Source organism: Flavobacterium swingsii (assembly GCF_900111965.1).
GTDB classification, from domain to species: Bacteria; Bacteroidota; Bacteroidia; order Flavobacteriales; family Flavobacteriaceae; genus Flavobacterium; species Flavobacterium swingsii.
Genome location: NZ_FOJT01000001.1, coordinates 173,015 through 230,685, shown reverse-complemented (window position 1 = coordinate 230,685; position 57,671 = coordinate 173,015). Strand labels below are relative to the sequence as shown.

At 32.3% G+C, this 57,671-nt stretch carries 59 protein-coding genes (2 of these 59 running past the window's edge); 23 read left to right on the top strand and 36 right to left on the bottom strand.

Annotated elements, in window-relative coordinates; genetic code table 11:
* Positions 1–436 carry the end of an ABC-F family ATP-binding cassette domain-containing protein gene (locus BM053_RS01110; RefSeq protein ID WP_091473051.1) on the top strand. Its footprint begins 1,199 nt before the window's first position, so the window shows 436 of its 1,635 coding nt (coding positions 1,200–1,635); the start codon falls outside the window, past its left edge; its stop codon occupies positions 434–436.
* A gap of 77 nt (positions 437–513) precedes the next feature.
* Here the strand turns inward: BM053_RS01110 and BM053_RS01105 are convergent, their stop codons facing one another.
* From BM053_RS01105 to BM053_RS01050, 12 genes are all read right to left on the bottom strand, one after another.
* Complete coding sequence (locus BM053_RS01105) at positions 514–1,431, bottom strand: hypothetical protein (protein WP_091473049.1); 918 nt, start codon at positions 1,429–1,431, stop codon at positions 514–516.
* Between the two features lie 3 nt (positions 1,432–1,434).
* Entirely contained in the window at positions 1,435–3,333 is a 1,899-nt protein-coding gene (locus BM053_RS01100) for a vWA domain-containing protein (protein WP_091473048.1), read from the bottom strand.
* A 36-nt stretch (positions 3,334–3,369) separates the two neighbouring features.
* On the bottom strand, positions 3,370–4,314 hold the full coding sequence (locus BM053_RS01095; protein WP_091473046.1) for a hypothetical protein: 945 nt from the start codon (positions 4,312–4,314) through the stop codon (positions 3,370–3,372).
* A 1-nt stretch (position 4,315) separates the two neighbouring features.
* Positions 4,316–4,816, bottom strand: a complete 501-nt coding sequence (locus tag BM053_RS01090) for an RNA polymerase sigma factor (protein WP_167357272.1) — start codon at positions 4,814–4,816, stop codon at positions 4,316–4,318.
* Between the two features lie 316 nt (positions 4,817–5,132).
* On the bottom strand, positions 5,133–6,476 hold the full coding sequence (locus tag BM053_RS01085) for an RCC1 domain-containing protein (RefSeq protein ID WP_091473043.1): 1,344 nt from the start codon (positions 6,474–6,476) through the stop codon (positions 5,133–5,135).
* A gap of 180 nt (positions 6,477–6,656) precedes the next feature.
* Positions 6,657–8,213 carry a T9SS type A sorting domain-containing protein gene (locus BM053_RS01080; RefSeq protein ID WP_091473041.1) on the bottom strand — a complete coding sequence of 519 codons (1,557 nt, stop codon included), beginning with the start codon at positions 8,211–8,213 and terminating at the stop codon, positions 6,657–6,659.
* 228 nt (positions 8,214–8,441) lie between these two features.
* The gene (locus BM053_RS01075) at positions 8,442–9,611 is read right to left on the bottom strand and encodes a hypothetical protein (protein ID WP_091473040.1); all 1,170 of its coding nucleotides are present in this window, start codon (positions 9,609–9,611) and stop codon (positions 8,442–8,444) included.
* A gap of 63 nt (positions 9,612–9,674) precedes the next feature.
* Positions 9,675–10,487: an AraC family transcriptional regulator gene (locus tag BM053_RS01070; protein WP_091473037.1), complete on the bottom strand. Its 813-nt coding sequence runs from the start codon at positions 10,485–10,487 to the stop codon at positions 9,675–9,677.
* Positions 10,488–10,658: 171 nt separating this feature from the next.
* The gene (locus BM053_RS01065; protein ID WP_091473035.1) at positions 10,659–11,204 is read right to left on the bottom strand and encodes a hypothetical protein; all 546 of its coding nucleotides are present in this window, start codon (positions 11,202–11,204) and stop codon (positions 10,659–10,661) included.
* 168 nt (positions 11,205–11,372) lie between these two features.
* On the bottom strand, positions 11,373–12,212 hold the full coding sequence (locus BM053_RS01060; RefSeq protein WP_143076449.1) for a tetratricopeptide repeat protein: 840 nt from the start codon (positions 12,210–12,212) through the stop codon (positions 11,373–11,375).
* A 123-nt stretch (positions 12,213–12,335) separates the two neighbouring features.
* A complete protein-coding gene (locus BM053_RS01055; RefSeq protein WP_091473031.1) occupies positions 12,336–12,923 on the bottom strand; it encodes an LURP-one-related family protein in 588 nt (195 codons plus the stop codon).
* Complete coding sequence (locus BM053_RS01050) at positions 12,920–13,732, bottom strand: DUF6929 family protein (protein WP_091473029.1); 813 nt, start codon at positions 13,730–13,732, stop codon at positions 12,920–12,922. Before BM053_RS01050 ends, BM053_RS01055 begins: the two co-directional genes overlap by 4 nt.
* 380 nt (positions 13,733–14,112) lie before the next feature.
* On the opposite strand from BM053_RS01050, the gene BM053_RS01040 reads away from it, so the two are divergent.
* Positions 14,113–14,991 (top strand): PPK2 family polyphosphate kinase, encoded by an 879-nt coding sequence (locus BM053_RS01040; protein ID WP_091473026.1) that lies wholly within the window; start codon positions 14,113–14,115, stop codon positions 14,989–14,991.
* A 77-nt stretch (positions 14,992–15,068) separates the two neighbouring features.
* Here BM053_RS01040 and BM053_RS01035 read toward each other — a convergent pair whose 3' ends face one another.
* Positions 15,069–15,620 (bottom strand): hypothetical protein, encoded by a 552-nt coding sequence (locus BM053_RS01035; RefSeq protein ID WP_091473024.1) that lies wholly within the window; start codon positions 15,618–15,620, stop codon positions 15,069–15,071.
* A gap of 195 nt (positions 15,621–15,815) precedes the next feature.
* Between BM053_RS01035 and BM053_RS01030 the strand changes: the two genes are divergently transcribed.
* Together BM053_RS01030 and BM053_RS01025 are read left to right on the top strand one after the other, a co-directional pair.
* Positions 15,816–17,204: an MATE family efflux transporter gene (locus BM053_RS01030; RefSeq protein ID WP_091473021.1), complete on the top strand. Its 1,389-nt coding sequence runs from the start codon at positions 15,816–15,818 to the stop codon at positions 17,202–17,204.
* Positions 17,205–17,229: 25 nt separating this feature from the next.
* Entirely contained in the window at positions 17,230–17,460 is a 231-nt protein-coding gene (locus BM053_RS01025) for a hypothetical protein (protein WP_091473020.1), read from the top strand.
* 2 nt (positions 17,461–17,462) lie between these two features.
* Here BM053_RS01025 and meaB read toward each other — a convergent pair whose 3' ends face one another.
* Complete coding sequence (meaB, locus tag BM053_RS01020; protein WP_091473017.1) at positions 17,463–18,554, bottom strand: methylmalonyl Co-A mutase-associated GTPase MeaB; 1,092 nt, start codon at positions 18,552–18,554, stop codon at positions 17,463–17,465.
* A 110-nt stretch (positions 18,555–18,664) separates the two neighbouring features.
* On the opposite strand from meaB, the gene BM053_RS01015 reads away from it, so the two are divergent.
* Positions 18,665–19,873 (top strand): MFS transporter, encoded by a 1,209-nt coding sequence (locus BM053_RS01015; RefSeq protein ID WP_091473014.1) that lies wholly within the window; start codon positions 18,665–18,667, stop codon positions 19,871–19,873.
* A 225-nt stretch (positions 19,874–20,098) separates the two neighbouring features.
* The gene (locus tag BM053_RS01010; RefSeq protein WP_091473011.1) at positions 20,099–21,502 is read left to right on the top strand and encodes an FAD-binding oxidoreductase; all 1,404 of its coding nucleotides are present in this window, start codon (positions 20,099–20,101) and stop codon (positions 21,500–21,502) included.
* Here BM053_RS01010 and BM053_RS01005 read toward each other — a convergent pair whose 3' ends face one another.
* From BM053_RS01005 to BM053_RS00960, 9 genes are all read right to left on the bottom strand, one after another.
* A complete protein-coding gene (locus BM053_RS01005) occupies positions 21,503–21,892 on the bottom strand; it encodes a hypothetical protein (RefSeq protein WP_091473008.1) in 390 nt (129 codons plus the stop codon).
* Between the two features lie 320 nt (positions 21,893–22,212).
* Positions 22,213–24,357 (bottom strand): TonB-dependent receptor, encoded by a 2,145-nt coding sequence (locus BM053_RS00995; protein ID WP_091473005.1) that lies wholly within the window; start codon positions 24,355–24,357, stop codon positions 22,213–22,215.
* Positions 24,358–24,451: 94 nt separating this feature from the next.
* Positions 24,452–24,760, bottom strand: a complete 309-nt coding sequence (locus tag BM053_RS00990; RefSeq protein ID WP_091473002.1) for a hypothetical protein — start codon at positions 24,758–24,760, stop codon at positions 24,452–24,454.
* A gap of 173 nt (positions 24,761–24,933) precedes the next feature.
* Positions 24,934–28,284, bottom strand: a complete 3,351-nt coding sequence (secA, locus tag BM053_RS00985; protein ID WP_091472998.1) for a preprotein translocase subunit SecA — start codon at positions 28,282–28,284, stop codon at positions 24,934–24,936.
* A gap of 76 nt (positions 28,285–28,360) precedes the next feature.
* On the bottom strand, positions 28,361–28,582 hold the full coding sequence (locus BM053_RS00980) for a DUF2795 domain-containing protein (RefSeq protein WP_011962743.1): 222 nt from the start codon (positions 28,580–28,582) through the stop codon (positions 28,361–28,363).
* A gap of 230 nt (positions 28,583–28,812) precedes the next feature.
* Positions 28,813–29,382, bottom strand: a complete 570-nt coding sequence (locus BM053_RS00975; RefSeq protein ID WP_091472996.1) for a cob(I)yrinic acid a,c-diamide adenosyltransferase — start codon at positions 29,380–29,382, stop codon at positions 28,813–28,815.
* Positions 29,383–29,460: 78 nt separating this feature from the next.
* Positions 29,461–30,150 carry an ABC transporter ATP-binding protein gene (locus tag BM053_RS00970; protein WP_091472992.1) on the bottom strand — a complete coding sequence of 230 codons (690 nt, stop codon included), beginning with the start codon at positions 30,148–30,150 and terminating at the stop codon, positions 29,461–29,463.
* 84 nt (positions 30,151–30,234) lie between these two features.
* Entirely contained in the window at positions 30,235–31,014 is a 780-nt protein-coding gene (locus BM053_RS00965) for an O-methyltransferase (RefSeq protein ID WP_091472989.1), read from the bottom strand.
* 108 nt (positions 31,015–31,122) lie between these two features.
* A complete protein-coding gene (locus tag BM053_RS00960) occupies positions 31,123–32,985 on the bottom strand; it encodes an ABC-F family ATP-binding cassette domain-containing protein (RefSeq protein WP_091472986.1) in 1,863 nt (620 codons plus the stop codon).
* Positions 32,986–33,023: 38 nt separating this feature from the next.
* Here BM053_RS00960 and BM053_RS00955 point away from each other — a divergent pair, with 38 nt between their 5' ends.
* The 11 genes from BM053_RS00955 to BM053_RS00905 all read left to right on the top strand — a co-directional run bounded on the left by BM053_RS00955 (position 33,024) and on the right by BM053_RS00905 (position 41,188).
* Complete coding sequence (locus BM053_RS00955; RefSeq protein ID WP_091472983.1) at positions 33,024–34,190, top strand: glycosyltransferase family 2 protein; 1,167 nt, start codon at positions 33,024–33,026, stop codon at positions 34,188–34,190.
* Positions 34,191–34,288: 98 nt separating this feature from the next.
* A complete protein-coding gene (locus BM053_RS00950; RefSeq protein WP_091472980.1) occupies positions 34,289–35,584 on the top strand; it encodes a dihydrolipoamide acetyltransferase family protein in 1,296 nt (431 codons plus the stop codon).
* Between the two features lie 318 nt (positions 35,585–35,902).
* Complete coding sequence (locus BM053_RS00945) at positions 35,903–36,673, top strand: 3'-5' exonuclease (RefSeq protein WP_091472977.1); 771 nt, start codon at positions 35,903–35,905, stop codon at positions 36,671–36,673.
* A gap of 70 nt (positions 36,674–36,743) precedes the next feature.
* Positions 36,744–37,355 (top strand): fumarylacetoacetate hydrolase family protein, encoded by a 612-nt coding sequence (locus tag BM053_RS00940; protein ID WP_091472973.1) that lies wholly within the window; start codon positions 36,744–36,746, stop codon positions 37,353–37,355.
* Positions 37,356–37,357: 2 nt separating this feature from the next.
* Complete coding sequence (locus BM053_RS00935; RefSeq protein WP_091472967.1) at positions 37,358–37,702, top strand: Hpt domain-containing protein; 345 nt, start codon at positions 37,358–37,360, stop codon at positions 37,700–37,702.
* A 138-nt stretch (positions 37,703–37,840) separates the two neighbouring features.
* Positions 37,841–39,091, top strand: a complete 1,251-nt coding sequence (locus BM053_RS00930) for a CinA family nicotinamide mononucleotide deamidase-related protein (RefSeq protein ID WP_091472964.1) — start codon at positions 37,841–37,843, stop codon at positions 39,089–39,091.
* A gap of 74 nt (positions 39,092–39,165) precedes the next feature.
* Entirely contained in the window at positions 39,166–39,402 is a 237-nt protein-coding gene (gene rpmB / locus BM053_RS00925; RefSeq protein WP_091472963.1) for a 50S ribosomal protein L28, read from the top strand.
* A 26-nt stretch (positions 39,403–39,428) separates the two neighbouring features.
* Entirely contained in the window at positions 39,429–39,611 is a 183-nt protein-coding gene (gene rpmG, locus BM053_RS00920) for a 50S ribosomal protein L33 (RefSeq protein ID WP_011963553.1), read from the top strand.
* 8 nt (positions 39,612–39,619) lie between these two features.
* Positions 39,620–39,772, top strand: coding sequence for a DUF4295 domain-containing protein (locus BM053_RS00915; RefSeq protein ID WP_091472961.1), 153 nt, complete (start codon positions 39,620–39,622; stop codon positions 39,770–39,772).
* A 279-nt stretch (positions 39,773–40,051) separates the two neighbouring features.
* Positions 40,052–41,005 carry a signal recognition particle-docking protein FtsY gene (gene ftsY / locus BM053_RS00910; protein WP_091472958.1) on the top strand — a complete coding sequence of 318 codons (954 nt, stop codon included), beginning with the start codon at positions 40,052–40,054 and terminating at the stop codon, positions 41,003–41,005.
* Positions 41,006–41,008: 3 nt separating this feature from the next.
* Entirely contained in the window at positions 41,009–41,188 is a 180-nt protein-coding gene (locus tag BM053_RS00905) for a hypothetical protein (protein ID WP_091472955.1), read from the top strand.
* Positions 41,189–41,244: 56 nt separating this feature from the next.
* Here the strand turns inward: BM053_RS00905 and BM053_RS00900 are convergent, their stop codons facing one another.
* Together BM053_RS00900 and BM053_RS00895 are read right to left on the bottom strand one after the other, a co-directional pair.
* Positions 41,245–42,033 carry an anti-sigma factor gene (locus tag BM053_RS00900; RefSeq protein WP_091472953.1) on the bottom strand — a complete coding sequence of 263 codons (789 nt, stop codon included), beginning with the start codon at positions 42,031–42,033 and terminating at the stop codon, positions 41,245–41,247.
* A 2-nt stretch (positions 42,034–42,035) separates the two neighbouring features.
* The gene (locus tag BM053_RS00895; RefSeq protein WP_091472950.1) at positions 42,036–42,566 is read right to left on the bottom strand and encodes an RNA polymerase sigma factor; all 531 of its coding nucleotides are present in this window, start codon (positions 42,564–42,566) and stop codon (positions 42,036–42,038) included.
* A gap of 199 nt (positions 42,567–42,765) precedes the next feature.
* Here BM053_RS00895 and BM053_RS00890 point away from each other — a divergent pair, with 199 nt between their 5' ends.
* The 5 genes from BM053_RS00890 (at position 42,766) to BM053_RS00870 (ending at position 47,913) form a co-directional block, all read left to right on the top strand.
* Positions 42,766–43,416 (top strand): DUF4331 family protein, encoded by a 651-nt coding sequence (locus tag BM053_RS00890; protein ID WP_091472949.1) that lies wholly within the window; start codon positions 42,766–42,768, stop codon positions 43,414–43,416.
* Between the two features lie 25 nt (positions 43,417–43,441).
* Positions 43,442–43,999: a DUF4331 family protein gene (locus BM053_RS00885; RefSeq protein WP_091473733.1), complete on the top strand. Its 558-nt coding sequence runs from the start codon at positions 43,442–43,444 to the stop codon at positions 43,997–43,999.
* A gap of 66 nt (positions 44,000–44,065) precedes the next feature.
* Positions 44,066–45,358 (top strand): tetratricopeptide repeat protein, encoded by a 1,293-nt coding sequence (locus BM053_RS00880; protein ID WP_091473730.1) that lies wholly within the window; start codon positions 44,066–44,068, stop codon positions 45,356–45,358.
* Positions 45,358–47,559: a TonB-dependent receptor gene (locus BM053_RS00875; protein WP_091472946.1), complete on the top strand. Its 2,202-nt coding sequence runs from the start codon at positions 45,358–45,360 to the stop codon at positions 47,557–47,559. The genes BM053_RS00880 and BM053_RS00875 overlap by 1 nt, the downstream gene beginning before the upstream one ends.
* Before the next feature lie 6 nt (positions 47,560–47,565).
* Positions 47,566–47,913, top strand: a complete 348-nt coding sequence (locus BM053_RS00870; RefSeq protein WP_143076448.1) for a hypothetical protein — start codon at positions 47,566–47,568, stop codon at positions 47,911–47,913.
* 63 nt (positions 47,914–47,976) lie between these two features.
* Here the strand turns inward: BM053_RS00870 and tpiA are convergent, their stop codons facing one another.
* From tpiA to BM053_RS00850, 4 genes are read right to left on the bottom strand one after another with little or no spacing between them, the layout of a single operon-like run.
* Positions 47,977–48,729: a triose-phosphate isomerase gene (tpiA, locus tag BM053_RS00865; RefSeq protein WP_091472942.1), complete on the bottom strand. Its 753-nt coding sequence runs from the start codon at positions 48,727–48,729 to the stop codon at positions 47,977–47,979.
* Positions 48,729–49,226: a TlpA family protein disulfide reductase gene (locus BM053_RS00860; RefSeq protein WP_091472940.1), complete on the bottom strand. Its 498-nt coding sequence runs from the start codon at positions 49,224–49,226 to the stop codon at positions 48,729–48,731. Before BM053_RS00860 ends, tpiA begins: the two co-directional genes overlap by 1 nt.
* 3 nt (positions 49,227–49,229) lie before the next feature.
* Positions 49,230–50,330, bottom strand: coding sequence for a MauE/DoxX family redox-associated membrane protein (locus tag BM053_RS00855; RefSeq protein WP_091472937.1), 1,101 nt, complete (start codon positions 50,328–50,330; stop codon positions 49,230–49,232).
* Between the two features lie 56 nt (positions 50,331–50,386).
* Complete coding sequence (locus BM053_RS00850) at positions 50,387–50,929, bottom strand: DUF1599 domain-containing protein (RefSeq protein ID WP_091472935.1); 543 nt, start codon at positions 50,927–50,929, stop codon at positions 50,387–50,389.
* Positions 50,930–51,020: 91 nt separating this feature from the next.
* Here BM053_RS00850 and folP point away from each other — a divergent pair, with 91 nt between their 5' ends.
* Positions 51,021–51,845, top strand: coding sequence for a dihydropteroate synthase (gene folP / locus BM053_RS00845; protein ID WP_091472933.1), 825 nt, complete (start codon positions 51,021–51,023; stop codon positions 51,843–51,845).
* 181 nt (positions 51,846–52,026) lie between these two features.
* Here the strand turns inward: folP and BM053_RS00840 are convergent, their stop codons facing one another.
* From BM053_RS00840 to BM053_RS00810, 7 genes are all read right to left on the bottom strand, one after another.
* On the bottom strand, positions 52,027–53,784 hold the full coding sequence (locus BM053_RS00840; RefSeq protein ID WP_091472930.1) for an ABC transporter ATP-binding protein: 1,758 nt from the start codon (positions 53,782–53,784) through the stop codon (positions 52,027–52,029).
* The gene (truA, locus tag BM053_RS00835; protein ID WP_091472929.1) at positions 53,771–54,523 is read right to left on the bottom strand and encodes a tRNA pseudouridine(38-40) synthase TruA; all 753 of its coding nucleotides are present in this window, start codon (positions 54,521–54,523) and stop codon (positions 53,771–53,773) included. The genes BM053_RS00840 and truA overlap by 14 nt, the downstream gene beginning before the upstream one ends.
* A 104-nt stretch (positions 54,524–54,627) precedes the next feature.
* Positions 54,628–55,140: a hypothetical protein gene (locus BM053_RS00830; protein WP_091472925.1), complete on the bottom strand. Its 513-nt coding sequence runs from the start codon at positions 55,138–55,140 to the stop codon at positions 54,628–54,630.
* A 90-nt stretch (positions 55,141–55,230) separates the two neighbouring features.
* Positions 55,231–55,818 (bottom strand): Maf-like protein, encoded by a 588-nt coding sequence (locus tag BM053_RS00825; protein ID WP_091472923.1) that lies wholly within the window; start codon positions 55,816–55,818, stop codon positions 55,231–55,233.
* A complete protein-coding gene (locus BM053_RS00820) occupies positions 55,808–56,731 on the bottom strand; it encodes a geranylgeranylglycerol-phosphate geranylgeranyltransferase (RefSeq protein WP_091472920.1) in 924 nt (307 codons plus the stop codon). The genes BM053_RS00825 and BM053_RS00820 overlap by 11 nt, the downstream gene beginning before the upstream one ends.
* 53 nt (positions 56,732–56,784) lie before the next feature.
* Entirely contained in the window at positions 56,785–57,312 is a 528-nt protein-coding gene (locus BM053_RS00815; RefSeq protein WP_091472917.1) for a KdsC family phosphatase, read from the bottom strand.
* Positions 57,296–57,671, bottom strand: the final stretch of a protein-coding gene (locus BM053_RS00810) for a Rossmann-like and DUF2520 domain-containing protein (protein WP_091472916.1). Its footprint extends 386 nt past the window's final position; only the last 376 of its 762 coding nucleotides appear in the window; its start codon lies beyond the right edge, outside the window — the gene reads right to left on this strand; it ends in the stop codon at positions 57,296–57,298. The genes BM053_RS00815 and BM053_RS00810 overlap by 17 nt, the downstream gene beginning before the upstream one ends.

The window sequence follows — 57,671 nt, the reverse complement described above, 5'->3', positions numbered from 1 at the left end:
CTCATTATTAGACGAGAATGGTACCATATTTTCTACTATTGATGATATTGCCGTTGGTGATGTTCGTACCAAAATAAAAGATATTTTAGGAGCCTTTATGTTTCAAGGTGATGATATTACCAAAAAAGTAAAAGTACTTTCTGGTGGAGAAAAAACGCGTTTGGCAATGATAAAATTATTGCTAGAACCTGTTAATTTATTGATTCTAGATGAACCTTCTAATCATTTGGATATGAAAACCAAAGATATTATTAAAGAAGCGTTGCGTGATTTCGACGGAACATTAATTCTTGTTTCTCACGATCGTGATTTCTTGGACGGATTGGCAACCAAAGTTTTTGAATTTGGTAACAAGCGTGTCAAAGAGCATTTCGAAGATATTTCTGGTTTCTTAGCCCACAAGAAAATGGATAGTATGAGAGAAATTGAAAAATAATTAGGCAAAAGCCAAAAAGCATTAGCCAAAAGAAAAAAAGCCAATAGTTGTTATCAAAACTATTGGCTTTTTTCTTTTTATAAATTACTTTTCATTGCATTACTAACATCAGAGCCTCCCCATTCTACAAGAGTAAACCCTTTTCTTTCGGTTTTTCGTAGGATTTGTTCGGGAATTATTTTTGGTTTATCCAAAGCATAAAAATCCATAAAAACTCTAATTGACGTATCTGGTTTTGGAGTGATATTATTTTTAGAAATCACATCGTAATCATTATTTACACGAAAGTGAATAAAATTAAACTCATTCTTTTCTAAAATAGGAAGCCAATACTGAACAAAATCGTTGGTTTCAGTCGTGTTTAATCCAATATTTTCTAATTTTTGAATTAAAAAACTGGTTAAATCCTTTTTTGAAACCACAAATCCGCTTTTATAATCGTAATGACCTTCCGGAAAAATAATGTTTCCATCCCAAAACAATGAGTTATAAAAGCGATTCGTTTTTTTATCAAAAATACGACCATCGGGATACGCTGTTACTTGCCAATTATTTTCATATTTTGGGAAAGTAGTCAGCAATTGTCCTTTAAAATCTAAAACCAAATGAATGTTGGTTTTATGAGTTGGATAAAGATAAATGACTGGTTTTTTAACCATCATTTCATGTGGTCTTTGTTTCACTTTCAATGAAATATTTATTTCCTTCTGATTTTCAAAAACAACTTTTTGCGATATAAATCCGTTTAATGAAAACAATAAAACTTCATTTTTACGAACGCTAATTGTATAGTTTCCATTACCATCTGAAAGATTTTCTTCTCCGGAAGTTAAATTAACAACGTTAACATTCTGAAGAGTTACATCTTCACAATCGGTAATTTTGCTCGATAGTTTTACGGTTTTCTGATTTTCCTCTAAAGCAATAGTATCATTATTCTGGCTGAATATCGAAATACTAAATGCTAAGAGGAAAATTAAGATTAGATGTTTCATAATTTATAAATTATCGTAACTTTCTATTAATCTCACGAATTCGGCTTTGTAACCATCAGTATCATTTGATAAACCTTCTTTTGCGAGTTTTTTAATATCAACTAAAGATTTGTTTGAAATAAGTTTTGAATCTCTCAATTTCAATCCGAACCAAGCGACAGCGGTTGTGAATTTGAAATCATTGGTTGCATTTTCAGCTGCGTTCGATTTATTTTCAATAATCTGAACCATTTCGATACTTTTGTCGCCATCAGGTTTTTTGTAACGGAATTTTATGGTTGCCAGTTCGTCGTTAAAATTATTTCCTGTTGGTTCAACTTTTGTGTATTTTAATTCTGAACTTTCGTTGAAAAAATCACTGTTTGTTCCTGTTGGAATAATTTCATACAAAGCAGTTACCGTGTGGTTACTTCCTAATTCTCCAGCATCAATCGCATCGTTTTTGAAATCTTCTGGACGTAATTTTCTGTTTTCATAACCAATTAATCGGTACGATTGAACGTGTTTTGGATTGAATTCAATTTGAATTTTTACATCTTTAGCAATGGCAAACATCGAGCCTTTAAATTCTTTTCCTAAAAAGCGATTGGCTTCCTGAATGTTGTCGATGTAAGCATAGTTTCCGTTTCCTTTATCGGCTAAAGTTTCTAATTTGCTGTCTTTGTAATTACCCATTCCGTAACCCAAACAAGTTAAAAACACTCCTGATTTTCTTTTTTCTTCGATTAAAGTTTCCATATCTCCATTTGATGAAATCCCAACATTAAAATCGCCATCGGTAGCAAGAATTACACGATTATTTCCACCTTTAATGAAATTTTCTTCCGCAGTTTTATAAGCCAAAAGAATTCCTGCACCACCAGCCGTGCTACCACCAGCTTGTAATTTTTCTAAAGCATTGGTAATTGCTTGCTTGTTACTTCCAGAAGTTGGCGGCAAAACCAATCCGGCTGCTCCAGCATAAACTACAATAGCAACTTTATCTTCTTCGCGAAGTTGTTGGGTTAAAATTTTCATAGATTGAATTACCAATGGCAAACGATTTACAGAATTCATTGAACCTGAAACATCGACCAAGAAAACCAAGTTAGAAGCTGGTAAATTATCATTATCTATATTTTTTCCTTGCAAACCAATGCGAATCAGTTTGTTTTTCGCATTCCATGGACAGTCAGAATATTCTGTATTAATCGAAAATGGATGTTCATTTTTAGGTTGTGGATATTGGTATTTAAAGAAATTCATCATTTCTTCGACACGAACGGCATCTTTTGGAACCTTTTGCCCGTTGTTGATGAAACGGCGAATGTTGGTGTAAGACGCATTATCAACATCGATAGAAAAAGTAGAAAGTGGCGCTGTTTTTGGGCTTTCGAAAGCGTTTTCTATCAAACTGTTGTAATCTTCATCATTAGGATTTGGTTTTTGATTGTTATCGTGTTGCATATATTTCCCATCTTTTGAATCTATAGGGCGATTTGGAGATGAGACAACATTTGGATTTGCAGATTGATAAATTTCAGACGATTTAACAACTTGATAGCTTGAAGATACTGCATCTTGCTTTCTTTTAATTCCTAAACCTGTAACCACAACTTCTTCCAATTTTTGTTGATTATCCTGCATCCTAACATTAATAACATTTGAAGTGCCAACGACTCTAATCACATTGTTCATTCCCATAAAACTGTAAACTAATTTATCTCCAGCTTTCGCTTGGATTTTATAAGTTCCATCAAAATTTGTTGCAACGCCTCGTTGCGTTCCTTTTACCACGACGTTTACGCCAGGTAATGGTCCAGAAGCATCAGTTACAACTCCTGTAATTGTTTTGTCTTGCCCGAAAGTTAGGACAGAAATAAGCATAGCAATGCCTAACGAAATAGATTTTAAGCTTTTCATAATATAAATATTTAAGATTAATTTTGTGTTTTTTGCCTACTTTGGCGCTACTGGTTTTCCTGTTTTTGTGGTTATAATCACGACACCTTTTTTTCCTTTTTCGCCATAAATAGCGGTTGCATTTTCGTCTTGCAAGATTTTTATAGTTTTAATTTCTTGCTTGTTTAATGGTGCATAAGGACTGGTTGGATTTTTACCAAATAATGATTCTTCGGTATAATGAACTCCGTTAATAATATACAATGGTTCTTTTAAGTAAACCATTTCTACATTGTCTTTATTGATTTCAGACAGTGCTTTTTCAGATGATTTTTTCCTGCTTGTTATTACTGCTTTACCATCTACAACAATCAAAGGTGGATTTTGTGTTTGCGGAGCTTCACTTTTAGTGTTTTTATCATCTTCTGAATCTTGAGATGAACTGTGAACACCCATAGCATCAAAAACACGACCTTTTAATACATAATTGGTATTGTTACTTAAAGGTGCTGCAGCTGATTTTTTACTTCTTTCTGCTGTCGAATAAGCTTCAACAACCATTTCTTCTGCTATTTTATCCATTGGTGGATCTTCACAATTTCCGGCTGAAACAATTACGTTATTGGTTTCAATTTGTTTTTTGATGATTTTTTCGGCATTGGCTTTAATAATACTATTGTTTTCTTCGGTACTTACAATCGGATTTTCTTCTGTAATAGTTTCTGGTACAATTTCTTTTTTTGCATCAGAAACTACGATTTCGTTTTTAGGAGTCATTATTTGATCCTCAGTTTTCAAAAACTGAAACGCAATAATTCCCACTATAACTACCGAAGCTGCAACAGCCAATTTTCTCCAATTGTTGTTTTGTTTTTTGTAAACAACAGTATCGAGTTTTGCATCTACTCGCGACCAAATTTTCTCCATTTCGGGAAAGTCTTTGGTTTCTGCTTTTTGGGCAGCGTTTTTAAATTCTTCGAATATTTTATCTTGATTTTCCATTTTACTTTGCTTGTTTGTAATAAAGATTATTTACTAAATCTTTCAACTTGGTTTTTGCTACATTCAATTGTGATTTCGATGTGCCTTCAGAAATGTTCAACATAGTTGCTATTTCCTTGTGGCTGTAACCTTCAATAGCAAATAAATTAAAAATTGTTTTGCAGCCAGCAGGAATATAATCTAGCAATTTGAGTAAATCTTCTTCTTCCAAATGTGTGTTTGGCAAACTCTCAGGTTGTAGCTGAATCTTTGTGTCTTCAAGATATATATTGAAATTCACATTGCGTTTCAGCTGATGAAGACAGTTATTTACTGTAATTTTTCGAGCCCAAGCTTCAAAAGCACCAAGCTCTTTTAGCGTGTCTAACTTTGTGAAAATAGTATAAAAAGCATCGGCCAACACTTCTTCTATTTCTTCCTCTTTCTTCAGGTAACGCTTGCAAGTGCGATACAATTTTGGAGCCATAAGCTCGTACACCTCACGTTGTGCGTCTCGGTGCATTTTTTTGCAGGCTAATATTAAGTTTTCGTTTATCACAATTGATGTCTTTATACTAAAGAGACTATTTTTTATAAAAAGGTTGGGACGAAGGTAAAATATTTTTTTTAAGGCATTAGAAAAAAGGTAAAAGCCAATAGTTAAATGAGTTTTAACTATTGGCTTTTGTCTTTTACCTGACGACGTTTTTCGGCTTGGCGAAGTGTGGGATTTGGTATGCCTTAACTTTCGGTAAATCACAGAACACGAAAGGACAAAACAAAGTTTAAATTAAAGACTAAAGCTCACATTTTGGGAAACCGCTGTTGGCAGATGCCATTTAATCCATTTTTATTATTTTTCTAACTTTAATTCCTTCGCTTGTTATTACTTTAATTAAATAAATACCATTTTGAAAAGTATTTAAATCTAAATAATTTGTGTTTTTTCCGGACGTATTTGAAAAAACTATTCTACCATTCATATCGCTAACTTCAATAGTTAAAATTTCAACAATTTTCGAGCCCCCCACATTTATTATTCCAGATGTTGGATTAGGATAAACTATTAAATTATTAGAATCAACTTCAAACTCACTGTTTCCTAAAGTTGAACAATCAATGAAAGTATAGATGTGTTTTTCATTTATTGAATTATCACCAATTTGTCCATGATTATTGTTGCCTGTCCCTAAGATGGAATTGTCCGATTTAATTACGAATGAATGATAATATCCACTTGAAATATCAGACAAGTCTTGTGTCGTTCCAATTAATGTTGGAATGGCTCTTTCAGTCATGCTATTGTCTCCTAATTGACCATAATTATTGTGTCCAAAAGCATATAGTTCATGATTGTCTTTTATAACCAATGAATGAAAGCCTCCTGCTGAAACATTTAACCAGTTTGTTCCTACTTGTACAGGAATTAATTTATTGGTGTTGGAATTGTCTCCCAACTGGCCAAAAGTGTTTGACCCAAAAGACCATAAAGTAGTATTAGTTTTAATAGCTAAAGAATGATAATAACCTGCAGAAATTTTTGACCAATTAGTGTTAGTTCCAACTTGTACAGGAATGTTTTTATTTACTAAGCTATTGTCACCTAATTGTCCATCATTATTTAGTCCCCAAGACCAAAGTGTACCATCTGTTTTAATAGCTAAATTATGAGAATTTTGCGTACTTATTTCAGACCAATTCGTTGAGGTATCAACCTGAGTGGGTTGAATCGCAAAATTATTCGTACCGTTACCTATTTGTCCGAATGAATTATCACCCCATGCCCAAAGAGTTCCATTGTTTTTTAATGCTAAATTATGTGCAAAGCCTGCAGAAATTTTAAGCCAATCTGTATTAATACCTATTTGAGTTGGTGTTTGAGCAAATGGGTAAACCATCATTCCCCAAGCCCAAAGTGTACCATTTGATTTTAATGCAATAACATGACTTGATCCAGCAGAAACGTCAAGCCAGTTACTATCTGTACCTATTTGTGTTGGAATTAATTTATTCGTACTTGAATTTCCGCCTAATTGATAATGAATGTTATCACCCCAGCCCCATAAAGTTCCATCGTTTTTTATAGCTAAAGTAAAAAAATTACCAGTTGAAATTTTTGACCAACATTGTGATTGGATTAATTGGGAAACTAATAAAAAGGGAATTAATAAAATGTATTTCATAAAAAAGGTTTTCTCTTGGTTATTTTTTTGTTATGGTTTCTGCCAACGTCCTGCGGTTTCGCGAGGTTTGGGACTAAATTAAGATTTAATTTTTGGATAAATACAAATTTTAGAAATGCAAGACCAACTTAAAATCAAACCTAAAACCCAAATCTTGGGAAACCGCTGTTAGCAGAAGATTTAATTTTTAATCAGTTTTTTAGTTGTTTTTTTTCCATTTTCAGTTTCAACTTGAATTATATAATTTCCGTTGGTTAGACTTTCAATATTAATTTGTTCATTAAATTTTGATTTTCCAATTTTTATAATTCTACCTATTAAATCAATAATCTTGTAATCAAAATTTGCAGTTGAATTTTCTTTATTTTGAATTTTTATATAATTGTTTGTAGGATTAGGGTAAATAGAAAATTTTGATGCATCATGTTCAGAAATTGATAAATTTTCAGGAGATAATTTTACAATCCAAACATCTCCATATCCTTGATTATTAATCAAATCACCATCATTTGACCAAGAAACTCCTGCAACAACATAACCTCCATCAATGGTTTGAATTATACTAAATGCTCTGTCATCAGCTGAACCCCCTAATGTTTTTTGCCAAACAATATCACCAGAATTATTTAGTTTAATAATCCACATATCATTATTCCCATGATTTCCAGATACATCACCATCATTTGAACTCGAATATCCTGCAACAATATACCCACCATCCGTAGTTTGTTTGGTTGAGTAAGCCGAATCTATATTTGTTCCTCCTAATGATTTTTGCCAAATAATATCACCTGTTGCATTCAATTTGACAATCCAACAATCGTAGTTACCATGATTGCCGGTAACATCACTATTATTTGAAGAACTATATCCAGTGACAATAAACCCATTATCTGTGGTTTGTTGAATGTTATGAGAAAAATCTTCACTAGTACCACCTAATGATTTCTGCCAAATAATATCTCCAGTTGCATTCGTTTTTACAACCCAAAAATCTCTACTCCCACCACCATGGTTCCCTGTGACATTTCCATCTAATGAACTAGATACACCTGTAATAATATAGCCTCCATCTGAAGTAATTTGAATATCATAAGCCGCATCATGACTTGTACCACCTAAACATTTTTTCCAAATAATTTCACCTGATGAGTTTAATTTTAATATCCAATAATCAGATAAAGCATTATGATTTCCAGATACATCACCGTTATTTGAACTTGTACCACCTACAACAATAAAACCACCATCCAAAGTTTGTTTTATACTTCTTGCATAATCATGATCTGAACCACCATAGTTTTTTTGCCAAATAATATCGCCAACAGAATTTAATCTAACAATCCAATAATCTAGGTTACCATTATTTCCTGTAACATCACCATTATTTGAATCAGTACTCCCTGCTAAAATGTATCCACCATCAGAAGTCTGCTGAATGTTATATGCCCAATCATGTTGTGAACCCCCTAAAGTTCTTTGCCAAACAATATTCCCAATCGAACTTAATTTTGCTATCCAAATATCGTAACCTCCAGGATGTCCTGTAATTACACTTCCATTAGTTGAATTTGTGTAACCTAAAACTATATATCCATTATCAGTTGTTTGCTGAATATTGAATGCTTCTTCATGAATATTTCCTCCAAATGATTTTTGCCACTCTATATTAGGCACTTGTGAGAATGCGTTTAAACAAAGTAAACAGGCAACATATATTAACAAATTAGATTTCATAATATTATTATTTAAAACGTAAATCAATACTCACATTAGAATTAGATTGAGCGGGTCTTTTTTTTCTCCGAACACTGGTTGAAATTTTCTGCTAACGTTCCCGCGCTACACGCAGTTTGGGACTAAATTAAGTTCATTCTTCGGATTTGCCAAATCTTCCAAATACAAAACCAACTTCAAATTAAGCCTAAAACCCAAATCTTGCCAAAGGGCTGTTGTACGACATTTTTATTTTTCATTATTAATTAATTCCCAAACTTTTTGATTAAAATTTACTTTATTAATACCTGTTAGCTTCTCAAGTGATTGAAAGTAATTGTCGTTTTCTTTATTGTATTTTCCACAGCTTACAAATTCTAAAACACTTTCAAATCCTTTTTCCTTTTCTATTTTTTGCACAATTAATGCGTTTATTACATATTCAGCCATTAAATGGGTTTCTTTTGTTTCTCCAAAATTATCAAATTTCCCATACACTTCTAACCAATTTTTTTTGCTATCATTAGCAACTTTTAACTTAAATGTTTTAAAAATATCCTTCCAACTTATACCCCAACTTCCACCATAAAGATAGGCACAACCTTCATCGACTGGTTTGTTTATTATTTTTGATGAAACAACATTTTTAAGTCTTTCATGCCATAAATCATGTAAGTCAAAGTTGTTGAAATTAGTATCATTATCACCTTTTACAATTAACAATCTGTTTCCTGATTTAGAAGAAAAAGTACTAGATACTCTGCTATTATAATCCAATTTATATTCAACACCTATCATTTTCAAAAGTTCAGGAAAATCTGCTCCAAAATAAATATCAGTTTGTTGATTTGTAGCGTTTAGTTTTTTGTCAAATGAAGCTACTGCTTTTTCGTATTTGACTGCTGTTTTTTCATTTATTGATTTTTTATAATGAAAAGTGCAGTTACCAATTTTTTTTATTTCCCAACTAGATGAATTACGTGTTAATGTTGATGAAAACTTGAATTGGTCATTTTCTTTATGAGCAATTAGTTCAAAACTTCCTCTTAATGTTGGAGTATTTTCACTAATTCCAATATAAGAAAACTGTAAAAAATATTCTGTATTACTTAATTTAACAACATTGGTTAAATAGGGTTTAAAGAAGAAATCATCTTTATACTTTCCGCTTTTTTCGATTCCATTCATTTCATCAAGTAAAATATAGGTTTCTACATTTTCTTTGTTCCAAACAAAATTGTTTTCTTCATTTGGTTTTTCTTTTGCAATCAATAAATTATTAAATGAGGATACCAATTTTTTAGTTTCAAGACTGTCTTTTGGTAGTGCAATAATTTTAGAAATAATTAAAGAATTGTTTTGTGCAATTGATAAAAATGGACAAAGAAATACGAATAGAAATGTTAAGCAATTTTTCATTTTTATGTTTAAATTAATTCTTGAATAATTTTCAAGTGAGCAAATATATCGCAGATTATTTGATTATGCTTGTATTATATTGCAGCTATATCGATATTCTGTTGGTGAAGTATTGGTGTAATATTTAAAGAATTTACAAAATTGGGCATGGTCATAAAAACCTACTTCTAAAGCAATTTCTCCTATTGGAATATCTTTCATTAGTAGTGTTTTAGAACAATTTATTCTATGAAGTAAAATATAGGAAGCAGGTGTAAGTCCTGTTTTCTTTTTAAAATATCTTATGAATTGATATTTACTAATTTTACTTTCTTGTGACATTTTAGCAATATCAATTTTATCGAAAAAATTTAATCTTGCTTTCTGGATACTATCATCAATTGCATTTTTATTATCATAATTAATATCAATATTGTCGATTGAATATTTATTATTGATTAGAATTTGGATTAACTTTTCTAATTTATGTTCAAGTAAAATTCCATTATCTGTTTCATTAAAAAAACTTAAGATAGATGAATTAACTAAAGAATCTGTTATTAAATCATTCGTAAAAATTATATTTTCATTATTTTTTCCTGTAATTTTTTTAGTAAAATAGTTTAATACATCTTTATTCAAGTAAATCATTCGAAATAAACAATCCTCATTATCTACGTTTTTATCAGAATGAATTTGATAAGGATTTATTATACTAACACTATTAGAATGAATTAATTGCGGAGTATTTTCTATTGTGCATTTTTTGATTCCATTATTAAGTAAACCTATACAATATGTGTCGTGAAAGTGATTTGGTAAATTAAATTCTTTAAACATTGATTCTTTAACTTCAAGCGAGTCAAATTGATTATATCTATTAATTTTTAAGTACATATGTTTAATTAATATTGAAATTCGTCCATATTTTGGTAAAATGTATACAACGTTCCGCCACTTGGCGAGGTTGCGAACTAAAGAAGCCGAAACTTTCGGTTAATCACTGACTTCAAGGATGCAAAACCAACTTTAAATTAAGCCAAATGCCCAAATCCGTTGTAGTAGCTGTTAGGCGTTCGCTTTTCTTTCCGATAAGAATGGTTGATGTTTTAGTTGTTCTTCGTATTGTTCTTTAGTTATGAATGGCCAATAATCAAAATCACCTACTTTTTGCATTTCAGCAAATTCATTTTCTCTTTCAATTTTTTTGTCTTTATAATGTTGACCCAAAGTAATTACGCTCAAAATGATATCTTTAAATGAGAATCTTATGAACGGACTTGTTGGGTCAATGTATGGCCATTCATATTCGCTATCAGAGTGTAAGAATAAAATGAACCTTGCTATATCTTTTAGTTGTTTCTCATTAAGTTTGTTATGACCTTTTAATTTATATTCTTTCAAATCACTATATAAACACCAACTTAATTCCAGCATAGGTCTAATTATAGCATCGTCAATTTTAGCTTCTTTCGCTCTATAATATTGTTCTGGAAGCCAGCCAAACGTTACATCGTCAGTAATATATTCTTCAAACTCATCATTAGTTATTAATCCAATTGATAAATGTCTCAAATGATATGCTAATTTTTTTCTTCTTTCTTTATCAATCATAATTCTCGATTTCGTTTGTCAAAGTGACGCCTAACGTTCTGGTACTACAGCGGGTTTGGGACTAAATTAAAATTTATTTTTCGGTTATCACTAAACTGCCAAATACAAAACCATTTTCCCATTAAGCCAAATGCCCAAATCCGTTGTAGTAGCTGTTATAAGCCGTTTTTATTTCCCTTTCCTCCAATCTTCCAATGTCATTACAGTTTTAGTTTTTGGATTGAAGTATTTTATTTCAAAAGTATTTTGGTCAACGTAATAATTAAATTCTTTATTCCCAGCTTTGACTTTAACCCAATAGTAACTTTTTCCAGTATCATATGGAGATTCTTTAAAAGAAGTTGATGACCAGTCATTTTGATTTTCTGGAATTCCCTCAATTAACTTCATAATCTTTCCTCTTTTTTCATTGTCGAGATTACAAACCTCGCAAATTTCAAAACTTGAATTTCCTGTTGGAAAAAAAATTTCATTGATTAAAGGTCTATTTTGTTCAAGTTCTTCAACTCTTCTTTCAGCCCATTTGTAATAAATAAAATGTTTTCTCGATTTATCATTTTCAAGATTATACTTATATGTTTTAAGAGCAGAAGTTTTGTCTCCGATGCTTTCATAATAATTTCCAAGCGCATAATAATTTCCATTACAACGCCCAATGCTATCGATAAATGATTTTGCAGTTTTGAAATCCTTTAGTTTAACATAATTTGCTGTATAAGCAATTGCGGCATCACCTTTCTTATAATCTTCAAAATCTAATTCACTAATTGATTTGTCATATTTTCCTATTTTATAGAATAACTCTGCTTTAAAATAGTGTAAACTACTTTCAATACTTGATTTTATCTGTGATTTATATTTATCTGTTTCTTTTTTATTAGCAACTAAGAGACTGTCTATTTTAGAGATTACTCCTTTTGGGTTATTTTCTGATTCTTTGTAAAGTTTAATTAATTGAACATCAAAATTTCTGAGTTCATTAGAAACTTTATCCATTTCTTCGTGCATTCTTTCGTGGTCATCTTTGCAAGAAATAAAAGTAAGGAGCGATAGGATTATATAAAAAACTCTCATATTGTTTGTCGTAAAATGGCTGGTAAGTATTGGCTTTGTCTATAATTATTTTTATTATTACTCTTTCAAAACCATATCAATCACCATAACAGCTGCAAAAATAAGTTGCCTTTCGACAGAATCTTGTGGTACGATTTCGTTTATAGAAAGCACATAATTATCGGCGCTGGTAAAAAACTCTTTTCCAATTCCTGCCCATTTTTTACTAACTGATGCTAATTCTTTGCCGTCTTTATTAAACTTGAAATCCCAACCTGTCCATTTTCCTTCTAGTGTGCAAACTGGTTTTTGTTGTTTGTCTACAATTTCAAATTTACCTCCAAAAGACCAGAATTTCTGGTTAAAATGCCCAATTAGTTGCCCTTTTTCGTCGAAAACTTCTATGTCTGAACGGAAAAATGCTACGCCACGTTTTATGTTTACGATTGGTTTTCCTTCGGTTGTGGTTACAAGTACGTTAAACGGTGTGTGTCTTTTGTATTTTGTAAATCGAAAAATTTTAGTAAAAGTTCCTAAATCAGGTTCGGTACTGGTCATTAAGTGTTTGTTCGACTCAGGATTGAAAATGTCATAACTGTTTGACGCTTTGAACATTCCTACTTTTTCCTTAATTAAGAAAAGTTTTTCGTTTAATAATGGATTCATTTTTTAGGTATAATTAGTTTATAAATTTTAGTTTCTAATGCTTCGGTGTCATTGTCCTCGCAAAGTAAGAATTCTAAATGAGATTCTGAATTTTTGAGTAAGGTTAATCCTTCAAATTTATGTGAATCGGAAATTTGAAGTGTAAAATCGATTTTGAAAGTTTCAATATCGATGCAACCAATGATACTCCCCAAAACTTCGCCGTCATCATAAGTAGAAAGTGTGTCTTCGGCAGCGGCTAGGAAATAAATTTTGTTATTCACTAAAATAGCATCTGTAAATGTGGTTTCTACATGTTTTATTTTTGGAAGCTTTATATTTTGAAAATTGATATTATCATTGATAATCACAATCCCATTTTTAGTATTTGCTCCATTTCCTCGTTGAAATAAATACAGTTTTTCATGGTGAAACAAAGCGCCTTCAATATTTAATTCCTCATCAGAAATTTGAATGGTTTTTTTTATGTTTTGATACATTTCAGACAAATCATTTTCTTCGACTTTCTGAGTTTTTATGTTGAAAATGAGTTTTCTATTTCTTTTTTCGGTAGAACCTGAACCAAAAATATGTAATTCGTTTCCATTTAAAGTAATGGCTTCAAAATCAGGTTTGTTTTTTTTGAGAATGTTTTCGGTTGAATTGTCTATTAATGCATGCTGCTTTAAACTAACTGACGGGATATTGTATTCGTATAAAAATCCAGAATTATCACTTACTATAAATACTGAATTGTCTTTGTAAACGATTCCTGACGCTGATCCAATTCCAGCGATTTTAAAAAAGACGGTAAGTAAAAATTTTTCCATAGTATTGAATGCATGTAAGTTATGTAAAAGGAATAAAAATCTCTAGAATATCTTTAATTTGGTTAGCTAGACTTGCTCTATTTGAGTTTTTTTTCATTTCCGTTTTCAATAATTCAGGTTCTTTTTTCTTAAATTGTTTTAATTTAAATCTAATAAAGAAAAATAAACACACACAAGAAATAATAAGATAGATTATTAGTGCTGTACTCTCTGTATTACTCATAAATTCAGTTTAATTTTGAAAACGTAATGCCATAGCCCAGATGGAAGTGAAAATCCTTTTCTTTTTTTTCTTTAAAAAAAGAAAAGATTGTAACGTACAGCTGGAAATAGCTCCTCATAATTAGTATATTTGAGATTGTAAATATAAAATATTTCCTATGAATTCGATAAATCCTGATGATTTTAAAGTAATTGATAAAATTACGTTGTCTAAAATTCCGACTGAACTAAAAGTTGATGCCGATGATGATGAGAAAGAAGAAGCTTTAGACAAGGTTCAAATTAAATTGAGCAAAAAGCAAGACGCGATGTATGCTCATAATAAATACAGTTTTTTGATTTGTTTGCAAGGAATGGATACGTCGGGAAAAGATAGTTTGATTCGGGAAGTTTTCAAAGAATTTAATCCTCGTGGCGTGGTTGTGCATAGTTTCAAAACTCCAAACTCGACCGAGTTAGAACATGATTATTTGTGGCGTCATTATTTAGCTTTGCCAGAAAAAGGGAAGTTTTCGGTTTTTAATAGAACGCATTACGAGAATGTTTTGGTTACTCGTGTGCATCCTGAATACATTATGTATGAGAATTTGCCAGGAATTGAAAAAGTAGAAGATATAAAATCGGATTTTTGGGAAAATCGCTTCGAGCAGATTAATAATTTCGAAAAACATATTGCTCAAAACGGAACGATTGTTTTGAAATTTTATTTTCATATGAGTAGGGAAGAGCAACGCAAACGATTATTGAATCGTTTAGAAAATGCAGAGGATAACTGGAAGTTTTCGGCGGGAGATATGAAAGAAAGAGAACGCTGGGACGATTATATGATGTATTATGAAGAGGCGATAAACAAAACATCGAACGAAAAGGCGCCTTGGTTTATTATTCCTGCCGATGATAAAGATATGGCGCGTTATATTGTAGCGAAAATTATTTGGGAAGAAATGCAAAAACTCACAGATATTAAAGAACCTGAATTAGATCCTAAAGTGAGAGCGAATTTTTCGGAATTTAAAAAACAGCTAGAAAAGGAGTGAGGCATGTGATTTGCAAAATATATAGACATAAAAAAATGCGCTGAATTACAGCGCATTTTTTTATGTCTTTTGAATTTTTACAATTCGAAACCGTATGCTAGACGAACCCCTAATTGACCAAAACCTTTAGCTAGAGAGCCATCATTATTAAGTCGTGCAAAGTCATTATAGTGTTCATATCGTAAGGAAATATCGATGCGTTTGGTCGCATAACCAATGCTTGGTGCTAGTAGCAAGGAAGTTTTGTTGTAATCATTTGTCACTGCAAAAGCAGCTCCAGCTTCACCCATTAAATAAAATTGGTCATTCCAAACGAAAGCTTTAAACCCTGCTTTAACAGGGATAAATCCTAAATCAGATCCGTCTGCTTTACTTACAAATAGATTTGTAAATCCTGTTGTCAAGGTAAGAGAGTATCTTTTTGTAAGGTCATATTGTAATCGGGCATCAGCACCTAAAGCTAATTTGTATGGATCTGCAAATGCATACCCTGCATTTACTCCCAATCCTAAACGAAATCCTTGATCATAGTTTTTTGTGTCTTGTACTTCTTGAGCATTTGAATTATTTGCAAATAACATTGAGATTGCAAAAACCAATAGAAACTTAATTTTTTGTGTAATTTTCATAATTTATTTTTTGTGTTGTTATTTATTAAACAACATTGCAAAAGTAGAGTAAGAGACTATTTTAGATTTTATAGAATTAATGTGTTTTGTTATATAATTACTAGTTTATTGTTTGCAAAAATTTCTTTATTATTGAAATTGTAACGATAGAATTCAATTGTTCTATTTATCTTTGTCAACCTAAAAAATATTAAATTGAATTTTTCTCAATACACAAAAGAATTTTCCGAAAACATAAAACTAGCATATCCTGTTATTTTAGGAATGTTAGGACATACCTTAATAGGAATTGTCGACAATATTATGGTTGGAAAATTGGGTTCGACCGAGTTGGCTGCTGTTTCGTTAGGGAATAGTTTTATATTCGTAGCGATGTCTTTAGGGATAGGTTTTTCGACAGCAATTACGCCCATTATAGCAGAAGCCGATGCCGAAAATGATGATAAAAAGATTCGTTCTGCTTTTCATCACGGCTTGTTATTGTGTACGATTCTAGGAGTTGCTTTATTTGTTTTGATTGTTTTGGCAAAACCACTCATGTACTTAATGCATCAACCAAAAGAAGTAGTCGATTTGGCTAATCCTTATATCGATTGGGTTGCTTTTTCGTTAATACCCGTAATTGTTTACCAAGGTTACAAGCAATTTGCCGACGGATTGTCTGAAACTAAATATTCTATGTATGCTATTTTTATGGCAAATGTGGTGCATATTTTCTTCAACTATGTTTTAATTTATGGTGTTTGGATTTTTCCTAAACTGGGAATTCTTGGTGCTGCTTTAGGAACTGTTATTTCTAGAATTATGATGGTTGTTTTTATGCATTATATCTTGAAATATAACAAACGCATGAAAATTTATTTCAAAGATTTTAGTTTCAAGCAAATAAAAAAATCGATGATTCGAAAAATTGTCAATCTAGGTTTTCCTTCGGCAATGCAAATGTTGTTTGAAGTTGCTTTATTTACAGCAGCAATTTGGCTTTCAGGAACTATTAGTAAAAACAGTCAAGCGGCAAATCAAATTGCACTAACATTAGCCACTATGACATTTATGTTTGCCATGGGATTAAGTGTTACAGCAATGATTAGAGTAGGTAATCAGAAAGGATTAAATGATTATAAAAATCTAGTTGTAGTAGCAAAATCTATCTTTTTGTTAGCTATAATTGTAGAGATTGTTTTTGCATTATTCTTTATTCTTTTTCATACTTATTTGCCACATTTGTTTCTTGATATGGAAAATTCTAATCAAATTTTAGACAATAAAGAAGTAATTTCTATTGCAGCACAATTACTATTAGTAGCGGCAGTTTTTCAAATATCTGACGGAATACAAGTCGTTGTTTTAGGGGCTTTGCGTGGTTTACAAGATGTAAAAATTCCGATGTATATTACTTTTGTAGCATATTGGATTGTAGGTTTTCCTATTTCTTTTTATTTAGGATTGTATACAAACTTAAAAGCAGCAGGAATCTGGATAGGGTTATTAGCAGGACTTACATCTGCGGCTCTGTTTTTATACATTAGATTTCATAATTTGACTAAAAAACTAATTAAAATTAATAACCGATTAACCAATTAATCGAATAAACAAATCAACAATAAACATGGAATTACCAAAATTTTTATTAGGCGACAATACCGATTTTCCAGATGATATTTTCATCATTCACCTAGATTATCCTCGATTTATTATCAATCTAAAAGATGATGAAGTTGAGTTTATGGAAGAAGCCGAAGATCTCGACGAAGCCGAACTAAATACCGAAATGGAAGGATTAATAGAACAAGCAAACGCTTTCTATGATCGAGAAATGGAACTTTACGAAAAAGAATAAGTTTATTTTTTAAAATACTTTTCTAACAAAATCTGAGCGGCTGCAAAAGGTGAAATTTCATCATTTGCAACTGCTTTTTTGTTTTCTTCTAATAATTTATAAATTTCTGGATGATTGAAGAAATTTGTTTTCAATTGCTCATTAATAGTTTCCAACATCCAATATTGGTTTTGTTCTTTGCGTTTTTCGAAGAAATAATTATTAGATTTTGTTAGTTCTGTAAAATCACAAATCGTTTTCCAAACATCAGGAATTCCATCATGAGTAATTGCACTACAAGTCGAAGTTGTTGGAGTCCAGCCTGATTTTTTTGCGGGAAACAAATGCAAAGCTCTATTGAATTCGGTTTTTGCTAAATTTGCTTTTCTAACATTATCTCCATCAGCTTTGTTAATGACAATAGCATCGGCCATTTCCATAATACCACGTTTGATGCCTTGTAGCTCATCGCCAGCTCCGGAAATTTTTAGTAATAAAAAGAAATCTACCATGCTATGCACCGCAGTTTCACTTTGGCCAACACCAACAGTTTCAATAATTATAGTGTCAAAACCAGCAGCTTCGCAAAGCGTAATTGTTTCTCTGGTTTTTCGAGCCACGCCACCTAAAGTTTCGCCCGATGCACTTGGTCTTATGTAAGCATTTTTGTCTTTTACCAATTCTTCCATTCGGGTTTTGTCGCCCAAAATACTTCCGTGAGAAATCGTGCTGGAAGGATCGACAGCCAAAACAGCCACTTTTTTACCCAAACCAGTTAAATATTTTCCAAATGCTTCTATAAATGTACTTTTTCCAACACCAGGAACACCTGTAATTCCTATTCTGACGGATTTATTGGCGTGTGGCAAACAAGCATTTATTACTTCGTTAGCTTTTTCTAAATGCGAAATATTTGTACTTTCTACGAGTGTAATGGCACGACTTAAAGCAGTTATATTTCCTGATAAAATCCCGTTTACCAATTCTTCAGACGATGGTTGAATTTTTCTAAATTGCTGAATTTGCTCAACAGAAACGGCACTGATAATTTCAGGTCTTTCTATTCCTTGGTTTTCTGTTAATGCCGATTTTTTATCTTGGTTTTTCAATTTCAAATCTACTTTGTGTAAAATTACTATAAAAATTAAATAAATGCTAAAATTTATAAATGGGACTCATTTCAAATCTATAAATGGTACTTTTGCACTATCAAAAATAAATTCTTGTGGCTACAGAAAGTTCAATCTTAGAAAATAAAAGTGATTTAGTTCAAAAAACTATTTTTTCAATCCTTTTCTCTATTAGTTTCGCACATTTACTCAACGATTTAATTCAAGCTATAATTCCATCAGTTTATCCAATTCTGAAACAGAATTACGGATTAACTTTTACTCAAATCGGGATAATTACCTTTGCTTTTCAAATCACAGCGTCTGTTTTTCAGCCATTTGTAGGTTATTATACAGACAAATATCCGAAACCATTTTCGCAAGTTTACGGCATGATTTTCTCCACATTGGGAATCATTTCTCTTTCTTATGCTAATAATTTACCTTGGATAATCGTTTCGGTAATGCTTATCGGTTTAGGTTCAGCGATTTTTCATCCAGAATCAGCACGAATTTCTAACATGGCATCGGGCGGAAGACGAGGCTTGGCACAATCTATTTTTCAAGTAGGAGGCAATCTCGGAACAGCAATTGCACCATTATTGGTCGCTGCAATCGTAGTGCCAAATTCACAAAAATACATACTTTGGTTTCTGATAGGTTCTACTTTAGGATTAATGATAATTTCTAAAATCGCTTTTTGGTATCGAGATAATTTAAAACTAAAATTAGATAAAAAAAGACTTTTTATCGAGCAACATGATTTGTCAGATAAAAAGGTAAATATGGCAATTGCAATATTGCTTTTTGTGATTTTTACTAAATTTTTCTACTCGGCAAGTCTATCAACTTATTACCAGTTTTTTGTCATCGAAAAATTTAATTTAAGCATACAACAAGCACAATATCACATGTTTATTTACCTGATAGCTTACGCTTTGGGAACAATACTTGGCGGGCCATTAGGAGATAAATTCGGTCGAAAATACATCATTTGGTTTTCCGTTTTTGGAGCCACACCATTCGCATTACTATTGCCTTATGCCAACCTTTTTTATACCGATGTTCTCATGATAATTATCGGAATTATCATATCATCAGCCTTTCCAGCTATTATCGTTTATGCACAGGAATTATTACCTAAAAAACTAGGAATGGTATCAGGACTTTTCTATGGTTTTGCCTTCGGAATGGGCGCTTTAGGCTCAGCATTACTCGGAATTCTTGCCGATCACACCTCGATTACTTTCGTGTATCAAATATGTTCCTACTTACCAATTTTTGGGGTAGTTTGTTATTTCTTACCAAATATGAAAAAGAAGTAATTTTTCTAGGAGCTATTCCAGCTATCCGTTCCAATCTTTTTTCGGCAAAAAACCTCAAAAAGGATTTCCTCTACAAACGAAGTTCACTGAACTCCAATGAAAATAAAAGTATAGTGAAGTAATCTGGGCTAGGCTTCGGTCTTAAATTTAAACTTTGAGAATCTTTGTGTCTTCTTTGTGAATCTCTGTGAAATATTTTACTTTTACTTATCAATTTACAACATAATGCAAATCACACCAGAAATACTTCAAAAATTAAACCAAATTATAGGAGAAACCTTTGTTTTTATCGACCAAGAAACCCGTAACCATTACGGACACGACGAAACCGAAGATTATGTTTTTCCACCAAACGTGGTTGTAAAACCTGCAAATGCTCATGAAGTTTCAGAAATTCTAAAACTAGCAAACCAATACAAAATCCCAACAACACCAATCGGAGCCAGAACAGGACTAAGCGGTGGTGCATTGTCAATTTATCAAGGAATTGGTCTATCAATGGAACGTTTTAACAAAATCCTAAATATCGATGAACAAAACTTACAAGTCATTGTCGAATCAGCCGTAATTACGCAAGTTTTACGTGAAGCCGTTGCCGAAAAAGGATTGTTTTATCCACCTGATCCAAGTAGCCAAGGAAGTTGTTGGATAGGAGGGAACGTTGCCGAAAATGCAGGCGGAGCAAGAGCTGTAAAATATGGAGTAACCAAAGATTATGTCCTAAATCTCGAAGTTGTTTTACCTAACGGCGAAATCATTTGGACAGGAGCAAATACTTTAAAAAATTCTACGGGTTATAACCTCACTCAGCTTATGGTAGGAAGCGAAGGAACTTTGGGAGTTATTACCAAAATTGTCATGAAGCTATTGCCAAAAGTGAACCACAATGTGTTAATGTTGGTTCCTTTTTACAAAGCCAATCAAGCTTGCGAAGCGGTTTCGGCCATTTTTAGAGCAGGAATTATACCAAGCGCTTTAGAATTTATGGAACGTGATGCGATTGATTGGACTTTAAAATTCAATCCAAATATTTCTGTCGAAGTAAAACCAGAAATTCAAGCGCATTTACTGATTGAAGTTGACGGAAATTATCCTGAAATTCTCATGCAAGAAGCTGAAAAAATCATGAATGTGGTCGAAAAATTCGAGATCGATGAAATCCTTTTTGCCGACACCGAAGATCAGAAAAATGCACTTTGGAAAATGCGTCGTTCAGTTGCCGAAGCCGTAAAATCAAATTCTATTTATAAAGAAGAAGACACTGTTGTCCCAAGATATGAATTGCCAAAATTACTTTCAGGAATTAAAGAAATTGGTGCAAAACACGGTTTTAAATCGGTTTGTTATGGCCATGCTGGTGACGGAAACTTGCACGTAAACATCATCAAAGGTGATATGACCGACGATAATTGGGAGACACAAGTTCCTGTAGGAATTCGTGAAATTTTCGAACTTACAGTTTCGCTCAAAGGGACTTTGTCAGGAGAGCACGGAATTGGTTTGGTGCAAAAAAACTATATGGATATTGCTTTTTCTAAAACCCATTTAGAACTTATGGAAAGGATAAAATTTGTTTTTGACCCCAATAATATTTTAAATCCAGGGAAAATTTTCCCAGATGAATTTTAATTATTGAGCCATAAATTCTAATAAAGTCGGATCTGCATTTTTGAAAGTTGGAGCTTGTTCCGTTATAGTTGCAACACGTTTTTTGTTTAGTTTCATGGTAATATCTGCTTCGGTGGTAAACAATAAAACAGATAAAAACGGATTGTTTATATATGGAGTTAGTATGAAAATTGCTTCGTCAATACTATGATTTTCAATAATTTCTTCTTGCTGAAATTTGAATTTTAAGCACAATAATAGTTTACCATCTTCAATAATTGTTCTAATGTAAATATTCATCAATTGCGTATTACCAATCGTTTTTGCAAATGTTAGTTTTGCAAAAGTTCCATCATTGATGCTTTCTTTAAATTTATTGAAAATCGTTGTGTAAGTTTGACTATTTGGCATTTTTGATAATTATTTTTTACAAAAGTAGTTTTTGTTTTTTAATTCTAATAAAAAATCCCCAATCACTTTTAGTAATTGAGGATTTAAGTATTTTTTAATCTCTTTTAGGATTATTTTTCTTTTCTCTTTTTTCTTCCTTCTTCTCCTTTGCTGTTTTTAGCGGTTCCTTTTTCTCTGTTTTCTTTGCGTCTTGACTTTTTGCCATGATAATATGTTTTTTAAGTTAGTTTTCTGAATTGAACTTTAGTAAAGATACAGAAATTTACCTTCTTTAATACATTTAAAACATCCTTAATATTCTGATTGAAAAACTTTCAAAATTACTTTTTTAAATCGAAATTATATTGGATCCCCATCATGAAAGTTCTTGGAGCAGAAGCTGTATAAGTGGCTTTGTCGCTTGCATTATTTCCTTTGGTAACGCTGTAAGCATATAATTTATCGGTTAGATTTAGAATGTTTGTGTAAAACTCGATGCCTTTATAAGCATAACCAATTCTTGCATTAAAAAAGTTGTAGCCAGAATCTTTAACCGTGTTTATTTGGTCTTGGTAATAACTGGAAACGTATTGCCATTCGATAGCTGTCCTGAAATTTGGTAACCATTTTGGGTAATAACTAACTTCTGAATTTCCTACCCATTTTGGTGCTTGTGGCATTTCGAAGCCATCTAATCTTTGAACAGGATCAGTTGTTTTATCGCTTACTTTGAAGTCAATAAATTTGTGTTTTGCTGTTGTTCCTCCAATTCTAAAATGCAATTCTTGGATTGGTCTATAATTCACCCCAAACTCAATTCCTTTGTGTTGCGTTTCTCCTGCCGATTGATAATCGGTCGAGTTATCAGGTTGACGAATGTTTAATAATTCGTTTTTTCCTTGTAGATAATAAACGGCATAATCAAAAGTTAATTTGTTTTGTAACAAGTTTAAAAAGCCGCCAACTTCGCAATTGTTGAATTTTGCAGGTTCTAAATTGTAATAAAATTCGGCTGAAACGGTTGTTGTTCCTGTATTTGGTTTTTTTCTAAAAATTGATGTTAATCCTGGAGGAGCAAAACCTTGCGCTACATTTCCATAAAAGCCAATGTTTTTATTCAAATTAAAATTTAACCCAATCTCGCTAGTCAGTTGACTGTATTTTTTTTCGCCCGATGCGACAATGCCTACATTGTTTGTATAACTTAAATCCATTTGATCAAAACGAGTTCCTAATGTAAATTTAAGTTTGTCGATAACATTAAAACTATATTGTAAATAACCAGCTGTATTTTTGATAATTGCATTATAATCGGCTAGTTTTACTCCGTTTTCTCCAAGATTCTCATAAGTATTTACAGATTGTCCGCCAAGATTTAAGTTGGCTTTTAAGTTGATTTGATTAGAATAATAATCATTAGGCGAACGGTCAAATAATCCTCCAATAATTAAATTTGAATTTAAAAAATCGAATTTTTGAGAGTGTTGCGCCAAAACACCATAACTTTTAAAATTGTTAGAGTTTATTTCTCCTTTGGCAGTTGTTTGTCCAGTTGTCCATCGGATTCCGTAAGACGGATTTTGCCCGAGTTTGTTATTTCTATGAAAAACGGTGACAAAACTTTCTGACTTGTCATTCCATTTGTGTTCTAAAGTTAATCGGGTTCTCATTGCATCAGAACTTCTATAAGTAAAATCGGTTGTGCTAGAATAATTTCTAGAATAGAAAGTTTCTTCGTTTATGCTTCCACTTGTTTGCGAATAGTATTTTCCTTGCATAAAAGTGGTTATTAATTTTGTCCTTGGTGTTATAGCATAATCCAATCTTAAATTAATATTGTTTTTGTCATAATCTGAAGCTGCCATCCAAGAATTTTTCTGATCAGAAGTTAAACCCGAAACATAAAAACCAACCTTGCCCACAGTTGCTCCGCCTGCAACTTGCATTCGTTTGTAACCAAATTGGTCAGCTTGAAGTCCAATTTTGAACGTAGGCTCTAATGTTGGATTTTGAGTTATAAAATTGATTGTTCCTCCAATGGCTTCTGGTCCGTAAATGGAGGAAACTGGTCCTTTTACTACTTCGATACTATTGAGTGAAAACTGATTTATTTCTAATAATGCATTGTGATTAAAAACACCTAAAGGTCTTATTGGCAGACCGTCTTCCAAGTATAAAAAATAACTAGAATACGAAATAGGTTGGCGAACTGCCATCGCATGTTGCTCGTTACCGAGGTTTACCATAAGTACGCCCGACGTTTTATTAATTATTTCATAAACTGCTGTTGGTTTGGTTTCTGAAATTGTTTTTGCGGTTAGTTTACTTACCGAAACTGGAATTTCAGAACGTTTTGTTACACCACGATTGGCAGTTACAATCACTTCGTCTAATTGTTGTTCGGTTTTAATAGTGTCTTTTGCTATTTTATTTTGTGCATAAGTAAATTGCCCAATAATAATTAGGGCGAAAAATATATTTTTCATTAAGATAATTATAAATATTAATATTTTTTTCGTTGATTGGAAACCAACAAAAAATGCATTTCAAGAATTTGAAATGAGCTATTAAAAATTATAATTAAACGAGTGGTGGGCGAAAAACAGTAAAATAAACCGAAGTTGGTTTGCTAGAAATAGGTGTAAACGGTTGTTGTTTGTCTTCTGAAAATGTAATAGAAGCAAATTCATATTTAGGTATGAATTGTGTGTAAATTAGCTCTAATTTTTCTTTAAAACTTGATTCTGCTTTTTTTTCTGAATCTAATTTTTTTAAACTTTTTTGAAGCTCGCAACGACCATTACAAGTATTATTTACCAATTGTCGTTGAATACAAATTGTTTTTGCAATCTCATCTTGGTTTATTTTGAAAGTAAAATAAACGACCATATTTCCAAAAGAAGGAAATAAAAGCGCAGCAGATAATAATATGGTAAATAAGTATTTCAGAAAAAAATATTTTATGCAAATTTAGCTTTCATAAGCTTTATATCAAAGATAAATTTCAAAAAAAATCCCCAACTGTTTTCACAATTGAGGATTAATAAATTTAGATTATTTAGTTATTCATTAACCAAAACCCATTCTCCAGAAGCTAATAAACTTTCAGCTTTTTTGAATTTCATTTCTTCTGTTTTTCCTGAAGAAACTTGTTGGATTATAACCGTATCGTTACGATTTATTTTTGGCATATCACGAACTATAGTTTCTGTAACTTGACGTTGTTGCGTTTGTCCAGCTTCATGATTGCGTTCTGCTTGTTCTTCTATATTAAGAATTTCATCTTTACTTTCAATATAATTTTCTTTCTGACGAACTTGCGTTGCTTCTTGAATATTATTTTGTTGTTGAGGCAAATCTCCTTTAAATAAGAATGAAATTACTTCTTTATTAATACCATCTAACATGTTTTTAAACAATTTGAAAGCTTCAAACTTATAAATAAGCAAAGGATCTTTTTGTTCGTGAACTGCTAGTTGAACAGATTGTTTCATCTCGTCCATTTTACGTAAATGCTTTTTCCAAGCATCGTCAACAATGGCTAGTGTGATATTTTTTTCAAAATCAGCAACCAATTGCTTCCCTTGACTGTCGTATGCTTTTTTCAAATTGGTAACTACATTCAACGATTTTACACCATCGGTAAACGGAACGATAATACGTTCGAAATTATTACCTGGGTTTTCGTACACATTTCTAATAATTGGAAATGCTTCGTGTGCATCGCGAATATTTTTTTCGGTATAATATTCAGAAGCTGCTTTGTATGCTTTTCCTGTTAATTCAATATCCGTAAGTTTAGCAAATTCCGCTTGTGTAACTGGAGATGTGATAGATAAATTTTTAATTAAATCGAATTCAAAATTTTTGAAATCACCTGTTAATTTATTTTTTTCTACAATTACTTCACAAGTGTCGTACATCATATTGGCGATGTCCAGTTTTAGACGCTCACCATGTAATGCGTGACGACGACGTTTGTACACAACTTCACGTTGCGAATTCATAACATCATCATATTCTAATAGACGTTTACGAGTTCCGAAATTATTTTCTTCTACTTTTTTCTGAGCACGTTCGATAGATTTGGTCATCATAGAATGCTGAATCACTTCACCTTCTTTCAGTCCCATTCTGTCCATGATTTTTGCAACTCTGTCAGAACCAAAAAGACGCATCAAGTTATCTTCTAGAGATACATAAAATTGTGAGCTTCCTGGATCACCTTGACGACCTGCACGACCACGTAACTGACGATCGACACGACGAGAATCGTGACGTTCTGTACCAATGATTGCTAAACCTCCGGCTGCTTTTACTTCAGGAGTTAATTTGATATCGGTACCACGACCTGCCATGTTTGTAGCAATAGTTACCACTCCAGGTTTTCCTGCTTCTTCAACAATTTGTGCTTCTTGCTTGTGCATTTTTGCATTCAAAACATTGTGTGGAATGTTTCTCATTTTAAGCATTCGGCTTAATAGTTCAGAAATTTCTACTGATGTTGTACCAATAAGAACTGGTCTTCCAGATTGAGAAAGTACTACAACATCTTCGATAACTGCATTAAATTTTTCACGAACCGAACGGTATATTAAGTCTTCCTTGTCTATACGTGACATTCCTCTATTTGTAGGAACCTCAACAACATCAAGTTTGTATATTTCCCAAAGTTCACCTGCTTCAGTCGTTGCTGTTCCAGTCATACCAGCTAATTTGCTGTACATTCTGAAATAATTTTGCAAAGTTACCGTGGCATATGTTTGGGTTGCATCTTCAATTTTTACATTTTCTTTAGCTTCAATTGCTTGGTGTAATCCGTCAGAATAACGACGACCGTCCATGATACGACCAGTTTGCTCATCGACAATCATTACTTTATTGTCCATCAATACATATTCTGTATCTTTTTCGAATAATGTGTAAGCTTTTAGAAGTTGTGTTAAGGTGTGAATACGCTCACTTTTGACACTAAAATCTTGAAATAATTTTTCTTTTTGCTCTCCTTGTTCTTCAGTCGAAAGATTTAATTTTTCGATGCGTGCAATTTCGGTTCCAATATCTGGTAATACGAAGAATGTTTCTTCAGTATCTTTAGACATGATTTCGATTCCGCTATCAGTCAATTCTACTTGATTGTTTTTTTCTTCAATAACAAAATATAATGCCTCATCTACTTTTGGCATTTCACGATTGTTATCGGACATGTATTGGTTTTCCGTTTTTTGTAAAAGGGCTTTGATACCTTCTTCACTCAAAAACTTAATTAATGCTTTATTTTTAGGCAATGCTCTGTGTGCTCTCAATAACTGAAAACCACCATCTTTAGTATTACCTTCTTTTATTAAACGTTTGGCTTCGGTAAGAAATCCGTTTGCTAATTGACGTTGAATGTTTACTAAGTTTTCGATTTTTGGTTTTAATTCTGTAAATTCATGACGATCGCCATCTACAACTTGACCAGAAATAATTAATGGCGTACGAGCATCATCAATTAACACAGAATCGACCTCATCGACAATAGCAAAATTGTGTTTTCTTTGAACCAAATCTTCTGGTGAATGTGCCATGTTATCACGAAGGTAATCGAAACCAAATTCGTTATTTGTTCCGTAAGTAATGTCGGCATCGTAGGCCTTGCGACGTGCGTCTGAGTTTGGTTGGTGTAAATCGATACAGTCTACCATCAATCCGTGAAACTCGAATAAAGGTGCTTTCCAAGCGCTATCACGTTTTGCTAAGTAGTCATTTACGGTTACTAAATGCACTCCGTTTCCAGTTAAAGCATTCAAATAAAGTGGAAGCGTAGCAACCAAAGTTTTTCCTTCACCTGTTTGCATTTCAGAAATTTTTCCTTGATGCAACACAACTCCACCTATAAGCTGAACGTCGTAGTGAATCATATCCCAAGTGATTTCTTTTCCTGCAGCACTCCAAGAATTTGCCCAAACGGCAGTGTCTCCAACAATATTGATGTATGATTTTGTTGCTGAAAGTTCTCTGTCTTTTGCAGTAGCAGTAACTGTAACTTGTGTGTTTTCTTTGAAACGTTTTGCTGTTTCCTTGATAACTGCAAATGCTTCAGGAAGAATTTCGTTTAGTGTTTTTTCAGAAATTTCGTAAGCTTCTTTTTCAAGAACGTCAATTTGTGCGTATACGTCTTCACGAGCATCGATATCCTGAATGGCTTCAACTTCAAGCTTTAGGCTTTCAATTTTAGTGTCTTTTTCAGAACGTGCTTTTTTGATTATTTCTTTAAAATAAGCGGTTTTAGCTCTTAATTCATCGTGAGATAAATTACTTAAACTGCTTTCTAAAGCTCTAATTTTAGCGATAATTGGCTGTATAGCTTTGACGTCTTTTTGAGATTTGTCGCCTACAAATACTTTTAAGATATTGTTTATGAAACTCATAATAATTCTGTTTATAATTTTATATAATTAACCAAAAAAAAGTCTCGTGTAGAGACTTTTTTAATAGCTTTTATTTCTAATATTCATCCTCGTTCCAAAGATAATCTTCGTCGGTTGGATAATCAGGCCAAATTTCTTCCATCGATTCGTACGTTTCGTCTTCATCTTCTATAGATTGTAGGTTTTCTACAACTTCTAGAGGAGCTCCAGTTCGTATTGCGTAGTCGATTAATTCGTCTTTGGTAGCAGGCCAAGGTGCATCACTTAAATAAGATGCTAATTCTAATGTCCAATACATTTTGTTGAATTTTAATTTTAATGCAAAAATAATTTTTCTACTGAAAAAATCAAGTTTTTTTTGATTTATTTTTAAATAAAGTTAAGAACGTGATTTTTAGCCCTGATAGAAGTGGAAATCCTTTTCTTTTTTTTCTTTAAAAAAAGAAAAGATTACTTCACTATACTTTTATTTTCATAGGAGTTCAGTGAACTTCGTTTGAAATGAATAGCAGGAAATAGCTTCAAAAACTATTTACGCGGAATCCATTGTACTTCGTCAGCGTTTAAGTCTGAAGTCAACTTTCGTGCCAAGACAAAAAGGTAGTCAGAAAGTCGGTTCAAATACTTAATTGCTATGTCAGCAACTGGTTCGTTATGGCTTAAATGCACGGCTAATCGTTCGGCACGACGACAAACGCAACGGGCAATATGACAATATGACACAGTTGTATGTCCGCCTGGTAGCACGAAATGTGTCATTTGCGGAAGAGAATCTTCCATAGTATCGATTTCGTTTTCTAATAATTCGATATCGCTTTCTATGATTCCGAGTTTTTGAAGACGTAATTCTCCGTTTTTCATCACTTCTTTTTCTGGTGGTGTGGCAAGAATTGCTCCGACGGTAAATAATCGGTCTTGAACTTCGATTAGAATGTCTTTGTAATGTTGGTTTATTTCTTGGTCGCGAATGAGTCCGATATAGGAATTTAATTCATCGACTGTTCCGTAACTTTCTATTCGAATATGGTCTTTTGGGACACGAGTTCCTCCAAAAAGTGCTGTGGTTCCTTTATCGCCAGTTTTTGTATATACTTTCATTGCAATTGATAATTGATAATTGATAATTGATAATTGATAATTGATAATTGATAATTGATAATTGATAATTATCAATTGTTAATTTTTAATAGTGTCGCTTTCAATTAATCCGTCTCGCAAACGAATTATTCTGTGTGCATGATGTGCGATTTCTTCTTCGTGAGTAACAAGGATTACTGTGTTTCCGTTGGCGTGAATTTCGCCAAAAAGTTTCATAATTTCTTCCGATGTTTTGCTGTCTAAATTTCCTGTTGGTTCGTCGGCAAGAATAATTGAAGGTTTGTTTACCAATGCTCTTGCAATCGCAACTCGTTGTCTTTGTCCGCCCGAAAGTTGGTTCGGTTGGTGGTCCATTCTATCACCTAAATTTACTTGTTCGAGCACTTCGGTGGCACGAATATTACGGTCAGATTTTGAAAATCCTGCATAAATCATTGGCAGCGCCACATTATCTAAAGCAGTTGTTCTTGGCAAAAGGTTGAAAGTTTGAAAAACAAATCCTATTTCTTTGTTGCGAATTTCTGCCAATTCATCATCAATCATCTGCGAAACATCTTTATTGTTCAGAATATAAGTTCCAGAAGTTGGCGTATCTAAACAACCCAAAAGATTCATTAATGTCGATTTTCCAGAACCTGAAGGTCCCATGAGCGCGACATATTCACCTTTGTTTATTTGTAAATCGATGCCTTTTAGAACATTGATAATTTCGCTACCGAGAACAAAATCTCGTTTGATATTGGTTATTTTGATTAATGGATTTGCCATTTTTTGAATTTAAAGTCTAAAGTTAAAAAGTTTAAAGTATAACTTGATGAATTAGACTAAAATTTTAGGATTATGTTACAATTTTTATGTTCGAATCACAAAATGTTCTTTTTGCTGTTCGGCTCTAAAAAATACAATTCCCCATTGAAAAGTATCAATCGTGACTTTTACTTTTTCGTGGTTTTTGATAATTCCCCAAGCTTCTTCCATATCGTGTGACCAATGTATATCATCGAAAATCCAAACAGAATCGTTAGTAATTGTTGGTAATAAAAGTTCGAAATAATTTAAAGTAGCTTTTTTAGAATGGTTTCCGTCAAAGTAAATTAATTGATAATCGATAGTTGATAATGGATGATTTTTGAAATAACTTTCAAATTCCGTTACAACCGATTCTACATTATTACAATTGATTTTTTGCAATTGATTTTTTGCAATTGAAGCAGTTTCAGGACAACCTTCTAAAGTAGTAATTTTAGCCTTTAAGTTTCCTAACGAAAGGGCAGAAGTGGCTAATCCTAATGAAGTTCCTATTTCTAAAATAGAATTTGGTTGAAAATAATTAACAATTCGAAACAATAATTCTGCTCGTTTTGAAGTAATTCCTGCCGTTTTTGCAATTTTAGAAATTTGTCGTGTATTGGATTTAAAAACTCTTGAACCAGCTCCAAAATCCGTAACTTCAATTGTATTTTTATTCTTTAAAAGTGAGTTTCGATACTCTTTTAGAAGTAAGTATTCTGGTTTTGAAGATTTGTCATAAAAACATTTGGTCACCAAATCGAATACAAATGGAGAATGCACTCCGTGTTCGTTTTTGGAGTTCCAAAGGAATCTTAAGTATGATTTTAAAATGTGAATCATAAAATTTAAACACAAATTTCACTAATTGACACGAATTAAAAAATTATACAAACTAAATTTAAGGTTAAAAAAAATTTGTGAAAATTTGTGAAATTCGTGTTTGACTTTTTACCCTTCAATTTTTGCAGATAATTCGAACCAACGTTCTTCTTTATCTTCCATTTTATTAATAATATTTTCTAACTCTTTGGCTTTGGCAGAAATATCAGCATCATCAACTTTTCCGTCAGAAAATAATTGCTCGATTGCGATTTTTTGAACTTCTAAATCCTTAATTTCTCTTTCAATTTTTTGATATTCTTTTTGCTCATTGAAACTCAAATTTCCTGTCGGATTGTTTTGTTTCCAATCTTTCTTTTCAGCTTTATTTTCTTCTTTCTGAGCAACATCGGCACTGTCTTCATAAGCACGGAAATCTGAATAATTTCCTGGGAAATTTTCAATTTCTCCTTCGCCACGAAAAACAAATAAATGATCTACAATTTTATCCATAAAATAGCGGTCGTGCGACACTACAAGCAAGCAACCAGGGTAATCAAGAAGGAAACTTTCAAGGACATTTAATGTAACAATGTCTAAATCATTTGTTGGCTCATCGAGAATCAAAAAGTTAGGATTCTGAATCAAAACGGTACACAAATACAAGCGTTTTAGCTCGCCACCACTCAGTTTTTCGACATAATCGTATTGTTTTTTGCTGTCAAAAAGAAAACGCTCTAACAGTTGTGAAGCCGAAATAATTTTTCCTTTTGTAAGCGGAATATATTCTCCATATTCTTTTATAATATCTATAACACGCTGTCCTGGCTTCGGATTGATACCACTTTGTGTGTAATAACCAATTTTGATAGTATCTCCAACCACAACTTTACCACTGTCTGCGGGAATTGTACTGGTTAGTAAATTTAAAAAAGTAGATTTTCCAGTTCCATTTTTTCCTATAATACCAATTCGGGCACCACGCTGAAAATCGAAAGAAAATTCGTCTAAAATAACTTTGTCATTAAACTTTTTAGAAACCTTGTGAAGCTCGATAATTTTGCTTCCCATGCGTTCCATATTAATTTCCAATTCGACTACGTTTTCTCTTCGGCGGCTTTCTGCTTTTTCTTTAATAACATAAAAATCGTCTTGTCGTGATTTCGACTTGGTCGTTCTTGCTTTTGGCTGACGACGCATCCAAGCCAATTCTTTTACAAATAAGTTTTGTGCCTTGTCAACACTGGCGTTTTCGGAAATAAGACGTTCTTCTTTTTTCTCCAAATAATAAGAGTAATTTCCTTTGTATTGGTATAGTTTTCCGTTGTCTAATTCGATAATTTCGTTACAAACACGTTCCAAAAAGAAACGGTCGTGCGTTACCATAAACAAGGTGATGTTTTCTTTAGCAAAATAAGATTCTAGCCATTCAATCATTTCTAAATCCAAGTGATTCGTAGGTTCGTCAAGAATTAATAAATCAGGACGATTAATCAGGATAATAGCCAATGAAAGACGTTTTTTTTGTCCACCCGAAAGATTTTTAACTTTCAATTTAAAGTCTTCTAACTTTAATTTGAATAAAATTTGCTTGTATTGAGTTTCAAAATCCCAAGCATTGTGTTGGTCCATTCCGTCGAAAGCTTTTTGGTAAACTTCTTCGTCTTCAGGATTTTCTAATGCATTTTCGTAGGCTTCAATTATTTTTAGCGTTTCGTTATCTGAAGCAAAAATACTTTCTTCAATAGTTAATTCGTCTTGTAAATTATGATTTTGAGACAAAAAAGCCATTCGAATATCTTTGCGAATCACGACTTGCCCAGTGTCAGGATCATCAATACCGTTTAAGATATTCATAATCGTGGTTTTTCCAGAACCATTTTTAGCAATGAAGGCAATTTTTTGGTCTTTGTTTATTCCAAAAGAAATTTTATCAAACAAAGTTCGTTCACCAAAAGATTTCGAAATATTTTCTACAGATAAGTAATTCACAAGAGTATTTTTTTGCAAAAGTAATTTATATTTGTCAAATGCAACTATCAGTTATCATTCTTAATTATAATGTTCGTTATTTTCTCGAACTTTGCGTTTTAAGTGTTCAAAAAGCACTTTCAACTATTGATGCAGAAATAATTGTAATCGATAATAATTCTTCCGATGACAGTTGCGAAATGATGAAATCTCGTTTTCCAAATGTGAAACTCATCGAAAACAAAGAGAATTCAGGTTTTCCAAAAGGAAACAATATAGGAGTTGCTCAGGCAAAAGGCGAATATATTTGTATTCTTAATCCAGATACAGTCGTTGCTGAAGATACTTTTGTAAAAACTTTGGCTTTCGCCGAAAGGCAAAAAAACTTAGGAATTATAGGCTGCAAACTCATAGACGGAACAGGAAATTTCTTACCAGAAAGTAAACGAGGCATTCCAACTCCATTTGTAGCATTTACTAAAATTTTCGGACTGTATAAATTTTCAAATTATTTTGGAAAATATTACGCACAACATTTACACGAAAACGAAACGGGAAAAGTCGATATTTTGGTTGGAGCTTTTATGGTAATGAAACGAGAATTGTATTTAGAAATAGGTGGCTTCGACGAAAATTGTTTTATGTATTCGGACGATATCGATTTGAGTTATATGGTTTTGCAAAAAGGAAAATCGAATTATTATTTCCACGAAACAACAGTAATTCATTATAAAGGAGAAAGCACAATTAAGGACAAAACATATATGAAACGCTTTCAGGAAGCGATGAATTTCTTTTATAAAAAACATTTTAAAGTATCTGTTTTCTTTTCATTATTTATGAAAATTGGAATTGTATTTTTCTCATTTATCAAAATGTTTCAAGGTCAACAAAAGGCTAGATTATTACCAGAAAGTTATGTTTTAATCTCGGATAATGAATTATTAAAAGAAAAGCTTCAAACGGAATTAAAAAAAGAGGTTTTTCTTGTTGAAAAAGAGGTTTTAAATATAAACTATTCGCAAAATTTATCTAAAAAATCGACTTTTGAATTTATATTTGATAATAATTTCATCAATTTTAAAGATATAATTCAAATAATGCAATCGAATAAGGGTAAAAATATAACCTATAAAACACTTCCGCAAACCGCTGATTTTCTTATAGGTAGCAATAGTAGTAATGATCGCGGAGAAGTAATTTTAATATCAGATTTTAAAAGCTAGATTTCAATTTTTTTTTAATTGATGTTAATTCGTGAAATTAGTGTTAAATTTATTATTTTTGCATCATCAAAACCAAAACAACCTTTTAGGCAAACAATATGGCAAGATTTGAATTGAAACTTCCAAAAATGGGAGAAAGCGTTGCAGAAGCGACTATCACAAATTGGTTAAAACAAGTTGGTGACAAAATCGAAATGGACGAAGCCGTTCTAGAAATTGCTACCGATAAAGTAGATAGCGAAGTTCCTAGTGAAGTTTCAGGAATTTTGGTAGAACAATTATTCAATAAAGATGATTTAGTTCAGGTAGGACAAACTATTGCTATTATCGAAACCGAAGGTGGAGATGTTGTTGTAGCAAAACAAGAAGCAACTCCAGTTGCTGTTGCAGAAGTTACTAAAACGGTAGAAGCTGCAAAAGAATCAGTTTCAGCTCCAGCTAATTTTTCAGATTCAGATAAATTCTTTTCTCCATTAGTTAAAAATATCGCTAAAGAGGAGGGTGTTTCAGTAGCTGAACTAGAAAGTATCAAAGGTTCTGGAAAAGACGGAAGAATTACTAAAGAAGATCTTTTAAATTACATAAAAAATAGAGGAAATCAACCCGCAGTGGTTTCTACGCCAGTTGCAGCGACTCAAAATGTAGCTCCAGTAGTACAAAAAGCAGCACCAGTTTCTGTAAATGGAGGCGACGAAATCGTTGAAATGGACAGAATGCGTAAGCTAATTTCTGGTTACATGGTTGCCTCGGTACAAACATCGGCACACGTACAGTCGTTTATCGAAGTCGATGTGACGAATATTGTAAAATGGAGAAATAAAGTTAAAGATGCTTTCGAAAAACGTGAAGGCGAAAAACTAACTTTTACACCAATTATGATGGAAGCTGTGGCAAAAGCCTTAAAAGATTTTCCAGGAATGAATATCTCAGTTGATGGTGATTATATCATCAAAAAGAAAAATATCAATCTAGGAATGGCAGCAGCCTTACCAAACGGAAACTTAATCGTTCCAGTAATAAAAAATGCAGATCAATTAAACTTGGTAGGCATGGCAAAAGCGGTAAATGATTTAGGAAATCGTGCAAAAGCAGGAAAATTGAAACCAGACGATACACAAGGGGGAACTTATACAGTAACGAATGTTGGGACTTTTGGTTCAGTTTTCGGAACACCAATTATCAACCAGCCACAAGTAGGAATTCTAGCGCTTGGAGCCATTCGTAAAGTGCCAGCAGTTATCGAAACTCCAGAAGGGGATTTCATCGGAATTCGTCAAAAAATGTTCCTTTCGCACTCATACGATCACCGAGTTGTCGATGGTGCATTAGGAGGAAGCTTCGTAAAACGCGTTGCTGATTACTTAGAAGCATTCGATGTAAACAGAGATTTCTAAAAAAAATAAGCACAATATAATTAAGCGATTCAAATTTTGAGTCGCTTTTTTTTAGGAGCTATTTCCTGTCTCGTCCCAAAAGACGAGATTGCAATCTTTTTTCTTGTTCTCGATACGCTTTGCAAGCTACTCGAACTGACGAAAAAAGGATTTTCACTGCAATCAGGGCTATAAAGAAACGGTTGTCGTTAAAATTACATTTATTTAATCTGAGAAAATCCGTTTAATCCGAGTCATGAGCGTTCAAAAAAAAACTTTGAAACTTTGTTACTTTACAGCTCTGAAACTTTTACATTTGTACCAACACAAACAAACCAAATGGAGCTCAAATTAACACGTCCAATTTGCTTTTTCGACCTAGAAACCACAGGAATCGACATAGGAAAAGACAGAATTGTAGAAATATCAGTATTTAAAGTTTTTCCAAACGGAAACAAAGAAAGCAAAACGTGGTTGGTAAATCCTACCATTCCAATTCCCGCACAAACCACAGCAGTTCACGGAATAACAGACGAAAAAGTAGCAAACGAACCAACTTTCAACGAATTGGCTTCGCAAGTATATAATATGATAAAAGATTCCGATTTAGCAGGATTTAATTCTGATCGATTCGATATTCCTTTATTAGCAGAAGAATTACTTCGTGCCGGAGTCGATTTCGATATGAAAGGACGCGTTTCTGTCGATGTGCAAACTGTTTTTCATAAAATGGAAGAACGTACATTAAGTGCAGCTCTAAAATTTTATACAGGAAAATCATTAGAAAATGCCCATTCTGCCGAAGCGGACACAATGGCGACTTACGAAATACTAAAAGCACAATTGGATCGTTATCCTGAATTAGAAAACGACATGAAATCACTTTCAGAATTCACAACCAGAAAAAAAATCGCTGATTTTGCAGGAATGATAGCTTTCGATAAGGATAATGAAGAGATTTTTACCTTCGGAAAACACAAAGGCGCAAAAGTAGATAAAGTATTAGAAACCGAACCAGGTTATTTCAGTTGGATTCAAAATGCTGACTTTCCTTTATATACCAAGAAGGTTTTAACAGCTATTAAATTAAGAAAGTTAAATACAAAGTAAGGCGCTAAGGTTCTGAGACGCTAAGTAGCTCAGAACCTTAGATTCTTAGAACCTCAGAACCTCAAAGAATATGAAAATAATCTGCATAGGTAGAAATTATACCGAACACATTGCCGAATTACAAAACGAACGTCCAACGGAACCAGTAGTTTTTTTAAAACCAGATTCGGCGGTATTGCTTAAGCAACATCCGTTTGTAATTCCTGAATTTTCTGACGATATTCACCACGAAATAGAAATTATTGTGCGAATAAATAAAGTTGGAAAATATATCGATGCCAAGTTTGCACATAAATATTATGATGAAATTAGTGTCGGAATCGATTTTACAGCGCGTGATTTGCAACAAAAACTAAAAGACAAAGGTTTGCCATGGGAAAAAGCAAAGGCTTTTGACGGTTCAGCGGTGATAGGTGACTTTTTATCGAAAAAAAATTTCAATTCCCTAGAAAATATTACATTTGAATTAACCAACAATGGAGAAACAGTTCAAAAGGGAAATACAACGAATATGTTGTGGAAAATAGATGAGTTAATTGCTTATGTTTCGCAATATTTCACCCTAAAAATTGGTGATATTATTTTTACCGGAACGCCAGCAGGAGTTGCAAAAGTAAATCCTAATGATGTTTTAGAAGGTTTTTTAGAAGAAAATAAATTATTTAGAATTCAAGTAAAGTAATCATGGCAATACATTATAATTTAGCAAAAGTTTATGCAATTTCTGACGATGACAAGGATTTTGTACTTCAAATAATTAATTTATTTATAGAAGAAGTTCCGTCGGATGTAGAGCAAATTAAGGAGGGAATTAATTCTAAGGATCATTCCCATGCGTATGGTTATGCCCATAAAATAAAACCTACACTCGATTTGTTAGGAATGGAAGCTTCCTATGAAGAAATTCTGCAAATAGAACAATGGACAAAAGACAAAGGCAAGAAAAAAGAAATTAAAGAAATATACAAAAGCATGTCAGGTCGCATCGATTTGGCTTTAGCTGAGATTAAAAAAGACTTTAACTTATAGCTTTAGGCAATAAGTAATATGCTATAAGTAATTAAAAATAGATAATTCGGTTACAATAAATTTTCAAAAATTTATACATTTTAATCTTTATCTCAAAACCTTTGAACCTTAGTTCCTAAGAACCTTAGAGCCTCAAAAATGAAAGCAACCATAGTAACCGTAGGTGACGAAATACTTATAGGTCAAATTATTGATACAAATTCGGGGGTAATAGCCAAATCGTTAGACAAAATAGGAATTGGTGTACACGAAATGTTGTCAATAACTGATGATAAGCAACATATACTAAATACACTTTCATCATTACAAAATAAAGTTGATGTTGTCATTATAACAGGTGGTTTAGGACCAACAAAAGACGACATTACTAAGAAAACACTTTGCGAATATTTTGATGATCAATTAATAATTAACGAAAAAGTGTTAACTCACGTAACACAACTTATAGAGCAATATTTCAAACGACCAATTACAAAACTCAATCAAGACCAAGCATTAGTTCCGTCAAAATGTGAAGTGCTTTTTAATCAAGTAGGAACCGCTCCGGGCATGTGGTTACAAAAGGAAAATACTGTTTTTATTTCCTTGCCAGGTGTCCCGTACGAGATGAAATACTTGATAGAAAACGAAGTGATTCCAAGATTAATAACAAAATACGAACGACCGTTTATTATTCACAAAACGATTCTAACTTATGGCGTTGGGGAAAGTTTATTAGCCGAAAGAATAGAAACTTGGGAAGACAATTTGCCAGAATTTATCAAATTGGCCTATTTGCCAAATCCAGGACGAGTAAGATTAAGATTGTCGGCTCGTGGCGTTGACGAAAATTTATTGAAAAAAGAAATTAGCACACAAGTCGAAAAACTACAATTAATCATTTCCGACTGTATTGTTGGTTTCGAGGAAGATGAAACCATCGAAGTCGTTTTAGGAAAATTGTTAACCAATAAAAAGCTAACCATTTCTACCGCAGAAAGTTGTTCGGGCGGAAAAATTGCATCAATAATAACATCAGTTTCAGGTGCTTCAAATTATTTCAAAGGAAGTATTGTAAGTTATGCAACCGAAACAAAAGTGAATGTTTTAGGTATTTCGCAAGAAATTATCGATGAATTTTCGGTAGTAAGTAAACAAGTTGCCGAAGCAATGGCTTTACAATCACAAAAAATATTTAAAACAGATTTTGCAATTGCCACAACAGGAAATGCAGGACCCGATAAAGGTGATGCAGATGCAGAAGTCGGGACAGTTTTTATCGCAATCGCTACTCCAAAAGGAGTTTTTTCTGAAAAATTCAATTTTGGCCAACCCCGTGAAAAAGTGATAGATAGAACGGTAAATCAAGGTTTAGAAATAATTTATAAAGAAATTTTAAAAAACTACTAAAAATAATTTGCTACAACCATTTATTTTTCGTTCTTTTGCACTCTGAATTTTGAATAACGATAAAAGATAATATAATGTCAAGAATTTGTGACCTTACTGGTAAAAGAGCGATGGTAGGAAATAACGTTTCTCACGCAATGAACAAGACAAAGAGAAAATTCTCTGTGAACTTGATCAAAAAGCGTTTTTACCTTCCTGAAGAAGACAGATGGATTACTCTAAGAGTAGCAGCTTCTACAATCAAAACGATTAACAAAAACGGAATTTCTGCAGTTTTGAAAAAAGCGCAGTCAGAAGGATTTATAAAATAATCCGGTCCTAAAAACTATATAGCAAGATGGCAAAGAAAGGTAATAGAATCCAAGTAATTTTAGAATGTACTGAGCACAAAGCTTCTGGCGTAGCTGGAACTTCACGTTACATTACAACTAAAAACAAAAAGAATACTCCAGATCGTTTGGAGATCAAAAAATTCAATCCAGTATTGAAAAGAGTAACTGTTCATAAAGAAATTAAATAATATAAGTCATGGCAAAGAAAACCGTAGCAACTTTACAAACAGCTTCTAAGAGATTATCTAAAGCAATCAAAATGGTAAAATCTCCAACAACTGGAGCTTACACTTTTGTTGAAGCAATTATGACACCAGAAGAGGTAGATACATTCTTGAAAAAGAAATAATCTAACATAACAATATACTAAAGCTACTTTCTTTCGGAAGTAGCTTTTTTATTTTATATTTGTACGTAATTTTTTTAGAAGCAAAACATTTTCGAATTTATTAAGCCATTTTCCTGCTGTTCGTTACAATCTTTATATACCTGACAGGTTTTTAAAACCTGTCAGGTATATAAAGGATTTTCACTTCCATCAGGGCTAAATAAAAACTGTAGGCATCTATTAAATTTCGGAATTTTGGTATAAAACTAAAAATCCAACAAAACTAACAACCAAAACCAAATGAATTTTTTCAAAAAAATATTCTCCTCCGAAAAAAAAGAAGACTTAGACAAAGGGCTCGAAAAATCGAGCACCTCTTTTTTATCAAAACTTACAAAAGCCGTAGCAGGAAAATCTAAAGTAGATGACGATGTTCTCGATAATCTTGAGGAAATCTTAGTATCATCAGACGTAGGAGTAAATACGACTTTAAAAATAATACAACGAATCGAAGCTCGAGTTTCTAATGACAAATATTTAGGAACCGACGAACTGAACAAAATACTTCGAGAAGAAATAGCAGGACTTTTATCCGAAACCAACTCAGGCGAAGCTTCTGAATTTGAAGTTCCAAAAGACAAAAAACCATACGTGATTATGGTAGTTGGTGTAAACGGAGTGGGAAAAACCACAACTATTGGGAAACTAGCCAATCAGTTCAAAAAATCAGGATATAGCGTAGTTCTTGGTGCTGGCGATACTTTTAGAGCCGCTGCCATCGATCAATTACAAATTTGGGCGGATAGAGTAGGCGTACCTATCATAAGACAACAAATGGGAAGTGATCCAGCATCAGTAGCTTTCGATACTTTGCAAAGTGCCGTAGCACAAAATGCCGATGTTGTCATTATAGATACTGCTGGTCGTTTGCACAATAAAGTTGGTTTAATGAACGAACTAACCAAGATAAAACGTGTTATGGAAAAAGTAATTTCAGACGCGCCACACGACGTGATGTTGGTTCTTGATGGTTCTACTGGTCAAAACGCATTCGAACAAGCCAAACAATTTACTGCTGCAACCGAAGTGACTTGCCTTGCTGTTACAAAACTAGACGGAACCGCAAAAGGTGGCGTTGTTATAGGAATTTCTGACCAATTTCAGATTCCTGTAAAATATATTGGTGTTGGAGAAGGCATCAATGACTTGCAGGTTTTCAACAAATACGAATTTGTAGATTCTTTTTTTAAATAAGATATGAGTAAACTAACTGACTATTACAAAAGCTTAAATCCGTTGCATTTATTTATATTCGGAACAGTATTTATGCTTTTAGCACGCACAACAAAAGACAATTTTGCTTTCGAAACGGGTTGCCTTTTTGCTACTTTAATTCTTTATGTATTGGCTTTGATTAAGCAGATTAAGAAAAAATAAGAATAAAAAAACCACTCAAACGAGTGGTTTTACTTTTTTATAAATACATTGAGTTTTTAAACTACTCCCAAAGTATATAATTGTTCCATGGTAGGTGATTTGCTTCCGCCAGTTGGTTCGAGTGTAATTCCAAAAGCTTCCGCATTTCCAGTTTTACTTACAGCAAATATTTTATTATTTTCTGCTGTAAAGTCAGACAACAATCCGATACTTGTGGGCGTAAGTGCAGGTTTTAGTTTTAGCGACCAAACTTGGTAAACCATACCTTCTGGTGGTTCTGGTAAGCCCGAAGCGTCTACATAAACAACTTGTGTTTCTTTGTTCCAATATACTTTTGCCGATGCTGTTGGTGCAACAGTTTGTCCCGCAAGGCTGATTATAGTATTTTTAGAATCACGAATTACAGCCAAAGCTTCTTTAGTTTGTTTGTTTTTATTTTCAGTAGAAACCAATACTTCGTTCAATTTTGTTTTCTCTTTTTCAAGTGTAACAATATCATTTTCAAAAGTTAGTTGTTGGTTGTATTGATAACCAATTCCTAAAAGAAATACTGCCGCTGCTGCCCAACCTATATAGTTAAATCGATTATTTTTTGATTTCAAATCAATAACTTTAGTGTGTTTTATATCTAGCTTAGATTTTATTTTAGCAAAATTTTCTACTGATAAAAAAGGTGAAAAACTAGTCGAAAGATTCACAATTGCTTTTTCTATAGAAACAATTTCATCATCAATTTCCTTATGTGTTTTCGCCATTTTAGCAACTTCTAAGTTTTCGGTTTCGTCGAGCAAACCATAAACGTAGAGTTCTAATATTCCGGATTCTATATATTCTTTTATGTCCATAATTATACGTGTAAAAAATTTCTTAAATCGTTAATACAATTTCTATTTTGTGTTTTTACAGTTCCTAAAGGAATTTCTAATTCTTCGGAAGCTTCTTGCTGTGTGTAACCTTTAAAGAATAATAAATCTATTATGGCAATACACTTTGGCTTTAACTTCTTTACAAATTCTTGAATTCCAATAGTATCAATCTTATTAATTAATTTGTTACTGTCATCTAATAGATGTACGAAATTATCAGACGATAGGTTTTTTTTGCTGTTGTTAAAGTTTTTAGAACGCATTTTATCTATACTCGTATTTCGAGCAATATTAAGTGCCCAAGTATAAAAACGACCTTTACTTTCGTTATAAGAATCTATGTTTTTCCAGATTTTTACAAAAACTTCTTGTAAGACATCTTCAGATTCTTCTCGGTCTTTGACCAAATTAATAATCACTGCAAAAAGGCTTTTCGAATACATATCATATAATATGGTATAAGCTCGACTGTCTTTTTCTTTTATTAATACTAAAACTTCTTCTTGTGACATAAAATGTTTTTTTGATTAATACAAATCTATATAAACTTTATTTAATACTTAGTTTTAATTTATTTTTAAAAATATATTTTATTTTAAAACACTTATAATCAGTAGTTTAAAAAAATAATTTAAAAAATATTACTTTTTTTAAAACCATAAATAACTATTCTGCGTAAATCAATTTATAATCATTAAAAAATTTAAAACAATGAAAAAAACAAAAATGTTATTAGGTCTATCGTTTGTTGCGATTTCAGGTCTATTATTAATTGCTGCTGACCACGCAGATGCTCCAGCAATAACAGGTAATGCAAATGACATTACCGATGTGTATGCTTTTCAGGGACAAGACACAAACAATATGGTGTTTGTAGTAAACACACAAGGATTGTTAAGTCCGGGTGCATCAGCAACAGCGGTATTTAACGAAAATGTAATGACAGAAATTAATATTGACAACACAGGTGATAATGTTGAAGATTTAGTTATTCAAGCGATTAAGAGAGGTGGTAAAATGTACTTTTTTGGACCAATTGCGCCAGGAACAACAGGGACATCAAGTACTGTAAAAACGGCTGGGGCTTCAGGAAGTGTAGATATTTCTTCGTACGGAGGAGCAGCAATTACTTCGACTTCAAACGGAATGAAATTTTTTGCAGGACCAAGAGATGATCCGTTCTTTTTCGATTTGAATCAGTTTAAAGCGATTCTTGCAGGAACTGCAACTGGATTTAACAATCCCGGAACAGATAGTTTTGCAGGAACAAATGTTTTAGCAACAATTGTTGAAGTGCCAAAATCTTTATTGGGAACATCTGCAACTATCAATGTTTGGGCAGAAACTAAACAAAAACAATAATTTAATTTTTAATAAAAGTAAAAAGATGAAAACAAATAAATTTAAAATTATAGCATTGTCAATTGTAGGAATAGCAATGTTTACGAGTTGTAACAATGATGATGAATCAGTTGCTCCTGTTACACCAGCAACAACTGATTTTTCAGGAACTTATGTACAAAAAGACCAAATGGCTAGACCAGCAATAAACACCGTTTTTATTGCTTCTGGAGCTCCTAAAGATGCTTTCAATACTACAATTCCTTCAACGATGGGTGCAAGTTATCAATCTGTTTTTGAATCAAGATTATTGGCTCTGAATTCTGGATATACAACAAATGCATTAGGTCAAACTGCAGCTCAGTTTACAGGATTGTTAGCTACTGACGTTTTGGGTGTTAAAAAAACTGGAACGACTACATTTTTTGATGGAACAAATGTGCTAACAGGTCGTGCACTTGCTGATGACGTTATTGATGTTGAATTGCTTCTTATTTTTGGTGGTCCAACAGGAACTTCAAATGCAGGACTTACTTCCGATAATGTTGGTGCAAACGACAAAACCTTTTCTGCCTCATTTCCTTACTTAGCTTCTGCTTGGTAGATTATTAAAATTAGAGCGTATAAAACTATGCGCTCTAATTTTTTAAAAGCAACAAAAACAAACACAATGAAAACATTTAATTTAGTAATCCTGTTTTTTGCCACTTTAGTAATGATAAGTTGCGAAAAAAAATCAGATCAAGTTACCAACCCAAAAGATTACAATGTCTTTCTAGAAATGAAAGAAAACAAATCGCTAGATTTTGCAAAGTATGAAATAGATTTTTGGCAAAAAAAATTCGACGCGGCACCAAATCAAATTACCTATTTATCTCAAATAGCTTCAAATTATTCGAAATTATTTGAAATAACAGGAAATATTAATGATTTGTACAAAACCGAAGAATTATTATTAAAATCGAACGAAACTTTCAAATATTCTCAAGTAGGAACGATTCGTTCTTTAGGCAGAAATTATATTTCGCAACACCGTTTTAAAGAAGCTTTAGTATTGGCAAACAAAGCTTTGGCTATTGGCGAAGGAATGAAAGAAACTCAGAAATTACTTTTTGATGTAAATATGGAATTGGGAAATTATACTGAAGCTCAGAAAAACCTAAATGCTTTAACTGATAGTAAAGATTTTGATTATTTAATCAGAATTTCGAAATGGAATGATCATTTAGGAGATTTGAAAACTGCTATTTCATTTATGGAAAAAGCTAAAGAAGTTGCTGTTAAAAATGATAATAAAGCATTGAAAATCTGGACATTTTCTAACCTTGGAGATTTAAATGGTCATGCAGGAAATATAAAAAAATCGTATGATTATTACCTGAAAACATTGGCAGTAGAACCTAACAATTCGTATGCGCTAAAAGGAATTGCTTGGATTGCTTTTTCTCACGAAAAAAATACAAACGAAGCCAAACGAATTATCGATGCGGTTTCTAAAAAACACAATTCGCCCGATTTTTATTTACTGAAAGCAGAAATTGCCGAATATGAAAAAAATACGGTTGACGAAAAGAAAAATTTAAGTTCTTATTTTAAAATGCTAACCAATAATAATTATGGCGCGATGTATAACAAATACAACACTTCAATTTATGCTGATAATAAATCTACTTCTTCAAAAGCACTCGAAATTGCAAAAATAGAAGTTGAGCATCGTCCAACTCCAGATTCTTACGATTTATTAGCTTGGGCATATTATAATTTGGGTGATACCAAAAAAGCATTAGAAATTGCTCAAAAATATGTTGAAAACAAATCATTTGAGCCAGAATTGAATTATCATTTGGCAATGATTTATAAAGCCAATAATTTAGAAGACAAGGTAAAACCTATAAAAAAAGAATTACAATCTAGTTTGTATGAATTAGGACCAATTTTTGAACAAAAAATAAATAATTTGTAATGAAATCACTTTTTGCAATCTTAATTTCACTCATTACATTTTCGAGCTTTGCGCAAATGCAAAAAGGAATAGTAAAAGATTCATTGGGAAATCCAGTTGAAAATGCTTATTTATTGAACATAAATTCTAAATATCACGCACATACTGATGAGTTTGGAAATTTTAATATCGATAAAACAAATATTTCAGATGTATTAATTATTACAGCTTTAGGATTTAAAAAATTAGAGTATACAATTGTATCTAATGAGATTTCGATAGTTTTAGAAGACGATGCATTTAATTTGGATCAAGTAGTTATTCATTCAAAACTTAATGCAATGAATGTGATTTCTAAAATAGATTTACAAACTACTCCAGTAAATTCTTCGCAAGAAATTTTACGAAAAGTACCAGGATTATTCATTGGTCAGCATGCTGGTGGCGGTAAAGCAGAACAAATATTTTTGCGTGGTTTCGACATCGATCACGGAACGGATATTGCCGTTTCAGTAGATGGAATGCCTGTAAATATGGTTTCTCACGCTCACGGACAAGGTTATGCAGATTTACATTTTGTGATTCCAGAAACGGTCGAAAAAATAGATTTCGGAAAAGGAACTTATTATGCTAATAAGGGAGATTTTGCCACAGCAGGTTATGTTTCGTTTTTAACAAAAGAAAAAATAGACAAGAATATGATAAGTGTCGAAGCAGGACAATTTAACACTTTCAAAACGGTGGGGCTTTTTAATTTATTAGAAAAACAAAAAAATCAGAATGCTTATTTGGCCACAGAATATATTATGACCAATGGTGCGTTCGACTCACCACAAAATTTTAAACGTATTAATTTATTTGGAAAATACACATCAGTCTTTGCCGATAATAGTAAGTTTTCTATCAATGCTTCTCACTTTACAAGTAAATGGGATGCTTCGGGTCAAATTCCGCAACGGTTAATTGATGCTGGATTAATTTCAAGATTTGGTGCTGTTGATGATACTGAAGGCGGAAAAACTTCGAGAACAAACTTGAATGTTTCGTTATCGAAACCTATCGATGAAAATACGTTGTTAAAAGCGAATGCTTTTTATTCAAAATACAATTTCGACTTGTATTCTAATTTTACATTCTTCTTAGAAGATCCAATAAATGGTGATCAAATACACCAGAAAGAGAATAGAGATATTTTTGGGTTGAATGCGGAATTGAACAAGAAATTAGAAAACTCTAATTTTCAATTGGGTTTTGGTTTCAGAAATGATGCTACAAAAGACACTGAATTATCACATACAGTAGGCCGTTACACAACTTTGAATCATTTAAAATTAGGAGATATAGATGAAACCAATATTTTCTCTTATCTGAATACTGAATTCGATTTTGGAAAATTAAAGATAAATCCAGCCATTAGATTCGATTATTTTAAGTTTGAATATCAAGATAAATTGGCGACAACTTATAAAACTCAAACTGAAAATAAAGCTAAGTTTTCACCAAAACTGAACTTTATTTTTACTCAAAATAATAATTTACAGTTTTACTTAAAATCAGGTTTAGGATTTCATTCTAACGATACACGAGTGGTGGTTGCTAATGCTGGGAAGCAAATTTTGCCAACAGCTTTTGGCTCAGATTTAGGAATTATCGCAAAACCGTTCCCTAAACTATTGCTCAATTCAGCTATTTGGATGCTAAATTTGCAAGAAGAATTAGTATATGTTGGCGATGCTGCAACGGTCGAGATTTCTGGAAGAACAAAACGAATGGGTTTCGATTTTGGTTTGCGTTACCAGTTATCTAATTATTTGTTTTTTGATACCGATGTTAATTATACTTATGCTAGAAGTATCGATGCGCCAAAAGGACAAGATTATGTCCCGTTAGCACCCGATTTTACATCGACAGGAGGGTTAAGTGTTAGTAAATACAAAGGTTTTTCGGGAGGATTACATTACCGATATTTGAAATCTAGACCAGCTAATGAGGATAATTCAATAATTGCAAAAGGATATATAGTTTCGGATTTGAATATAAATTATGAATACAAAAGTGTAACTTTTGGTGTTTCGGTAGAAAATATTTTTAATACAAAGTGGAACGAAACCCAATTTGCTACCGAAAGTAGATTACAAAATGAAACCCAAAGTGTCGAAGAAATACATTTTACACCAGGAGTACCATTTTATCTAAAAGGTAAGATTACTTATAGGTTTTAATATATTATGAAAAAGGTATTAATATTTTTATTACTTAGTTTCACAATTAGAGGATTTTCTCAGTATTCAAGAGAAATAAAGATGAATCATCATAATATAATAGTAAAAAATGTAGTAGAATATAGTTTTTTAGAATCGGCAGCAGATTATCTGTCATCGGATATTAAAATAATATACAATTATAACAGGTTTTATTTTAGATTATCAATGCGAAATTTTTTTAATATTTATGCAGATGAGCCTAATTTTAGTTTCGACAGTTTATCGGGAAATAGCAGTATTAATTTTAATAGAATAAATATTAATAAAGAAGTACCTGTTTATGTAAAAGGGAAAATCACTTATAAATTTTAGTTTTGTTTGTTTTATGTTTGGTTAGAAGCTCATTAGGAATTTTTCTAATGAGCTTTTTTTATATTAAATCCCATTTACAATCGCTACAAAATCATCAGCTTTTAATGCTGCTCCGCCTATTAGTCCACCATCAATATCAGGTTTAGAGAAAATTGCTGCAGCGTTATCTGGTTTTACACTTCCGCCATAAAGAATAGAAACATCTTCGGCTATATCACTACCAAATACTTTACGGACAGTTTCTCTAATAAATTCGTGCATTTCTTGTGCTTGTTCAGGACTTGCAGTCTCTCCAGTTCCTATTGCCCAAACAGGTTCGTATGCCAAAATGATATTTGCCCAAGCCGATTTATCGATATGAAATAATCCGTCACGCAATTGATTTTCAACAATGTTAAAATGTTGTTTGTTTTGACGGTCTTTCAGTTCTTCTCCAAAACAAAAAATGACAGTCATATCGTGTTTTAAAGCGGTATCAACTTTAAACGAAATCACTGCATCGGTTTCATGAAAAATCGATCTGCGTTCTGAATGACCTAGAATTACAGTGTTTACACCAATACTTTTTAGCATATCTGCTGAAATTTCGCCAGTATAAGCGCCATTTTCTGCTTGATGCATATTTTGTGCAGCTACACGAATATTCGTAAATTCGGTATGGTCGACAGCCGAAGCAAGGTTTATAAAAGTAGGCGCAATAATTATTTTAGTGTTACCATCTGTTGGTAATTTGTCTATCAGTTCGTTGATTAAATCTTCGGTTTCTTCCGAATTTTTATTCATTTTCCAGTTTCCAGCTACAATTTTGGATCTCATTAGTTTAGGCTTTTTAATAAAGTGTTTACTTTTTCGTGATCGGTTTCAATGGCTTTATACAAAGCTATTTTTCCTGTTTTGTCAATAATGATATATCTCGGAATCCAATCTAAATTGATAGATTTTGCAAAAGCCCCTTTCATTCCTTCAGGAATTAAGTAATGTTCGCCTACAAGTTCATGTTTTTCGATACCTTTTGCCCAAGCTTCTGTGGTTTTGTCGCAAGACAAGAAAACAAAATCGGTATTGGGATAAGCGGTTTGTAATTCCTTAACGTTTGACATATTTTTTACACAATCGCTACACCAAGATGCCCAAATTTCGATAACTACGGTTTTGCCTTTGTGCTTTTTCAGGATTTTTTTTAGGTTGGTTTCGCTTCCGTTAGCAGTTACCAATTTGTTTGATAATGCTTCTTTAGAGAATTCTTCTTTTTTTGTATTTGAACAAAAAATTATCAATATTATAACTGATAGTAAAAGGATTGTTTTTTTCATAATTTATTTTTTTAATTCAGAAAACGGCTTGTTAATTAGTTCTTGATAATCGGTAGGATTAAATTTGTTATCGGTAATTCCGTTATAATATTTGTAGGTGTTTCCGTTCCAAAGATATTTAACTCCTGGTGTGTCTTTACCAGTTCCTAAAGCATTCCAAAACGGAATAATTTCGATAATTTTATAAGGATATTCGGCTCCAGTTTCTTTGAAAAATGCTGGAATTAAATCGGCTTCTTCATTCATGAAAATGATTAAAATCTCTGGAAAATTAGCATTTTTTTGTTTCAATTCGGTCAATTCTTTTGCGGCTGTGCGGCAATGATCACAACCAGGAACAAAAAAGCATAATGTTTTTCGGCCAGAATCTATTTTTGGAAATAATTTGGCATAACCTGATTTGATTTTTTTGGGTTCGGTTGTTGAAATTACTTCTTCAATTTTTGTTGGAAGTACTTTTTTTACCGAATCAACTTTTACAGCAGTAAAAACTGAATCTTTAACAATTGGAGCGATATTTTCTGTAGAAATTGTATCAGAAACAACATTTTCTATTGGAGAAACTACAAAATCGTTTGTGATTTTTTTAATTGGTGCCAATAAAAATATCGAAATTATAGTCGCTAATGTGATACCTGAAACTATCCAAAAATTGTTTTTATCATTTGTTTTTGGTAATAAATAGAATAAATAAAGCAATAGAAATATAGCAACTATGTTTTTTATTATGGCTTCAATTGGTGTCATTGGGATTAGTTCGCCAAAACAACCACAATTACCAGAATTTCCGCCGCTTAAAAATGTTACATAAGACAAATGACCAACGAAAACGGCTAATAATAAAATGGTTACTGGAATAATTAATTTTCGTAAAAAGTTATTTTGAAGAATAAGAATTCCCAAAGCCAATTCGATTCCGATTAATATTCGAGAAAACCAAGGCGCAATAATTTCTGAAAATCCTAATGGATACAACTGTTTTACTTCGAATGTTGAAATAGCAAAATAAGGCGATGGATACATTTTGGCTACTGCCGAAACAATAAATAAGAACGAAATTATGATTCTAATTGTCCAAGTTAAATAGCTTTTTCCTTTTTCCATTTTTATGTTTTTTACAAATATAAAACCGATTGATTTTAGTATCTGTTAATGAGTTGTTATTTTTTAAAATCCATCAGTATTAAAGCAAAAACCGCATAATTTATCATATCTTGATAATTGGCATCAATCCCTTCCGAAACCAATGTTTTTCCTTTATTATCTTCAATTTGTTTTACTCGAAGAATTTTTTGCAAAATCAAATCGGTCAAGGAACTCACACGCATATCGCGCCAAGCTTCACCGTAATCATGATTCTTGTTTTCCATTAAATCTTTAGTAATCGAAACTTTTTCGTCGTACAATCTCACAGCTTCATTAACATCTAAATCGGGTTGTAAAGCAATTCCTTTGTCTAGTTGTATTAATGCCATTATCGAATAATTGATAATCCCAATAAACTCCGAACTTTCGTCTTCATCTACTTTTCGAACCTCATTTTCTTGTAAACTACGAATGCGTTGTGCTTTGATAAATATCTGATCGGTAAGCGATGGCAAACGCAAAATGCGCCATGCAGAACCGTAATCTTTCATTTTTTTGGTGTATAAATCTCGACAAATTGTGATGATTGCGTCGTATTGTTGTGAAGTATTCTTCATTTTTTAATTTATATTTGTATCAAATTTGTTCAAAAATAAGTTTTTTTAAGCAATTTTAATATCAATATCAGTAACAATTTCAATATTCAAAATGACAATTAACTGCAAAGGACAACTTATCGATTTATCGATGCCAAAAGTAATGGGGATTTTGAATGTTACACCAGATTCTTTTTATGATGGTGGACGATTTGTTTCAGAAAAAAATGTTTTGCTCCAAGTTGAAAAAATGTTGCAAGATGGTGCGAATTTTATCGATATTGGTGGACAATCGAGCAAACCAAATGCTGAAATTGTTTTGGTTGATGAAGAACTAAATCGGGTTATTTCGACAGTTGATTTGATTTTGAAAAATTTCCCTGAAACCATACTTTCCATCGATACTTTCAATAGTAAAGTGGCACAAATGGCGATAGAAAATGGTGCAGCAATAATCAATGATATTTCTGCAGGAAATCTTGATGATGAAATGTTTGAAACCATTGCGAAACTGCAAGTTCCGTACATTATGATGCATATGCGTGGAACGCCGCAAACCATGAGTAAAATGACAAATTATGATGATTTGGTTAAAGATGTTTTGTTTTATTTTTCTAAAAAAGTAGCCAAAGCTAGAAGTTTTGGTATTAATGATTTGATTATAGATCCAGGTTTTGGTTTTGCTAAAACATTGGAACAAAATTTCGAATTACTGAATAAATTAAAATTATTTCAAATGCTTGAATTACCTGTTCTAGTTGGAATTTCTAGAAAATCGATGATTTATAAAACATTGGAAAACACACCTGAAAATGCTTTAAATGGAACTTCGGTTTTAAACACAATTTCATTAACAAAAGGGGCTAATATTCTTCGAGTTCATGATGTAAAAGAAGCGGTAGAATGTGTGAAATTGTATAATCAATTGCAAAAATAAAACACGAATTACACGAATTTGCACAAATTATTTTATCTAATTCTTTTTTCGCCACAGATTAAAAGGATTAAAAAGATTTCAAAAAATCTGTGAAAATCTTTTTAATCTGTGGCTATTTTTTCAATTTGTTTTTGAAAAAACAGAACACAAATTAATTCGTGATAATTAGTGAAATTTGTGTTTAAATTTCTTCGCCGTGAGCTACAAACTGCGAATCATATAATTTTCGGTAATAACCATTTTCCTTTTGTAATAGTTGATTATGGGTTCCTTCTTCAACCACAATTCCTTTGTCAAGAACCACAATTTTATCAGCATTTATAATTGTTGCCAAGCGATGTGCAATTACGATTGACGTTCTGTTTTTGGTTAATGTTTCGGTAGCTTTTTGTATGAGTTCTTCTAAATAAACATCGATAGACGAAGTTGCTTCATCAAGAATTAGAATACTTGGTTTGCTTACATAAGCACGCAAAAATGCAATGAGTTGGCGTTGTCCTGATGACAGCATATTGCCACGTTCTTTTACATTATAATCATATCCGTTTGGCAAGCTCATGATAAATTCGTGTGCACCAATTTCTTTAGCAGCCATGATAATTTCTTCTCTGGAAATGGCTTCATTATTTAAAGTTATATTATTGTGAATGGTATCAGCAAATAAGAAAACATCTTGTAAAACAATAGCGATTTGTTGGCGTAAACTATCTAAAGTGTAGTTTGTAATATCTTTTCCATCTATAGAAATCGTACCTGATTTTATTTCGTAAAAACGGTTTAACAGGTTAATTATTGTCGATTTTCCTGCTCCAGTTGCACCTACAATGGCGATGGTTTTTCCTTCATCGACAGATAAATTGATGCTTTTTAGAACATTTTCATCTGGTTTATATCCAAAAGTTACGTTTTCGAAATCGATTTTACCTTCAAATTTAGGAGCGATTTGTGTACCAATATCTTCAATATGGTGATTGGTGTCTAGTATGTCAAAAACACGATTGGCGGCAATCATTCCCATTTGCATTTCGTTAAACTTATCTGCAATTTGACGTAATGGTGTAAAAAATATCGAGATGTACATTGTAAAGGCAAACAAATCTCCTTGTTTGGTTAGCGGATCGTCGTTTAGTATCAACATCGCTCCATAATAAACAATAAAACTTAAGGATAATGATGAAATAATATCGGCAATTGGAAAAAATATAGAGTTATACCAAACGTTTTTTACCCAAGCTTTTCGGTGTTTGTCGTTAATTTCTTTAAACTTTTCAAGTTCGATAGCTTCTCTGGTAAAAAGTTGCACGATTTTCATACCTGTAACACGTTCTTGTACGAAAGTATTTAGGTTAGAAATTTGGTTTCTTACTTCTTCGAAAGCAAGTTGCATTTTTCTCTGAAATATTCTAGTTATATAAATTAAGATTGGCATTGCGGCAAGAATAATCATGGTTAATTTCCAATTCATATAAAGCATAAAAACAAGTACGACCACCATTTTAAGCAAATCACTGATGATCATAAACAAACCTTGACTGAAAATTCTTGCGATAGATTCGATATCAGAAACAGAACGAGTGACTAATTTACCTACAGGTTCGTGATCGAAATAACTAATTTTGAAACTTGTTATGTGTTTAAAAAGCTTTATTCTAATGTCTTTTATAATGTCTTGTCCCAACCAATTTGCCCAATAAACAAAGTAAAATTGAGCTAAAACTTCGAGAATAAGCGAACTTGCCATAAGAATTACGAATAAGGAAAATCCGTTTTTGTCTTTGGGTAAAACATAATCATCTATTATATTTTTTAGTAAATAGGGACGAAGTGCTGCAAAAAGAGCCAATAATATTGCCCAAACAACCACACTATAATACCGTTTTTTGTATGGTTTGGTGTATTCTAAAATCCTTTTGAAAAGGGTTGTATCAAATGCTTTCATCTTTCTTTATGTAAGGATATTTGATATTCGTGAGAAATAAACCATGTGCTGGAACCGAAAATCCAGCATTTTCTCTGTTCTGAGATTCAATTATTTGTATAAAATCTTCAATAGTTATTTTATGTAAACCAATATTGATGAGAGTTCCTACAATGGCACGAACCATATTTCTTAAGAATCTGTCGGCTGTAATGGTAAAGATAAGTTGTTCTTTTTCTACAGTCCAAAAAGCTTCGGTTATTGTGCAATTATACGTATTTACATCGGTATTTGTTTTTGAAAAACATTTAAAATCGGTAAACTTTAATAATACTTTTGCTGCTTCATTCATGGCAATGACATCTAAATCTTTTGATGAATACCAAGCCAAATCATTAGTAAATACATTTTTGTAAGTTGAAATATGGTAATTATATGTCCGTGAAATGGCATCAAATCTGGCATGAGCTTCATCGTGAACGGGAATTATATCAAAAACAACAATGTCTTTGGGTAAAAATGAATTGATTTTGTGAATAAATTTCGAATTATCAATAACAATCTCAGAATCAAAATGACCATACATTTGCTTGGCATGCACGCCAGCATCAGTCCTGCCAGCTCCCATAATATCTATTTCTTCTTGCAAAAGTGTCGAAAAAACTTTGTTTAAAGTTTCTTGTACTGATGTAGCATTGGGTTGGTATTGCCAGCCGTGATAAAGTGTTCCGTTATAAGCAAATTCGATAAAATATCTCAAAACAAAAATTGATTTTTTTACAAAGATAAAGGAAATCTATTGGTAATAAATAAAAAAAACAGAGAACGGAATGTCCTCTGTTTTTTAAGAATTAAGTAAGTAAATTATCTTCTTCCGTTTCCGTGTCCATTTCCATGTCCTCGGCCGTTATTGTGTTTTTCTTTTCTATAACCATCGTGATCGTCGTCATAATCTCTGCGATAATTTTGTACAACGACTCTTCTGTTTTCGTAATTTGGGCGGTAATATTCTTCGCGATAATTTCTGTAATTTGGACGATAATATCTTTCTCTGTGATTGTTAAAGTAAGCGTAAGGAGAATGACCTCTATAATCGATGGCAACTCTATATCCGCTATTTACATCATAATTATGACAATATTCTGGTAAATAAACCGAACGAATCCAACCTCTTGGTCCAAGATAAATATAAACTGACGAACGAACATCGTAGTAAGCTTCTATTTCTGGAAGATAGTAATAATCACATTCAGATTCATGATGATTGTACCATGTAGGACGTGGTGAACCGATATTTAAACTAACCGATACTTGTGCATTAGATTGTAATGTAAATAACAATATAAATGCTGCGATTGTAAATTGTAATTTTCTCATGATTTATGGTTTTATTTATGAATAACTTAATAAATACGTTTGTTGTTTATCAATTTCCAACAACCGTGCCATAAATCTTTTGTGAGATTGTTAAAAAGTAAAATTTAACAAATATCGATACACTTTTTCGGTGGGTAATCCGACAACGTTTGTGTACGAACCATCAATGTTTGTTATACCTACGAGTCCTATCCATTCTTGAATTCCGTAACTTCCAGCTTTGTCGAAAGGTTTGTAGTTATCTAAATAATAAGCGATAGCTTCGTCGGATAATGTACCAAAAGTAACTTTAGTAATATCATTTACAATCTCGATTTTGTCTTTGGTTTTAAAACAAACTGATGTGATAACTTCGTGAGTTTGGTCAGATAATTTTTGAAGCATTGCAAAAGCATCGGGATAATCTTTTGGTTTTCCGAGCGCTTCATTTTTTAACCAAACTAAAGTGTCACTGGTTACTAACAGTTCATTTTCAAGTAAATCGCCATCAAATGCAGAAGCTTTTAGTTTGGCTAAATAATCGGTGATTTCTAATGATTGTAAGGTTTCTGGGAAAACTTCTTCGATTTCTTTGAGGCGAATTTCAAAATCTAAATCTAAATTCTTGAAAAATTCTTGTCTTCTTGGCGAACCGGAAGCTAAAATTATTTTGGTATTTTCGAACTTTTTACGCAACATAATATTTCATATTTATTCCAATAACTGCTATGGAAATGATTCCGAAAAAGACAACCAATTTTAAAACATTACTGAGATGATGAAAATCCTTTTTTGTTTCGGCCGACCATATTTTAATCATAAAATAGAGTAGTGGTCCAACTAAAAATACTAATATATATATTGTTGCATATTGCAGATTAAACAAATAATTATACACATAATATAAAATACACATTATAGGAATAAAACTTAACACAAACACTAATTTGGAAGTTTTAGAAGTTCCCAAAATTACAGGTAAAGTTTGCATTCCTTGATTTTCATCACCTTTCGTATCTTCTAAATCTTTAACAATTTCTCTAATAAAATTGATTATAAATGCTATCGTAGCAAAATCGAATAAAACCGAAAGTACGGTCGACATCGCTTTTTTGTTTATTTCGTCTGTTGCAGGAATAATCATAAAAATACCAATAATGATAATGCTAAATGACAATAAACTCGCAATTACAACATTTCCTACTATCATAATTTGTTTCAAACTCGTGGCATAAATGTATAATAAGGCTGATGGAATTATAAAAAACAGTAAAAAACTGGGTTTCATAATTACATTCGATAAATAAAATCCGATGCAAACACCAATAAGTGTAAAAGTGACATATAAATTGTATGCTAACGATTCAGAAACGGATTTTCCGACCACAACATCGTTTGGTTTATTGTCTAAATCGGTATTGGTGTCAAAAATATTATTAATAATATAACCGCCAGCAGCGATGCAAACAGTAGAAATTATTAATAAATAATATTGCCATAATGCTAAAGCCAATTCTATATTTTGCATTTTTAGGAATCCAAACAAAACAATGAGTTGCATTAAGGCAATCATAATTAAATTTTGGAATCGAATGAGTTTTAGGTATTTCATTTTTTTTGTAATCGTTTGTTTATTCTATTTTTTTTATAGCGAATTTGGGTTATTTAATCGTGTTTTCCATTAAAATAAGTAAGCCATTTTCCTTGCACTTTCATCACTTGTTCTATAACATCGCGAACAGCGCCATTTCCGCCATTTATGTGAGAAATATACTTGGAAACGCCTTTTATTTCTGGTGAAGCATCTTGCGGACAAGTAGGTAATCCTACCAGTTGCATGACATGATAATCCGGAATATCGTCACCCATATATAGGACTTGTTCGGGTTTAATATTATATAATTCGATGTATTCCTTAAAAGTTTCTACTTTATTTGGAGCTGCAAGATGAATATCAGTAATACCTAGATTTCTTAATCTAATACGAACACCTTCGTTGCTTCCGCCCGAAATAATGCAAACATTATAACCAGATTCTAGAGCAGCTTTCATAGCAAATCCGTCACGAATATGCATTTCTCGAAGCATTTCGCCAGTTGGGGAAACGTGTACTTTTCCGTCGGTTAGTACGCCATCAACATCTAAAATAAATGTGGTGATGTCGTTCATGATTTCTTTATAGCTTTTTGCCATTATCGATAATAGATTTTGTTAGTATTTTATAAATTTCTTTCTGATTTTCGTCCGTTAGAAATTGCAAATGTGAGTTTATAGTTTGTGAATCGTTTCGTTTTGCTGGTCCAGTTTGCGCTTCATTTGGCGAAAGCGAAGTGATTTTGTTTGCTGTTTCTTGTATTAATGGTTGTAAAATTTCGAAAGGAATATTATTTTCTTTACAAATATCGTTTCCAATTTTATACAAATGATTCACGAAATTATTGACAAAAACTGCCGAAACATGCAATGCTTTTCTTTGATTTGAATTGATGTTGAAAACCTTGTCGGAAATAGATTTCGCTACTGTTTCCAGCAATTTGTAATCTTCAATATTT

Bases quoted from the DNA above. Each gene is read 5' to 3' on its own strand.
- BM053_RS01090 (WP_167357272.1), bottom strand. From the start codon at position 4,816: ATGCACCGAGACGCACAACGTGAGGTGTACGAGCTTATGGCTCCAAAA.
- BM053_RS00830 (WP_091472925.1), bottom strand. From the start codon at position 55,140: ATGAGAAAATTACAATTTACAATCGCAGCATTTATATTGTTATTTACA.
- BM053_RS00905 (WP_091472955.1), top strand. From the start codon at position 41,009: ATGAGTAAACTAACTGACTATTACAAAAGCTTAAATCCGTTGCATTTA.
- BM053_RS00935 (WP_091472967.1), top strand. From the start codon at position 37,358: ATGGCAATACATTATAATTTAGCAAAAGTTTATGCAATTTCTGACGAT.
- BM053_RS01100 (WP_091473048.1), bottom strand. From the start codon at position 3,333: ATGAAAAGCTTAAAATCTATTTCGTTAGGCATTGCTATGCTTATTTCT.
- BM053_RS00975 (WP_091472996.1), bottom strand. From the start codon at position 29,382: ATGAAAGTATATACAAAAACTGGCGATAAAGGAACCACAGCACTTTTT.
- BM053_RS00860 (WP_091472940.1), bottom strand. From the start codon at position 49,226: ATGAAAAAAACAATCCTTTTACTATCAGTTATAATATTGATAATTTTT.
- BM053_RS00850 (WP_091472935.1), bottom strand. From the start codon at position 50,929: ATGAAGAATACTTCACAACAATACGACGCAATCATCACAATTTGTCGA.
- BM053_RS01025 (WP_091473020.1), top strand. From the start codon at position 17,230: ATGGAATTACCAAAATTTTTATTAGGCGACAATACCGATTTTCCAGAT.
- ftsY (WP_091472958.1), top strand. From the start codon at position 40,052: ATGAATTTTTTCAAAAAAATATTCTCCTCCGAAAAAAAAGAAGACTTA.
- BM053_RS01050 (WP_091473029.1), bottom strand. From the start codon at position 13,732: ATGGAAAAATTTTTACTTACCGTCTTTTTTAAAATCGCTGGAATTGGA.
- tpiA (WP_091472942.1), bottom strand. From the start codon at position 48,729: ATGAGATCCAAAATTGTAGCTGGAAACTGGAAAATGAATAAAAATTCG.
- BM053_RS00940 (WP_091472973.1), top strand. From the start codon at position 36,744: ATGAAAATAATCTGCATAGGTAGAAATTATACCGAACACATTGCCGAA.
- BM053_RS00995 (WP_091473005.1), bottom strand. From the start codon at position 24,357: ATGAAAAATATATTTTTCGCCCTAATTATTATTGGGCAATTTACTTAT.
- BM053_RS01075 (WP_091473040.1), bottom strand. From the start codon at position 9,611: ATGAAAAATTGCTTAACATTTCTATTCGTATTTCTTTGTCCATTTTTA.
- BM053_RS00885 (WP_091473733.1), top strand. From the start codon at position 43,442: ATGAAAACAAATAAATTTAAAATTATAGCATTGTCAATTGTAGGAATA.
- BM053_RS00900 (WP_091472953.1), bottom strand. From the start codon at position 42,033: ATGGACATAAAAGAATATATAGAATCCGGAATATTAGAACTCTACGTT.
- BM053_RS00895 (WP_091472950.1), bottom strand. From the start codon at position 42,566: ATGTCACAAGAAGAAGTTTTAGTATTAATAAAAGAAAAAGACAGTCGA.
- BM053_RS00915 (WP_091472961.1), top strand. From the start codon at position 39,620: ATGGCAAAGAAAACCGTAGCAACTTTACAAACAGCTTCTAAGAGATTA.
- BM053_RS00965 (WP_091472989.1), bottom strand. From the start codon at position 31,014: ATGATTCACATTTTAAAATCATACTTAAGATTCCTTTGGAACTCCAAA.
- BM053_RS00945 (WP_091472977.1), top strand. From the start codon at position 35,903: ATGGAGCTCAAATTAACACGTCCAATTTGCTTTTTCGACCTAGAAACC.
- BM053_RS00880 (WP_091473730.1), top strand. From the start codon at position 44,066: ATGAAAACATTTAATTTAGTAATCCTGTTTTTTGCCACTTTAGTAATG.
- BM053_RS01070 (WP_091473037.1), bottom strand. From the start codon at position 10,487: ATGTACTTAAAAATTAATAGATATAATCAATTTGACTCGCTTGAAGTT.
- BM053_RS00875 (WP_091472946.1), top strand. From the start codon at position 45,358: ATGAAATCACTTTTTGCAATCTTAATTTCACTCATTACATTTTCGAGC.
- secA (WP_091472998.1), bottom strand. From the start codon at position 28,284: ATGAGTTTCATAAACAATATCTTAAAAGTATTTGTAGGCGACAAATCT.
- BM053_RS01035 (WP_091473024.1), bottom strand. From the start codon at position 15,620: ATGAAAATTACACAAAAAATTAAGTTTCTATTGGTTTTTGCAATCTCA.
- BM053_RS01010 (WP_091473011.1), top strand. From the start codon at position 20,099: ATGCAAATCACACCAGAAATACTTCAAAAATTAAACCAAATTATAGGA.
- BM053_RS01105 (WP_091473049.1), bottom strand. From the start codon at position 1,431: ATGAAACATCTAATCTTAATTTTCCTCTTAGCATTTAGTATTTCGATA.
- BM053_RS00980 (WP_011962743.1), bottom strand. From the start codon at position 28,582: ATGTATTGGACATTAGAATTAGCATCTTATTTAAGTGATGCACCTTGG.
- BM053_RS01080 (WP_091473041.1), bottom strand. From the start codon at position 8,213: ATGAAATCTAATTTGTTAATATATGTTGCCTGTTTACTTTGTTTAAAC.
- BM053_RS01085 (WP_091473043.1), bottom strand. From the start codon at position 6,476: ATGAAATACATTTTATTAATTCCCTTTTTATTAGTTTCCCAATTAATC.
- BM053_RS01040 (WP_091473026.1), top strand. From the start codon at position 14,113: ATGAATTCGATAAATCCTGATGATTTTAAAGTAATTGATAAAATTACG.
- BM053_RS01005 (WP_091473008.1), bottom strand. From the start codon at position 21,892: ATGCCAAATAGTCAAACTTACACAACGATTTTCAATAAATTTAAAGAA.
- BM053_RS01065 (WP_091473035.1), bottom strand. From the start codon at position 11,204: ATGATTGATAAAGAAAGAAGAAAAAAATTAGCATATCATTTGAGACAT.
- BM053_RS00870 (WP_143076448.1), top strand. From the start codon at position 47,566: ATGAAAAAGGTATTAATATTTTTATTACTTAGTTTCACAATTAGAGGA.
- BM053_RS00955 (WP_091472983.1), top strand. From the start codon at position 33,024: ATGCAACTATCAGTTATCATTCTTAATTATAATGTTCGTTATTTTCTC.
- rpmB (WP_091472963.1), top strand. From the start codon at position 39,166: ATGTCAAGAATTTGTGACCTTACTGGTAAAAGAGCGATGGTAGGAAAT.
- BM053_RS00970 (WP_091472992.1), bottom strand. From the start codon at position 30,150: ATGGCAAATCCATTAATCAAAATAACCAATATCAAACGAGATTTTGTT.
- BM053_RS00825 (WP_091472923.1), bottom strand. From the start codon at position 55,818: ATGTTGCGTAAAAAGTTCGAAAATACCAAAATAATTTTAGCTTCCGGT.
- BM053_RS00930 (WP_091472964.1), top strand. From the start codon at position 37,841: ATGAAAGCAACCATAGTAACCGTAGGTGACGAAATACTTATAGGTCAA.
- BM053_RS00815 (WP_091472917.1), bottom strand. From the start codon at position 57,312: ATGGCAAAAAGCTATAAAGAAATCATGAACGACATCACCACATTTATT.
- folP (WP_091472933.1), top strand. From the start codon at position 51,021: ATGACAATTAACTGCAAAGGACAACTTATCGATTTATCGATGCCAAAA.
- BM053_RS00820 (WP_091472920.1), bottom strand. From the start codon at position 56,731: ATGAAATACCTAAAACTCATTCGATTCCAAAATTTAATTATGATTGCC.
- BM053_RS00840 (WP_091472930.1), bottom strand. From the start codon at position 53,784: ATGAAAGCATTTGATACAACCCTTTTCAAAAGGATTTTAGAATACACC.
- BM053_RS00890 (WP_091472949.1), top strand. From the start codon at position 42,766: ATGAAAAAAACAAAAATGTTATTAGGTCTATCGTTTGTTGCGATTTCA.
- BM053_RS01055 (WP_091473031.1), bottom strand. From the start codon at position 12,923: ATGAATCCATTATTAAACGAAAAACTTTTCTTAATTAAGGAAAAAGTA.
- BM053_RS01060 (WP_143076449.1), bottom strand. From the start codon at position 12,212: ATGCACGAAGAAATGGATAAAGTTTCTAATGAACTCAGAAATTTTGAT.
- BM053_RS00950 (WP_091472980.1), top strand. From the start codon at position 34,289: ATGGCAAGATTTGAATTGAAACTTCCAAAAATGGGAGAAAGCGTTGCA.
- BM053_RS00990 (WP_091473002.1), bottom strand. From the start codon at position 24,760: ATGGTCGTTTATTTTACTTTCAAAATAAACCAAGATGAGATTGCAAAA.
- BM053_RS01095 (WP_091473046.1), bottom strand. From the start codon at position 4,314: ATGGAAAATCAAGATAAAATATTCGAAGAATTTAAAAACGCTGCCCAA.
- BM053_RS00855 (WP_091472937.1), bottom strand. From the start codon at position 50,330: ATGGAAAAAGGAAAAAGCTATTTAACTTGGACAATTAGAATCATAATT.
- rpmG (WP_011963553.1), top strand. From the start codon at position 39,429: ATGGCAAAGAAAGGTAATAGAATCCAAGTAATTTTAGAATGTACTGAG.